The organism is Pontibacter amylolyticus, assembly GCF_014638845.1.
Classification (GTDB): domain Bacteria; phylum Bacteroidota; class Bacteroidia; order Cytophagales; family Hymenobacteraceae; genus Pontibacter; species Pontibacter amylolyticus.
The window spans coordinates 1-55,856 of sequence record NZ_BMFP01000008.1; the positions used below are offsets into that span (position 1 = coordinate 1).

The following is a 55,856-nucleotide window of genomic DNA, read 5'->3' on the forward strand; positions in this document are numbered from 1 at the left end:
GCCTGCCTAAACAAACCGGGACCTTGTTAAATCTGTCAACTTATTTCAGGACGATTCATAAGTTACTTAAAGATTCATAAGTTACTTAAAGCTTAGTGCTTTGCAAGGTAGTTAGATACACCTTCTTTTGTAGCGCTCATCGCTTCTTTGCCTTCAGACCAGTTAGCCGGGCAAACTTCGCCTTTCTGCTCGAAATACTGCAGGGCATCCACCATACGCAGCGCCTCGTCAATAGAACGGCCAAGCGGAAGGTCGTTTACAACCTGGTGACGAACAACACCTTCTTTGTCGATCAGGAACAGACCGCGGTAAGCAACCGGCTCACCTACAAAGATCGCTTCGCCTTCTTCGTTGTAGTCGTAGTGACCAGCCAGCACGTCGAAGTTCTGAGCGATTGTCTTAGAAGCGTCAGCTACAAGCGGGTACTCAACCCCCTCGATACCGCCTTGGTTGCGTGGTGTGTTCAACCATGCGAAGTGAGAAAAATGCGTGTCGGTAGAGCAACCAACTACGGCAACATTCTTACGATCGAACTCTTCCATTCTGTCCTGAAACGCGATGATCTCGGTAGGGCAAACGAAAGTGAAGTCCATTGGGTAAAAATAGAAGATCACGTGCTTCTTGCCGATGTACTGGTCAAGAGAGAAGTTTTCTTCGAATTCGCCATTCACTACTGCTGTAGCTTTGAAAGAAGGAGCTTTTTTACCTACTAATACTGCCATTTTGTTTTGTTTTTATTGGGTTTTGAAATAATCTATTTAGAAACTCTTGTAATGCTTATCTTTTTGTCGGGCTCTACCTTACAGCCAGTCAGCTGAATCGAAAAGCCCTTGATTTCGAAGTTCTCCACCTGGCGCTCACTGAAAAATTTGATCAGCAGCTGCTCCAACTCTATATCCTCAAAATCAACTATCTCCTTGGTCTTGCTGCAGTAGATGTGGCTGTGCGTCATCGTATTAGAATCGTAACGCTTGCTGCCGCCTTCTGAAACAACCCGCCGCAGCATACCTGTATCGGTAAAGGTATCGAGCGTTTTATAAACCGTCCCCAGCGAAATCGTCGGGTTAGCAGGTCTTAAGCGCTGGAAAACATCTTCTGCCGTTGGGTGCGAACCGTGCAACTCTGCCACCGCTTCGAGCACCACAATGCGCTGATGCGTCGCCTTCAGGCCACACTCAGTCAGGCTTTGTCGTATTTCGTCTCGGGTCAGGTGCTGCATACAGTAAATAAGAATGTTTCCTAACTAGGAATAGTTCCGCAAAGGTAAGGCTTCTTCTGAAGAATAAAAAGTGAAGCAATAAAAGTTGTTTGTGAATAGGGGAACTTTGGGTGGGAGAGAGTTGGAGTAGGTACTGAGACCTCACTCACATCTGTCATTTCGAGTGCTAGCGAGAAATCTGGAACTATCTAATGGGACAGGAAGAGCTGCCAGCTGAAAATCCCGAACACTTTCGGGAAGTCCGCCGGGTAGCTCTCATGCGCGCGGGACGCGAGCAAGGGCAAAAAGTAGCGACGTTACATTGTAACGTCGCTACAACACTGTTGTAACTATTATAATTTATCTACCCTTAAACTCCGGCTTGCGCTTTTCCACAAAGGCGTTCATGCCTTCGGTCTGGTCTTCGGAGGCGAAGCAGAGGTAGAAGTTCTTGCGCTCGAAGTGCAGGCCTTCGTCGAGGTTGGTTTCGAAAGAGCGGTTCACGGATTCTTTGGCCAGTTTGGCCGCCACCGGCGACATTTGGGCGACTTCACCAGCCAGTTTAAAAGCCTCTTCCAGGTATAGCTCCACTGGCACCACGCGGTTGATCAGGCCGTGCTTCTCAGCTTCAGCGGCAGACATAAATCGGCCTGTCAACACCATCTCCATGGCCTTGGCTTTACCGATGGCCTTGGTCAGACGCTGTGTGCCGCCCGCACCAGGCATCACCCCGATCTTGATCTCCGGCTGACCGAACTGCGCTGTCTCTGAAGCCACGATCATGTCGCAGGTCATGGCCAGTTCGCAACCACCGCCCAGCGCAAAACCGGAAACGGCCGCGATAATAGGTTTTTTGGTCTTGCGGATCTGGTCCCAGGTAGAGAACTGGTCGATGTTGAGCATATCAATCGCTGTTTTGCCCGCCATCTGCTTGATGTCGGCACCCGCGGCGAATGCCCGCTCATTGCCCGTGATGATGATGGCACGTACCTCGTCGTTGTCGTCGAGCTCTTTCAGGGCATCGCGCATTTCGCCCATCAACTGCAGGTTCAGGGCGTTGAGCTCTTTCGGACGGTTGAGTTGTATCAGGGCCACGTGCGGACGGGCCTGCGGGGTTACCAGTATAAATTCCATAGTTCAGTCGTGTTTGTTCCGGACTAAGTTACAGCTTTTGCAGGAATTGGGAAAAGGGCAGGAGGGAGGTCAGCGGCACACCACCTGAAACGTCGTTCTGGTCCGCTGTTCGAGCAGCAATTCTTTGTCTTTCGTGATTTCCTGGATACTCTCGTTGTCGTAGTTCTTGATCGTGAAAAGCTGCAGACGAGTGTTGTAGTGAATGGTGAACTGGTCTTTCAGCGTTTCGAGTAGTTTCTGAAGGCGCTCCTCATTGTAGTCAGTACAGATCGAAAACGAGATGGCCGAGTTTTGCATCAGGTTGATCTTGAGACGCAGTTCTGACAGGGCGTTGAAAATGGTGCCTAGGTTCTTTTCGCTGATGAAAGTAAAATCCTTGGCGCTGAACGACACAAGGCACTGGTTGTCTTTCACGATATAGGCCGGGCTGAGCTTCTCAAAGCGGCAGTCGCAGATCTTGGTGCCTCCGGCCGTCGGGTCCAGGAAGGATTTCACATAAAGCGGAATCGACTTGTTGGCCAGAGGTTTGATCGTCTTCGGGTGAATGACCGAAGCGCCGTAGTAAGCCATTTCCACCGTCTCCTGGTAGTCGAGCATGTCGTAGCGCACGGTATGGGCGAAGCGCTTCGGGTCGGCGTTTAGCAGGCCGGCCACATCCTTCCAGATGTAAAGGCCCTCGGCATCGAGGCAATAGGCGAAAATGGCCCCGCTGAAGTCAGAGCCCTCGCGGCCCAGGGTGGTGGTAAGGCCATTGTTGGTACCGCCCAGAAAGCCCTGCGTCACGATAAGCTGCTGTGTCAGGATAGCGGGCAGGTCTCGCTTGATCACCCGCTCGGTCCAGGCCCAGTCCACACGGGCTTCGCGCCAGGTAGTGTCCGTCTGAATGTATTTTCGGCTGTCGACCCAGGCGCTTGCTATACCTTGATCCTGCAAAAAATAATGCACGATAACAGAAGATACCAGCTCGCCGAAGCTCACGACCTGGTCGTAACCTCTGTCGTAGTTGGCAACTGGCTGGCTTTTACACCCTTGCAATACTTGCTGCAATTGGGTAAACAGATGTTCGAGTCGTTCGTATACAGGGTGTTCTCTGTTCGGGAAAAGCTCATGAACAATAGCTAAATGGTACTGACGGCTCTGATGCAGGGCGTCAGTGAAATCATGACCCGCAGCGGCCAGGTCGTATACCTGTTCCAGGGCATTGGTCGTTTTGCCCATGGCAGACACCACCAGTAGCAGTTCTTTTTCGCCGCCCTGTGCGGACACGATCTGAGCCAGATTTTGCAATGCACCGGCGTCTTTTACCGAGGCGCCGCCAAACTTAAATACTTTCATCAATTGGGACTAATACTGCGTAAATGTAAGTATCCTTCGGTTATGTTTCAAAATATCATATTTTTGTAGCTATATATTTAAATTTCACCATAATGAATGACAAACTAGCGCTTCCTGTCGGTACCACACTTGACAGGTTTATCATGAGAAAGCAGGAGGACTTCCCTTTTGCGACCGGAGAACTATCGCAGTTGCTGCGCGACATTGCCCTGGCAGCCAAGATCGTGAACCGCGAAATTAACCGTGCCGGCCTGATTGACGTTACCGGAGCCTACGGTCAGCAGAACGTGCAGGGAGAAGAACAACAGAAACTCGACGTGATCGCCAACATCCGCTTCATACGCGCCCTTCGTAACGGAGGCGAGGTGTGTGCCATCATCTCAGAGGAAGAAGACGAAATCATTCAGACAGGCAACCTCAAAGGCAAATATATCGTGGCCATCGACCCGCTGGACGGCTCTTCCAACATCGACGTGAACGTGTCGATCGGCACCATCTTCTCGATCTACCGCCGCGTTTCTGTAGCAGGTACAGAAGGCACCATGGAAGATTGCATGCAAAGAGGTACTGCCCAGATCGCAGCCGGCTACGTCGTGTACGGCTCTTCTACGATGCTGGTATACACTACGGGTCATGGCGTAAACGGCTTTACATATGAGCCATCGCTGGGCGAGTTTTTCCTTTCTCACCCGAACATGCGCACACCCGAAACCGGCACGATCTACTCCTGCAACGAAGGCGGCTATAACAGCTTCCCGGAGGGCATCAAGAATTACCTGAGCTACTGCAAAGAGAACGGCTACTCGGGTCGTTACATCGGCTCGCTGGTGTCTGACTTCCACCGCAACCTGATCAAGGGTGGGGTATACATATATCCGTCCACAGCGAAAGCACCTAACGGTAAGCTGCGCCTGTTGTACGAGTGCAACGCGCTGGCCTTTATCGCGGAGCAGGCAGGCGGCAAGGCCTCTACCGGCAAAAGCCGCATCATGGAAGTCGAGCCAACCGAACTGCACCAGCGCTCTCCGCTCATCATCGGATCTTCGGAGATGGTGAATAAGGTGGAGGAGTTTATAAAAGCAGAAGTGGAAAAAAAAGAAGCAGTTGTAGCAAACTAATTCTGGCTATACCGGAAGCGGATCTGCGCTTTGAGCAGCTCACGCTCCACAATTAAACGGGCTATGTTTTCGGCTACTTCTTCTTCGGAGGCCGCGAGCATGGCCTGTTTTAATTTGCGCTCCTCCACATCGATGCGGTACAGGATGTTGAGCAGCTGGTTCAGGTTATGGCGGAGCAGGTATAGCACCATGTTGGCCACCTCCCTTGTCAGGTCACTTTCCTGGGAAGGCAGCTGGCGCTCTGATTCGAAAACCCGCTGCAGCTGACGCGCGGCGCTCTCAAGTAGGGCAGGGGAGTAGGTCATGGTTGTAAGCGTAAGGTATAGCGATAAAAAAAAAGCCCTCCTGTCCGGAGGGCTTTTCTATAGGGCAGGTTCTTATTTCTTGGCCTTCTTTGCCTTTGATTCAGCCTTTTCTTCTTTGCCTTCCGCTGCTTTCTTTTCTGAGGCGGTTTCCGCCTTTTCTTCTGAGGCAGCTTCTTCGTCAGCTGTAAAGCCTACGTGCTTGTTCACGATGCTGTACCAGGTGGCTAGTTTGCGCATGTCAGACACATACACGCGGTCTTCGTCGTAGTCAGGCAGTACGTCCGACATAAAGCTCTTCAGTTCCTCGTCAGAGGGCTTCTCGCCGAAAGGCAGCTCACCGTTGTATTTCTGGTGGATGCGGTCCATTACATCGGCCAGCGGTACGGTTGCCTCCTCGTCGTTGGTATAGATCGATATCTCGTCCAGCAGCGACATACGGTGGCGTGCCTGGGCCACCATGCGGGTAGGCGTGTCAGAAAGGCTCTCCACAATTACGCCGTTGCGTGTAGGCTTTACGATGCGGTAAAGTCCGCTCATGCCGGCAATGGCTGAAACTTGTCTTAAATCAATAGGCATAATCAGGTATAAAAACTTTGGTTATAGTTTAAACATTATGGGCACGCTGGCCACCATGCCGAAGCCAGGGCCGGGTGCTTTGAATTTTAGCATTTTGGCAATGCGCATCGCCTCCTCACCGGTGCCTGCACCTGCGTTTTTCAGCACTTTGAAGCCCGAAGTAGAGCCGTCTTCATTCAGTGTGAAGCTGATAATGCACTCGCCCTGCACACGGTTTTTGCGGGCCAGGGCCGGGTACTTGATCTGCTTGTCGATAAACTGGTACATGGCCTCCTGGCCACCTTTGTAGTACTCCGCTACCGCAATAGACTTCGACGGTATCCATACCTCTTTCTCCTTGGCCGTATCAGCTGACTGAGCAGTGGCGGCAAAGGTCACAAAGGCAAATAAAAGAAACAAAATTGAGATTTTACTTTTCATAAGGGTAAACAATTTAAGTTTAAGTTGGTGCACACCCGGTATACCTTCTTCCTAAACCGCAAACCCTGTGCCGGTTACGACTGCACTTGTGCGTTTACCTCCTCTATAAATTGAAGGATTTCGTCACGACCAGTCCTGTTTTCTGCAGAGGTCTTGAACATGCGGGGAAGCTCATCCCAGGTTTCCTGCATCTTACGGGCGTAGGCGGCTATGGTTGAGTCAGTCTTGGTGGCCGACTGCTTGTCAGCTTTGGTGAACACGATCACAAAAGGAACGCCGAGCTCGCCCAGATGTTGCATAAAGTCGAGATCGACCTGCATAGGCTCGTGGCGTGAATCTATCAAGACGAACACGCAGGTCAGGTTTTCACGTTTCTGCATATAGTAGTTGATCATCTTGCGCCACTGCTCCCGCGACTCTTTGCTCACTTTGGCATAACCATAGCCCGGCAAGTCGACAAGGTACCACTGGTCGTTGATCAGGAAATGGTTGATAAGTTGGGTTTTACCCGGTGACTGGGATGTTTTTGCCAGTCCTTTTTGCCCGGTCAGCATATTGATCAGCGAGGATTTGCCTACATTGGAGCGGCCGATGAAAGCGTACTCCGGTTTGTTGGGTTCGGGGCATAAATCGACCCGGGTATTACTTATTAAGAATTTTGCTTCTTTTATAACCATGCTGTTGCTAGCTTAAGCCACCGGGCCGGTAGTTGGCCTGTTGATGTGGCAGTTTTAATTGTCGGCACGCACTTGCCGGTGATGGAGGGCGCGTGCCGGATTTGTCAAAATTACTATTATTTTAGTTAACATGTATTGCCAAGGCCGCAAGCCGTACCAGACAGGTATATCGGAGGCAGATCAGTAGAAGCCGAAATAACGTTTTATTAAATAATCCAGAAACGTATATAGTTTATATGTATATTTTAATATATTTGCTCTCTGATCTAGGGTTGGGTTACTGCGGTAGTATATAAAAATAGATATTAGTGAATCTATTATAGCGTTAGTAGCGTAAGGGGGATGTTGTTGGATGTGGGGAAGGAATGAGATAAAAGCAGCAGGATAAAGGTAGTAAGCCGCCAGCATGCCGGATCAAACAGGTAGGCAGGCCTTTGTCGCGTTCTTCAGGAAGAGATTAACACATATTTCCATACAAACAATAAGTATAAAAAACCCTTTACAGCATGAATAATTTAGCCAAATTATTTTCACGGCTTTCCTTAGCACTGGCGGTTACCTGTGTGAGTGCCTACACGGTAGATGCGCAGAGTAACAGAAAGCTGGTACGGACTGGAAACAAATTTTTTGACCGTGAAAACTACCGCGCTGCCTTGCCTTATTACGAGCAAGTGCTGGCCAACGACCCAAACAACGCTGAAGCCCTTTACTTTGCGGGTATCAGCTACATGACTTTCGATAAGGAGAAAGCGGCAGAGTACATCAACAAAGCACAGTCTGTAAAGCCTAACGTAGATCGTGACATTGAATACTGGCTGGGCCGTATCAATCACATCAACTACCGTTTCGACGATGCCATCAAGCACTACCAGGCTTACATGCCCAACATCCGCAAGCGTGATGACTGGCGCCGCGAAGAGGTAGCCATGCTAATTCAGCACAGCCGCAACGCCCAGAAGGAAGTGGCCAACCCGAAGGACATCTTCGTGAAAAACCTGGGTGGCGTAGTGAATACGGAGTACTCCGAGCACAGCCCGGTGATCTCTTCTGACGACAACTACCTGCTGTTCACCTCGCGCAGCGCCGGTAACAACCAGAACAGTGCCAAAGCCTCTGACGGTGAGTATTTCGAAGATATCTACGAAACACGCCGCATCCAGGGCGACGAGTGGGAGCAGCCGCGCTCCATCGCCGGTAACCTGAAAAGCTCAGGCCACGACGCTTCTATCCAGTTGTTTGACAACGACACCAAAATGCTGTTGTACCGCTCTGTAAACAACGGTGACATCATGTACGCTGAGCGTCAGGCTGACGGTTCGTGGGGTGATGCCAAGAGCATCGGTTCCAACATCAACACAGCCGACTTCGAGTCTGATGCCTTTATCACACCGGACAACCAGCGCCTCTACTTCTCAACCAGCCACTACTCTGAAGATGGTGACCTGGATATTTACGTATCACAGCGCCAGAAGAACGGTGAGTGGGGCAAGCCTCGCAACGTAGGTGCCGCCATCAACACCAAGTTTGATGACGACAGCCCGTATATGGCTGCTGACGGCTCGCTGTTCTTCGCTTCGCGCGGACACAACACCATGGGTGGTTATGACATCTTTGTGGCCAAATACGACTCAGTGGCCAAGCGTTTTGCCCGTCCTGAGAACCTGGGTTACCCGGTTAACACGCCAGACGACGATACCTACTACCGCCTGAGCCCGGACGGAAGCTACGCTTACCTGTCTTCTTACCGCATCGGTGGCTACGGCGAAAAGGACATTTACACCATCAACTACATCCGTGCCGCTCGCGTGACTGGCCGTGTGTATGCGACAAACGACAGCCTGGCTATACCTGGTCTGGAGCTTGTGTTCAACGGTCAGCAGGCTGACAAGCGTCCAATCTCTTACCGCGACGTGACAAAGCAGGAAGATGGTCTGTATGACCTGCGTATCCTTTCTGGCCGTACGTACCAGGTGGAGATCACAAAAGACGGCCAGGTGCTGACGACGGAGTCTTTCGAAATGCCAATGGTGCTGAACGACACGGCTACTATTGAGCAGAACTTCTACATCGACTTTGGTGATGATCCGACTCGTGTATCCACTGCACCAGCGTTGGCGGACAGAGGTACATCAGATAAGACTGCGACTATGGAGTTCAAAAACATCTACTACGATACTGACAAGTATGAACTTCGTGCCGAGTCAATTCGTGAGCTGGATGCTGTTGCCGCTTACATGAAAGCCAACCCGAACGTGAACGTAAGCATCGAAGGCCACACCGACTCACGCGCCAGCGAACAGTACAACATGACACTTGGTGAGAACCGTGCTAACGCTGCCTACGACTACCTGGTGCAGCAGGGCATCTCTGCCCGCAGACTTGTAACAGTAAGCTACGGCGAGCGTCGTCCGGTTGCTACTAACAATTCTGCAGCCAACATGCAGCTGAACAGAAGAACAGAGTTCAAGATCATTCAGCGTCAGGACACACAGCAGGAAGTGCCTGTAAACTAAGTTGCCTGATCACATTGTATAAATAAAAACAGGCTGGGCATTCGCTCAGCCTGTTTTTTTATAATAATGGAACACAAACTGTGCATAATAGTTACAGTTAGAGTATTTTTGTTCTTTTATTACATAAGCATAACCCATGGCGGTAGTACCCTACAAAGACCAGAATAACGACAAGAAATCGCAGGTTGCTCAGATGTTCGACAACATTGCGGGCAAATACGATTTTCTGAACCATTTCCTAAGTGCCGGCATCGACATCATCTGGCGCAAAAAGGCAGTGAGCCTGCTCAAGGCCGAAAAACCGAAGCAAATGCTGGACATTGCCACCGGTACAGCCGACTTTGCGATCGAGGCGCTGAGCCTTAACCCAGATAAAATCACAGGCGTTGACATTTCGGAAGGTATGCTGGCCGTGGGGCGTGAAAAGCTGAAGCGAAAAGGACTGGACCACAGGATCGAGCTGAAGTACGGTGACTCCGAGAACCTGCCTTTTGAGGACAACAGCTTCGACGCGATTACGGTGGCCTTTGGGGTGCGCAACTTCGAAAACCTGAGGCAGGGCCTGTCGGAGATGCGACGCGTGCTCAAGCCGGGCGGCACTGCTGTAGTGCTGGAGTTCTCCAAGCCGCAAAGCTTCCCGATGAAGCAGCTGTATCAATTTTATTTTAAGAACATACTACCGGTGGTAGGTAAATTCGTTTCTAAGGACCATGCCGCCTATACCTACCTGCCCGAGTCGGTGCAGGCTTTCCCGGACGGCAAGGAATTCCTGAACATCTTTGAAGAAGTTGGCTTTAAACAAACAAAATGGCATTCACTCACATTTGGAATCAGCTCCATCTACACCGGCAAAAAATAAGCTTTACGGTATTTTTCCTGACTTTCCTGGCTAGCGCTACGCAGCTACATGCCCAGACGCAGAAAGTAAGAGGCGAGAATAAGCCTGGCTACGATGAAAAGCGCATTCACTATGGCTTCTACCTGGGCATGTCTTACTCGAAGTACTACATTGAGCACTCACAGGCTTATGCCGATCAGGCAGCCGGTGGCACGCAGGTAAACACTATGAACAGCCTGGGCTTTTATCCCGGCCTGGTGCTGAATGTGCGCCTGCTCGAATACCTGGATGCCCGCTTTGTGCCCGGTGTGGGCTTCTATGGCCGCAGCATCGATTTTGAAAGTGGAAGTGTGCCGGAAGGGGAAGGCGGAAGCTTTGATAATACGACCTTTGCCTCGCCGGTGATCGAACTGCCGGTGCTGCTCAAGTATAGAGCGAAGCGCCGTGGCAACTTCAGGATGTACATGGTAGGTGGTGTTAAGGCCAGTCGGGTGCTGGGCAATACCAAGCATACGCAGAACCGCGACCTGCTCCGCATAAACCGCAATGATCTGTCAATAGAGTATGGCGTGGGTCTGGACGTTTTCTACCCGTACTTTAAGTTCGCGCCGGAACTGCGCTTCTCCCACGGACTTATGAACCAGAAAAGTAACTCTGGAGGGGAATACAATTATCTGATCGATAAAATGACTACCCGGAACGTTTCTTTAATCTTCCATTTCGAATAATATGGCACGCATTGCACTTGTCACAGGAGCTACATCAGGTATAGGCCGCGCTACGGCTCTGGCATTGGCCAGGCTGGGTTTTCATATTATAGCCACCGGTCGCCGTACCGACCGCTTACAAGAGCTACAGCAGGAGATAACGGAGGTTCCCGTGCTGACCCTGCAATTCGATGTGCGTGACCGTGCGACTGTGAACGAGGCTATCGGCAGCCTGCCCGATGATTGGAAGAACGTAGAAGTACTGGTGAACAACGCAGGCAATGCGCACGGCCTGGCTCCGGTGCAGCACGGTGACCTGGACGACTGGGATGCCATGCTCGATATCAATGTGAAGGGCCTGCTCTACGTGACGCATGCGGTGCTCCCGCTTATGATTGCCCGCAAGCAGGGCCACATCATCAACATCGGTTCCATTGCCGGGAAAGAGGTGTACGCCAATGGCAACGTGTACTGCGCTTCTAAGTTTGCAGTGGATGCCATCTCCAAAGGCATGCGCATCGACCTGGTGCAGGAAGGTATAAAAGTATCGGAAGTGAACCCTGGCCTGGTGGAGACGGAGTTCTCGGAGGTTCGCTTTAAGGGCGATAAGGAACGGGCCGCCGGTGTATACCAGGGCTACGAGCCGCTGCGTGCTGAAGATATAGCCGATCTGATCACCTTTATGGTCACACGCCCTGCCCACGTCAACATTGCTGAAGTGTTGATCTTACCGACCGCGCAGGCCTCGGCCACCGTGCTGAATAAACAGCTGTAGCCAACTCACGCTGACAACCCACCCTTAAGCTGGCCGTACTTAAAGGGGAATGTCCGTAATAATTGCGGACTAGACGTGATCTATAAAATCAAAGATATGGCTACGAACAAGCATAATTCAGACGAGAATAAGAACAGGCAAAAACCCGAAAAAGGCGCAAATTCACAGCCGATGCCTAAGAACCATTCGAACGAAGCAAACCACAAGGGTGCTACCGACTTAGGCACAGATGGCACAAAAGCCACTGCCAGCCAACAGCAGGGACAGGGCGCCTGGAGAGCAAAAGACTCGAACGACCAGGGAAAAAAGAAGTAGTCTGTTAAATAAATAGAGAGAGGGAGCCGGCTTTAATAGCCGGCTCCCTCTTTTTTGTGCTATGTCGTTCCCTAATCCAGGTAATAGCGCAGCAGCCAGCCTTCGGCATCAAACTGGTTGGCCTGTGGATTTTGATTGGTCTTTTGGCGGGTGCCCTGGCTCAGGTCATAGGAGTTGCGGTATTCAGTGTCTTCTATCCAGATGCGCCGGGCCATAGACTTTGGTCCTTTCACGGTATAACTGTCCTCGCCGGCACCACCCCATACCCTCACTTTGATCTTTGGCCGGATTTCCCCCTTCACTATAAACTCATCGTCTCCGTTGAGACCGTAGAGGTGGATCTCTTTTGTGTCCGAGGCCTGAAAAACCCGGTCAAATAGCTGTCGTCGCTCTTCCCCCTTTTTATTGATCTTATATACCTGCACCCGCACCTCGTTGGCAGACAGTACCTCCACCTCAAACCTCTCGTGCTTGTCAGTCCCGACGACGATCGCCTCCCGCATTAAGCTCTTGTAGTACTTTCGGATGGAATCGCCCAGTTTGTCGCGGCGAGACTTCAGCTGTGTCATAATAGGGGAAGCCGTAAGCTGGTAGATATTATCGGGCATTTGCCGGAACGACTGCTCAATCACCTTATCCGTAAGCGCGCTGCTGACGCTGTCTGCCACTTCCATCCAGTCCTGGTAAGTGAGGCTGGCGAGAATGGTTTCGTCCAGGTTACGGCCGCTTCTGTTCAGGTCATCCAGGTTTGATAAGTTATCACTATACGTCCGGAAGTGTTTTTTCAGGCCCGTGCGCATGAAGAGCCAGGGAATGATCGCATCATTTAATTTGTAGAATACATTGTCACGGTCGCGGGGCACGGCCTGGTATACCTTCACGCCCTCGTGCTTATACTGTGCCCAGCGCCAGTTGTCTTCGTGCCGGCTCCAGTCACCAATCAGCATGTCGAAGAGGCGGGCCCGCAGGTAGTAACGGGCATCCACGTGGCTGTCGTTGTCGAAGAAGCGGTCTTTGAGCATCGCCCGGGTGCTTTTGATGTTCTCCGAGTTCCCCATCCCCGGCTCGTCGGACAGATCATCGTTCGGTCTGATCTCCATCAGCGCGACCATGCCGCCGAAGTCTTCCAGATACTCGCCCAGGCGTGGATCATGGGGTATGTATACCAGTTCGGGCTTGGTGTGGTGTATACCGATGGCATCGGCCATGGGAGGCAGTACCAGGGCTGCGTAGGGGTGCGTGGCGGAAGTGGCATCGCGGATGATGTTGGCGGCATAGCTTTGTTGCCACTTCTCAGGAAGTGCCGTGGCAGGGTCCTTATCAATCGAGCGCAGCACGTACTCTTTACCGTCAGCGGTCTCCAGGCGCAGGTTCCTGGTTTGCCGGCTGCCGCCTTGTTGGGTAGGCGTCAGACCGCCTTTCTCGGTACCGAGGTCCAGTACCCTGAATTCGACTGGCGTAGTCCAGGCGGGGCGGTAGTGCTTGCTATAGAAGAACGTGTGCAGCCCGCCGCGACCGTAGTGCGCGCCAACAGCCACCGTGACGGTGCTGTCGGTGTAGGCAGGTATAGCAGTGGCAGGCTGGGCAGGAGGGGGCACCTGCTGCAGGCTGTGCGTGTACTTGTTGCCGATGCAGCCTGCCGAAAACAGGCCCAGCAAACAGAAAAGGGTATTTAATAAGGTGATAGCGTTTAGGGTGCATGGTACGGGGTGTCGGTTGGTGCTTTGTGGTGGGGGTTGCTTAGTGGCCCTCCCTGTCAAAGGCGTGTACTCTTACGTCGCTGGTGGTCTTATCGACGGTTTCGGGCCCAAATTCAATTTCGGTGCCCCGCTTCGTGTCATACACAATGGTTTTGCGTCGCGAGCCTTTCACATTCGATTTGTCTTTGATCTCGTCTTCACCGCGGCCGCCCACAATCACGACGCGTATACCTTTGTTGACATCACCCTTCACTTCGAATTCGTCGTCCTCGGCCAGCCCGTGCAGGGTGATCTGTTTGGTCTCGCTGCGTTTGAACACCCGGTGGTATACCTGCTTGTCGTCAGATAACCGGATCACCTTGACAGCTGTCTCTTCGTCGTTCAGGCGCTCCACCTCAAACCGCTCTTCCTGGTCAGTCCCGATCACCAGTGGGGTCTTGGCCAGGTGCAGGTAAAATTCCTGTGCGGCCTGTGGCAGCAGGTCCCGGCGGCTTTTCAGATTGCGTATAGTTTGCTCACCCAAGCGGTCGTATACCTTGGGCGGAAACTGGCGGACAGCCCGTTCAATGACCCCGTCTGTCAGGGATGCCTGCAGTTCGGTGGCAAGCTGCTGGTAGTCCTCTGCCGTCAGTTCGGTCAGGGCGCGCTGGTCAATAAAGCTGGCATTCATCATCAGGGCATACACATCCCTGTATTCAGGGCCGAAGGTCTCAAACTTCCGGATGGCCCACTTGCGGCTGAAGAGCCAGGGAATGATGCCATCGTCAAACTTAAACATGGCGTTGTCGCGGTCTTTGGGGATGGCGCGGTAGCGTTTGTTGTCGCCATCGTCGTACACCGCCCATTCCCACTGGCCTTCGTGCCGGTCCCAGTCGTTGATGAACAGGTCGAAGAGACGGGCACGGGCAAACTCGCGCTGGTCGATAAAGTGGTCATCTTCGCCAAACCGTTTCTTGAGCATCTTTTTGGAGCTGGCAATATCCACGGCATTGCCGAGCATGGGCGTGAGGGTGCGGTCGTCGTTGTATTTCTCCTCGATCATGAACACACGGTCCTGGAACCTGTCGCTGTGCTCTCTGAAGGTAGTGTCTGATGGAAGCACGTACACCAACTCTGGTTTTGAGTGCGGTATGCCTGCTGCCTCCGCCATGGGGGGCAGCACGAAGGCGGCATAGGGGTTGATGGCCGAGGTTTGGTCGCGGAGCACATTTGCCACAAAGGTTTTGCCCCAGAACTTAGGCAGGATGCCGGCCGGGTCCTTGTCCAAAGAGCGTAGCGCGTAGGTAAAGCCCTTGTCATCAATCAGGGTGAGGCTGGTGGTCTGCATACCTCCCCCTAACTTCTCGATAGACAGGCCGCCTTTGGCCTTTTTCATGTCGAAGACGCTGACTTTGACAGGCGTGGCCCATACCTCGCGGTAGTGCTTGCCCCAGAAGAGATTGTGGAATCCGGTACGCTTGTAATGCTTGCCGGCCATTACGGTCACACTGTCTACATCGGCGGGAGAGGCGGTTTTGAGTTGTTGATAGCGCGCCTGGTCAACGACAGGTGTTTTGGCAAAATAATTCCTCCGGGCGCAGCCTGAGGAAAAAAGGAGGATGCACGCGAGGGAGACAACGTGCAGGTGGTAGCTTTTCATGCAAGGTATGTTATCAAATTTATTTGCCTATCTAACGTAAATCAGCGCTAATGTTTACAGAAGGGCTGTCGAATGGGATTTATTTTCGCTCTAAGGCGCATTGCGCCGCACAAAGCGAAGGCAGATTAAACTATAGCGTGAACTGCAGGCTAACTGGACAGGTATAGCTGGCTGGGGGTATGAAACATTACGCAAAGCCACCACTATAAAACAAGGAGGGGCCGCCGCACAATGCGACAGCCCCTCCTTACGGGCAGGTATACCTGGTGTTTTATTTTTTCACGAACTCCACCCGCCTGTTATTTGATTTTGCTTCGGCTGTAGCGTTCTTGTCGATTGGCCTGGACTCGCCCCAGCCTTTGGCTTCTAACCGTTCAGCGGCTATACCCTGCCCGATCAGGTAGGTCTTGACTGCTTCTGCCCGCTGTTGGCTGAGTTTCATGTTTGCGTTGTCGTCCCCATCGCTGTCGGTGTGGCCTTCCACGCTGAATTTAAGGGCAGGTTGTTCCTCCATGAGTTTGGCGATGCTGCTGAGCGTACCTGCCGACTCCGGACGTATATCCGCTTTGTTCACATCGAACTTGATGCCGTAGGTAACTATTTTGCCGTCGGCCGCCATTTGGTCATACAGTTTTTTTCCGCCTTCGGCAATCAACACATTCTTCACCATTGTGTTCGCATCTACGCGCTTGTCCACTTCTATGCGAAGACCGGTTGGCTTACCCGTTACATTTGGGATGTTGATGAGGCGCTCTTCGTCCAGGTATACCTTCATGCTGCGCTTGTTAAAAGCTATGGACAGGTGGCGCCACTGGCTGTTAACCCCTTTCGCTTTCAGCTCCTCTGACTCAGAGCCATAGGTTTTGAACCGGAGCCCGTTCGCACGCACATCTATCGGTTCCCAGAAGTGCCCGTTGATCTCTTCCTTATAATCCTTAATGTCATCTACCAGGAAAATTTCATAGGCCACGTTGGGGTTGTCACTGTCAAAGTAGAGGTCCATCTCGATGGTGAAGGTTTCGGGGAGCCAGTTTTCCCGCTTCATGAGGGGCTTGATGCTCGTGCCGGTGGCAACCAGGTTGATGACAGGTTCGCCTCCGAAATCGGCTACTTCGGCATTGCCCTTGTTCAGGTCCCAGCGAGATGGGAACTCGCCATTCTCTTCGCCCGAAAGATTATCTGCAAACAGCACCTTGTCGCCCGGCACAAAGTCGTACTTGCTCCAAGCTTTCATTTTCGCTTCCCCTGAACCTGATCCGCCTACTTTGGCAGCACTGCTCTTGCCATCGCTTTTGTCGGACGGGGCTTCTTTTTTGCCTTCCAGCGTTTCGTCAATGGACTTGTCAACCTGTTGGTCTACTTTCTGGTTGATCTTAGAGTTGATTTTATTTTTGAGGTTTTTCCCCACGTTGAATTGGGCTGCGGCTGGTGTAAAACATAAAAAAACCAGTGCAAGAAGTCCGGCAAAAAAAGCATGTTTTCTCATAATACAGAAGGTATGGTACTAGGAGAAAGGTATTGCTTATAATTATAATTTAAATATGTATAATTATAAAATCTGCAAAGAGATATTTTTTATGGGTGAACGTTCAGCAGACAAGGGTGAGTAAGAGCTGGTTCGAGCCCAACTTCGGCTATGGTTTTCTTTAAGGTGCCCTTCAATGCGTGTTGCATCGAAATATCCTCGCCAGCTTCCAAGCCGGTTTTACTTCCGTCTCCGGTACAATTCTAATATGCTAGTTCTGTCTTCGGTCGAGGTACACGTTGCTTATACCTGAGATCACAGTCATTATGCAGGAGTAAGGAGAGGGCTTAGCGAAAGAGTGCCTTTTGAAGTGTAGGGGTGCCAAAAATCAGTTTTTCTTTTGCTTCCTGTATGCGGCGTTATTTCCTTTTTTGCTTCCTATAGGCGCTTAGTCCGATCAGCAACAGGAGTCCAAGAAGTATAAATGGCCAGATGTTGGTGAGCAAAACGAAGAACCAGATCAGGTTGTCCCAGCCATTCCGGAAGCCTTCTTTGAACTCTTTCGAGAACTCGGTATAGACAGGGGTGCTTTCGTAAAATGTCATGGTCAGGGTGGAAAGGGAAACTTGGTTTTCCAGGTATTTCAGCCGCCCTTCAACCGATTCGATGTCGGAGCGCAGGGCAGCGATTTGCTTTTCGATCTCCAGCACCTCTGTTACGGTATTCGCTTTCTTGAGCAGCTCCAGGAACCTGGCTTCGAGCTCCTTCTTGGTCTTGAGGCGGGCTTGTATATCCAGGAACTCTTCCGTGACATCTTTCACGTTTACTTCCCTAGCGTCAAACTTCTTCACACCTGCAGTAGCTTCACGCAGCAGGTTGTCAAAGTTGTCGGCAGGCACTCTGATGACCAAGGTATTGCTGATCCTTCCCGGAGATTTAAACTCATTGTCAGAGGAGATATACCCTTTGTGTTTTTCCACCGCGGCAAATACTGTCTGGCGGGTTACATCGATCTGGTCAGTCTCGTACTCCACCTGTCCCTCTTTGATCAGCTTTCGCTGCAGTTCCATGGCAGGTGCTTCGGGAGGCGGAGGTGCCATCATAACTGATTCAGCGACATCGTACACAGGTTTTTCATTTTGTGACTGGCATCCGGCGATGGAAAAAAGCAGCGTGAGTAGAATCATCCCGGCAATGGCTGGCGGACCGGATTTCGTGCGAGTGGTTGCCGGTTTGTGAAGGTGGCAGCAGGATAAGTGCAGACCGGTTTTAGAGAAGAGTTGTCGTAACATGGCGAATTCTAAGGGTGTGAGCTGTGACAGCTTATAGATGCAATTGCCCCTGAAATTCCACACGAACCTCTGAAAAAATGTTTTGAGTCCCGTGTTCTAAGTCCCGTTCAGGTATAAGAGGTGCATTTACAAATGCTCCAAAACAAAAATCCCCGACCAGGTATACCGGTCGGGGATTTCTTATCTAGAGCAGGCTATACCTACGCTACTTCTTCTTTCTTGCTCATGCGGTTACGCTCGTTCTCGTCGAGGTAGATCTTACGCATGCGCAGGCTCTTTGGCGTCACTTCCAGGTATTCATCCTTCTGGATGTATTCCATGGCTTCTTCCAGCGAGAAGTTCTTGGCCGGAGCGATCTTGGTGTTGTCGTCAGAACCGGAAGCACGCATGTTTGTCAGCTTCTTGCCCTTCTGGATGTTCACCGTGATATCGTTCTGGCGGTTATGCTCGCCAATTACCTGACCCATGTACACGTCTACACCCGGATCAACGAAGAAAGTGCCTCTGTCCTGCAGCTTATCGATAGAATAAGCTGTGCCCGGGCCTGTTTCCATCGAAATGATAGAACCGTTGTTACGGCCAGGGATAGGGCCTTTGTGCGGCTCGTATGACATGAAGCGGTGGTTCATGATGGCCTCACCGGCAGTGGCTGTCAGTACGTTGTTACGCAGACCGATCAGACCACGCGCTGGAATTGTAAACTCCAGGTGCTGCAGGTCGCCTTTTGGCTCCATGATGGTCAGTTCACCTTTACGCATCGACACCAGCTCGATTACCTTGCCGGCAGTCTCTTCCGGAACGTCTACTACCAGGTGCTCGATTGGCTCGTGGCGTACGCCGTCAATTTCCTTATAGATTACCTGTGGCTGACCCACCTGCAGTTCGTAACCTTCACGACGCATCGTTTCGATCAGTACGGACAAGTGGAGGATACCGCGACCGAATACCAGGAAAGAATCCTCGCGGTCGGTTTCCTGTACGCGCAGGGCCAGGTTTTTCTCAGTTTCTTTGAACAGGCGGTCACGCAGGTGGCGCGACGTCACGAACTTGCCCTCTTTGCCGAAGAAAGGAGAGTTGTTGATCGTGAAGAGCATGTTCATGGTTGGCTCATCAATCGAGATGCGTGGCAGTGCCTCCGGATTCTCCGCATCAGCAATAGTATCGCCAATGTCGAAGCCTTCTATACCTGTCACGGCGCAGATTTCGCCGGCAGACACTTCCTGCACTGATTTTCTGCCAAGGCCTTCAAATACCTGCAGTTCTTTGATACGACCTTTCTTGATAGAGCCATCTGCTTTCATCAAACTGATCGGCATACCTTCCTTCAGGGTACCACGGTGCACACGACCGATGGCGATACGACCTACGAAAGAAGAGTAGTCAAGCGAGGTGATCTGCATTTGCGGCGAACCTTCACGGTAAGGCGCGGCAGGAATTACATCGATGATAGCGTCCAGAAGCGGCGTGATGTCAGTTGTTGGCTGTGTCCAGTCAGTGCTCATCCAGCCCTGCTTGGAAGAACCGTACAGCGTGGTGAAGTCCAGCTGGTCTTCAGATGCCTCGAGGTTGAACATCAGGTCGAACACCTGCTCGTGCACTTCATCAGGACGGCAGTTTTCTTTGTCTACTTTGTTTACTACTACGATCGGCTTCAGGCCCAGCTGAATGGCTTTGCCCAATACGAAACGTGTCTGTGGCATGGCGCCTTCAAAGGCATCTACCAGCAGAAGTACACCATCGGCCATTTTCAGAACGCGCTCTACCTCGCCGCCGAAGTCGGCGTGACCAGGTGTGTCGATTACGTTGATCTTAAAGCCTTTGTAACGAACTGATACGTTCTTGGAAACGATCGTGATACCGCGCTCGCGCTCCAGGTCATTGTTGTCTAGGATAAGGTCGTCAAAGTGCTGGTGGTCAGCGAATAGCTTTGAAGCGTGGATGATCTTGTCCACGAGCGTCGTCTTGCCGTGGTCTACGTGTGCGATAATCGCGATATTTCGAATATTTTGCATTGAATAGATTTTTCGAGGTGCAAAGGTATGTAAAACCCTTCGTATTTTTAGTAGTCCGCTCGAAATAAACAGGTTAGGTTATTATTAAATCTTCTCTCTCAGCACGATGGCCTAGGTTAAGGAGCAAACATTCTACAGCCTTCCTTTGTTCAATGAGGTATAAAATAATCAACAGGGCCCGTTATTTGCTCTGGAATTTCGTAAACAACTGTATGAAAATGTTTTATGTCTATACCCTGCTCTTGTTCCTGAGCCTGCCCGCCTGCGGCCAGCAGGACCAGCCGGTCACCGACTCCGAGGGTGTTATCCTGGCTTCAGCAGACGCAGATGTCACCCAGAACGGCGGGACCAAAAAATCAAAACAAACCTACGAGGTTACCAAAACCGACGCCGAGTGGAAAAGACTGCTCACGCCGGAGCAATATTTTGTGCTCCGCGAGAAGGGAACGGAGCCTGCTTTCAGCGGCAAGTATAATGATCACCACGAAAAGGGCACCTATACCTGCGCCGCCTGCGGCAATGAGCTTTTCTCCTCCGACACCAAGTTTGACTCCGGTACCGGTTGGCCCAGCTACTTCAAGCCGATCTCTGCCAAAAACGTGAGAGAACTGACTGACCGCAGCATGGGCATGGTGCGCACCGAAGTCGTGTGCGGCAAATGCGGCGGGCACCTGGGACACGTGTTCGACGACGGACCCAAGCCAACCGGTCTGCGCTACTGCCTCAACTCAGCCGCGCTAGGCTTTAAGAAGGGTAAGTAAATTGTTGAATTGCTGATGGTTAAATTGTTGCTCGTGCACGATTGACCTGCCCCTGCCCCTCCGAGGAGGGGATTTCAGCGCACGATTTAGTTAGGTGTGTTGGTGCGGGACTTGGACAGGTATAGCGATGCATGACTGCCGGTGAACGTTTCGGACAGGTCGCGACCTGCCCCTACGAAACCCATTCAACAATTTAACCATCTAACAATTCAACAATCATTCAAAATTCAACTCTAAACTCCCATACGCCGTACTTTCTATCCAACACTAACGAGAAAACAGACATGACTGAACTACACTCTGAAGCGGAGAACATAGAAAATCTAGCGCAGACCATTATGGCGGCCTTTAAGGCGAGAAACATACAGGCAGGTGAGGTGCTGCAGTACCAGGAGCTTTATCCATACCTGCAGGAGCGCTATCCGAAGTACAAAGACGTGCAGAAGGAAGCAGAGCACCACCTGGCAAAACTGGCCTGGGTGACACCTGCCCCGGAAGGGCTTATGCTTACACAAGTAGGGGAGAGTAGCCTCGCCGATACAAATGAGTAACTAGCGCGCTTTTATACTTTTTCATCCGTATACATAGTATAAGGCATTTTAATTAGTGCCTTTATTTTACTATTTTAAGATAAAACGAGATGAAAAAGTGCCTGAACTGGATAGGGGGAATTGCGCTGCTTGCGATTATGGGTTGCACCTCACTTTCAGAAGGGGGAAGGGGTCCTTTGCCGCCTAATCCGGACCATTCACAGCGTGTCAGGTATAGAGAAGGCCAGCCGGTGCGTCACCAAATGCACGAGCAGGCAAGCGACATTAACCGCAAGCGTAATATCGAAGAGTATGACCGCAATGCTCCCGTTAACCTGCCGCCTGAAGTACGACCTCAGCAACTGCCCAATGCTCCGGTAGATTCCACAAGACACCGCATCCTACGCATTCTACCCACCAAGCCGCCCGTTGGAAACAATTAAGGTATAAACGAGAAGCGCTGCCTGTAGGGGCAGCGCTTCTCGTTTATTTTTTCTTTTTGTTCTTATCCTCGTTTTTGTCACGTAGATCGCTGACATCTTCAATCTCTATCTCTTCGTCACCGATGTGCAGTTCATCCGGTTCAAGGTCTACGTATACCTCGTGGTCAGGTGGCGTGGTGTCCGATTCCCGGTCGGCGCTTTTTGGGGCAGGTTTGCTGCTGATTTTCTTTTGGTCGCTTTCTTTTCCCAGGTGGCCGCTATCGCGCTTCTTCTCGTGGAAATTATCTTGGTTCTTCATATATGTCGGGTGATTAGATTCCTGATAGTTTGGTTTACCGTTTACGAAAAAGTAACGGACGAGTCAGTTTATAATTGTCATTTTTTTGGATTAGGTAGCATGGCGCCTGTCAATCCGGCCGGTATTTGTATATTTGCGTTTTTACAAGAACTATGGCTGAAAACTATAAACGATATACCGTAACGGCGGCTTTGCCTTATGCCAACGGCCCGGTGCACATTGGGCACCTGGCGGGCGTATACCTGCCGGCCGACATCTACGTGCGCTACCTGCGCGCGCAGGGCAGAGACGTGAAATTCATCGGTGGCTCCGACGAGCACGGCGTTCCGATCACGATCCGCGCCAAGAAAGAAGGCATCACGCCGCAGCAGGCCGTGGACAAGTACCACGAGCTGATCAAAAAGTCATTCGAGGACTTCAACGTATCCTTCGACATCTACTCCCGCACTTCTTCCCAAACGCACCACGAGACGGCCTCCGACTTTTTCCTGAAGCTGTACAACGATGGTAAGTTTGTGGAGCAGACCACCCAGCAGTACTATGACGAGAAGGCGCAGCAATTCCTGGCTGACCGTTACATCGTGGGCACCTGCCCGAAGTGCGGAAACGAGAACGCTTACGGAGACCAATGCGAGAGCTGCGGTACCTCCCTCAACGCCACCGACCTGATCAACCCGAAAAGCACGCTGAGCGGTGCTGTGCCCGTGATGCGCGAGACCAAGCACTGGTACCTGCCGCTGAACGAGTACGAGGCCTGGCTGCGCGAGTGGATTGTGGATGGCCACAAAGGCGACTGGAAGCCGAACGTATACGGGCAGTGCAAAAGCTGGATTGACCAGGGCCTGCAGCCGCGCGCCGTTACCCGCGACCTCGACTGGGGCGTGCCCGTGCCGGTAGCAGGTGCCGAAGGCAAAGTGCTCTACGTATGGTTCGATGCGCCGATCGGTTACATTTCTGCCACCAAAGAACTGACGCCGGAATGGGAGAAATACTGGAAAGACCCGGAGACGAAACTGGTGCACTTCATCGGCAAGGACAACATCGTGTTCCACTGCATCATCTTCCCAAGCATGCTCAAGGCGCACGGCGATTACATCCTGCCAGACAATGTGCCGGCCAACGAGTTCCTCAACCTGGAAGGCGATAAGATCTCTACGTCCCGCAACTGGGCCGTGTGGCTGCATGAGTATCTGGAAGAGTTCCCGGGCAAAGGCGACGTGCTCCGATATGCGCTGGCCGCCAACATGCCGGAGACGAAGGACAACGACTTCACCTGGAAGGATTACCAGGCCCGCAACAACAACGAATTATTAGCCATTCTGGGCAACTTTATCAACCGCGCCGTAGTGCTCACCCAAAAGTACTACAACGGCGAGGTACCGGCCCGTGGCGAGCTGCAGGACTATGACAAGGAGGTGCTGGGTGTGCTGGAAGGGATGCCGATGGTGATTGCAACCTACCTGGATCGCTACCGTTTCCGCGACGCCTTGAGCGAACTGATGAACCTGGCTCGTTTGGGGAACAAATACCTGGCCGACACCGAGCCTTGGAAGCTGATCAAAACAGATGAGGAGCGCGTGAAAACCATCATGAACATTGCGCTGCAGATCTCTACCAGCCTCAGCATCCTGATGGAGCCCTTCCTGCCAACCTCAGCCCAGAAGCTGGCCAGCATGCTCAACAAGCCGCTGGGCAAATGGGCGGATGCCGGATCAGCTGATCTGCTGGCAACTGGTCATGTGATCGGAACGCCGGAGCTGATGTTTGAGAAAGTGGAAGACGCCGCTGTGGAGGCACAAGTACAGAAGCTGCTGGATACCAAAAAAGCCAACGAAGCAGCCAACGCCGTCGTGGAACCCGCCAAGGAGAACATCTCGTTTGAGGACTTTAACAAGCTGGACATCCGCATTGGTACCATTATCGAGGCGGAAAAAGTAGCCAAGACCAAAAAGCTGTTGAAGCTGACCATCGATACAGGTATAGACCAGCGCACGGTGGTGAGTGGCATTGCCGAGTTCTTCAGTCCGGAGGCGATCATCGGGCAGCAGGTGAGCATCCTGGTGAACCTGGCACCCCGCGACATCAAAGGCATTACCAGCCAGGGCATGATCCTGATGGCGGAGAATGCTGACGGTTCGCTGGCTTTTGTGCAGCCGAGCAAAGAAGTTAAGAACGGGGGAACGGTGAGTTAATCATTCGTTTCGTTAATTAGAAAACCTCACTTGCCTGATGCTGGTAAGTGAGGTTTTTCTTTTTAAGCTATGCCAAAAAAAGCCAGGCAACGAGGTAACTGAGCAAAACAGCCCCCAGGCCAAGCGCAAATACGGTATAAGCCAACTTCAACAGGCGGTACTTTCTGGAAAGCACTTGTCCCTGCAAGTAGATGTTATCCGCCATGCTATTATAAAGCAGGTTATGATCCCGCATCAGATTCCGGATACCTTCCCGATAGGTATAGGAGTCAAGCTGGATGAAGTTTCCAAAGAATAGAAAGTCTATCTTATTCTCAGGCATTGCCGTGTTTTTGGTATTGGGTCGTGTGGAGCGTATGGCCAGTATAATAGTGACCAAACAAACGACTGTCAGCAGGATGGAGGGCAACAGCAGATGCGGCACATCCTGAAACTTGTTGAAGAAGGACGAGATCATGATGGAGGCAATGATGGCGTTGACAGAGATCAGCATGTTTGCTTTGTTGTCGGCTATCACACTCAGCTGAAGGTGACTGGCCATAGTCGTCCGGAACATGGTTTCAACTCCTTTGCTGGCTTTCTGCTCTTTCTCCTTCCTAAGGTCCTTTTTCAGGGCTTTGTTTTCTTCCCATAGGGCTTCCAGCTCTTCATTTTCCTTCCTAAGTTCCTTTCGCTTTTGCTTCAATAGTTTGATGTTTTGCTCTTTGCCGGCAGAGAAGGCCCTCTTGGCGTATTTTGTGTAATAATAATGCTGCTTGAGCAATGCCAGATGCTTGTCTATCCAATCGTACTGGCCTACTTTGGTATCCGGGGCTGCTGCCTTCCTCTCGGCTCTTGCCACGTAATCGTCTGAAGCCAGGAAGCTGGCGACAGCATCGCATAGCGCTTCCTCTAACAGATCGCGGGGGCGCTGCGGGTAATGGGTGGCGGCAATGCACTGCGATATTCTTAGGATCTCCGCCTGATTCAAATTACAGCTCACCAGAAACTCTGTAACGGGCGCGACCTTTTGCTCGTCAAGCAGCTCTCCCGAATCGCTGTAGTAGAGGTCATGTAGCCAGGCTGCCAGCAGAAGCAAACGTGTCTCTTCATCGCTAAAATCACAGAATTTACTGATCGCCTCAGCTACGGCAACCAGCGTTTTAGTGTGTTGCAGGTCAAAACCAACGGCTTCGTTCGTGCCATGCATGGGAAGGTTAAGCCCTACAAAGGCATTGGCTCTATCCAGAATATCATCTTCCATCATAGTTCTAGTTTTTAGCGTTTCTGTAGCTTCCTGTCGTCACCATATTCCATATTCAGACTGGATATATGAAGTCGATTTTACTGATCAAGTTAGAGTTTAAAGCAATATTATCCTAATAAAATTTACTTTATTGTACTGGTAATTAACTACTTATGGGTATGTGGCTATATATGATTAAAATAATTTTTGAACTGTAGCAGCTGTGTATGATATGAAAAAATTTGAACGCATCCTACCAGAAGATAGTGAGTGTAAATGCCTGATTACATGTTGATTATTTCACAATATGCCTTGCGCTTTACATTGCTGATTAGCTATTAGAGCAAATAGCTTCTGGCACAATCTGCGAAATGACGCTGTTCGTTTTAATAGGATTACCGTAAATATAATGTATGTGTTATAAATGTGGATTATATCAATGATGATGCTTAAATATTTCACTCTATGAGCCAACACCGTCAGCTTGCCGCCATTCTATTCACCGATATTGAAGGATATTCTGCTATGATGCAGCAGAATGAGAAGCAGGCTTTGACTATTAAGAACCGGCACCGCGAAGTGCTGCAGCGGGAGCATAAGCAATACCGTGGTAGGGTGGTGCAGTACTATGGAGATGGTACCCTGAGTGTTTTTCATAGTGCAGTGGAGGCAGTGGAGTGTGCGCTGGCTATGCAATTGGCCTTTTTGCAGGAGCCGCCGGTTCCCGTTCGCATGGGCCTGCACATGGGGGATGTGATTTTCGATGAAGAGCAACTGTTTGGCGATGGGGTGAACCTTGCTTCCCGTGTTGAGTCAATGGGTGTGGCAGGCAGTGTACTGATCTCTGATAAGGTGCACGATGAGATTGCGAACCACCCTGAAATAAAAACTTATTCTGCAGGAGTATATCGATTGAAGAACATAGAGCGGTCAGTCGAAGTATTTGCCCTCGATCACGAAGGTTTGGTAAAGCCAGCGCCCAATTCTCTGAAAGGAAAAACGGAGGAAAAGAAAGCCCCAGCACTGCGAACAGCTAAAAGAGCCCCTGCCAAAAGCATTGCCGTACTACCGCTCGTGAACCTGAGTAACGATCCTGAGCAACAGTATTTTAGTGAGGGAGTTGCAGAAGAGATCATCAATGCGCTGTCCAGCCTGAAGAATCTGAAAGTGGCGGGCCGTACCTCTTCGTTCAAATTCAGCAGGGAGAACGCCGACCTGCGGGAGGTAGGAGAGAAGCTAGGCGTGAGCACGGTGTTGGAAGGCAGTGTGCGCAAACAAGGCAACCAGTTGAGGATTACAGTGCAACTCACTAAAGTAGAGGATGGTTTTCACCTGTGGTCTGAGCGGTACGATGGCAACATGGACGATATCTTTGCGATCCAGGACAAGATTGCGACGGCCATCACGGAGAAAATGAAAGTGACGCTGCTGGAGAGAGGCAAGAGCGCGGTCAGAAAAAAGCCAACCCACAATACCGAAGCTTATGAGCTATACCTGAAAGGAAAGTTTGACCTGAACAGGCGCGGTTCCTACATCATTACCGGCATGAAGTACCTTCAGAGAGCCCTGGAACTGGACCCTGATTTTGCCCTGGCGTATGCAGACTTTGCAGACGCAAATGTGCTGGTAGGGCTTTATGGTATACTGCCACCGAAGCAGGTTATGTTTAAAGGGAAGCAGGCAGCAGAGAAGGCGTTGAAGCTCAACCCTTCTTTATGTGAGGCTTATACCTCGCTGGGCTCATACTACTGCTACATCTGGGATTTGCCAAAAGCTGAGAAACATTTTTTAAAAGCGCTTGAGCTGAATCCAAGCAATGCGCAAACACACCTCCGGTATGGCCTCAACTACCTTGCCTGGATGAAGGGTGATTTTGCAAAGGCAGAGGAACACGGCAGGAAGGCGATAAAGCTCGACCCTCTGAGTGCGCTTTGCTTTGGCATATATGCCCAGATCCTGCATGCGGGTGGAAAGTTTAAAGAAGCACTTGCTGCCTGTAAAACCGGGTTGGATCTGGATTCCTATTCCTTTATATGCAATCTGTATGAGGGCTACTCCTACCTGTTTTTGCACCAGCACGAAGAGGCACTTGCTGTGTTTGAACGCCTGATGGTACTCTCGGGCAGGCATAGCTTTGCCCATGGTGCCTTAATCATGACGCTCTGCAAAATGGGGAACCTCGACAGGGCGAGGGCGGAATTGAAAGAACTGAAAGAGCGGGCAAGCAAGGAGTATATTGTCTGCACTGCAATAGGTATAGCAGCAGGGTGGGTGAACGATGATCTGGATGAGGCCTTCCATTTTTTTGAAAAGGGGCTTAAAGAACACGATCCTTTGCTTGTCTCACTCAAGTATGAACGCTGGACTCCAGAGACAGTCAGGCAGGACCCTCGCTATCAGAGGCTGCTGGACCAGATGAATTCCCCGGACAAATCGTTTAATGATAGTATTTACAAATATGGCTTTGGGATCTGATCACTCAGGATTCAAGTCCTTAGTTGCAAAGACTATTTTGCGGCCATATCAGCCGCAGGAGTGACAACAGGTAGCTTGCTCAGGCGCTCCCGCTCGATGTAATGCACCACAAAGTACAGCCCCACACTTACCACTATCGCAAAAGCGCCGAGTATCCACCACAGGGTATCGAAACCGTGGCGGGCGGCAATGGTAGTACCCATGTAGGGAGCCACCACATGCGCAGCGGCATACGATATCGTGTACAGGCCCATGTAGGAGCCACGGTTGCTGTTGTTGGATCGCTCCACCGAAATAGTCGCCATAAAAGGCATGACCAGAATCTCTGAAAAACTCAGCAAGGTCATCGCGATGTAGAGCAGGAAAATGTGCTGTCCCAGGTTCAGGGTCACAAAGGAGAAGCCCAACACCAGCACCCCGATCGGTATCAGCCACGACTTCTTGACTTTATCCCCGATCAGGTAAACGAAGATCATCTCCACCATAAACACGATGAAACCGTTCAGGGCAAGCAGCCCGCCGATCCACTGTTCTGGCAGCGCGTATACCTGTCGGTAATAGAGCGGTAAGGTAGAAAGGAGCTGAAAGAAAAGCATGGCAAAGCCCGCGTTCAGCACCACGAAAATCAGGTATAGCTTATCTCTGTAAGGAGAGCGGACTTTTTCTGTGATGCCTGAAGCCGCCTCTTTGGCAACAGTTTCTGCCTTAGCTTTCGGACGTGGCCGGTGGCCCTGCTTGTTGCGGAAGTAAATGTAAAAGAACAGGCCGGCCATCATACAACCTGCGGCATCGCCTATAAAGAGGAATTTATAAGAGATAGCCGCCACCATGCCGCCCAGGGCAGGACCGATGGAAAAACCCAGGTTCAGGGCCATCCGGTTAAGCGAGAAGGCCCTGGTCACGTTCTCAGGCCGGGCATAGTGCGCAATGGAAGCTGAGTTAGCGGGTCGCAGCATGTCGTTGACCAGGCTCAGAATAAAAACACCTGCCGCCATGTGCTCAAACTTCTCCAGGAACAGGAACATCAGGTATAAGCTGCCTCCAACCGTCAGGCTGAAGGACTGCACCTTAAAGTGCCCGATCCTGTCGGTTAGCCACCCGCCCAGAAAGCCGCCACACACCGCACCCAGCCCGTAGATGCTCAGGATGATACCGGCCTCCTTCATCGTGAATCCGAGCGACTCTGTGAGGTATACGCCCAGGAATGGAATCACCATGGCGCCGCTCCGGTTGATGAACATCACCAGCGAAAGCATCCACGCCGGGCGTGAGAGGCCACCAAAGGCATTGCGGTATAGGAGGAACAGGCGTTTCATGGTTTTGGTCGCTGAGCGCGTAATGCTATTTCTATAGGGCAGGTATAGGTGGCTTTAGTCAGGAGCCCGTCCCTTATTTGGTATTATACTGGTTCATGGTGCGCTCCAGCCCGATGCTGCCAAAAGCGATCGCAGACTCGGCCGCTTTCTCAATGATGCCCGGCAGGTCGATCTTCTCGTCGTCGCTGAAATTGCTGAGCACGTAGTCCACCTGCTTGCCTTTGTGGAAAGCGTCGCCTACTCCAAAGCGCAGGCGGGGGTAGTTGTTGTGGCCTAGTGTCTGCTCGATGTGCTTCAGGCCGTTGTGCCCGCCCGCACTGCCTTTGGCGCGGATGCGGATCTTTCCGAATGGCAGGGCGATGTCGTCCGTAATCACCATCATTTGGTCCGGTGTCAGTTTCAGGTTGCTCAACCAGTGGCTCACGGCTTTTCCGCTCAGGTTCATGTAAGTGGTGGGCTTTACGAGCACGTAGGTGCGGCCTTTGCTTTTGATCTCGGTCACGAAGGAATGGCGGCCGGTGTCGAACTTCGCATCAAATTTCTGCGCCAGGTGGTCCAGCACCATAAAGCCAATGTTATGACGCGTCTCCGCGTACTCCGGGCCAATGTTGCCTAGGCCCACGATCAGGTATTTCATACTTGTGTCTTCAATGCTAGCGGCCGCCTTGTGTTCCAGGCCCAGCCATTGTTTTATTTTTCCGATGGTTGAATTGCTCAACTGAGGTAAGGTTAAATTGATGAATTGTTAAATTGTTGATTCGTAAAGCGATTTCCCCTGTTGGGCCAGCAATTTAACCATTTAGCCATTTAACCATTAAACAATTTAACCTTCAATTGGAAACAAAAAATCCTGCCCTGCTCGGAGCAGGACAGGATCTTGTTGCTATTGAAGCAGCAATAATTATTTCTTGCCGCCGCGAGCTTCTTCTGTCTGTGCACTCTTAAGAGCACGTGGAATCGTAACGGTTGCTACCGGAGCAAGTGGGTTGGTCAGGATTTCGTAGTCGCCCTTCGCAATCTTGCTTACTTTGATAGACTTGCCAAGCTCCAGATCAGAGATGTTCACCTCGATATAGTCTGGCAGGTTAGCAGGAAGCGCTTTGATTTTCAGCTTACGCAGTTTCGTCACCAGCTTACCACCGGCCATTACACCTGGAGAGTTGCCAACAAACTTAACCGGAACGTCGATCTTCACTTCTTTGCTTTCGTCCAGCTGCAGGAAATCAACGTGCAGCAGCATTTCGTTTACTGGGTGGAACTGTACGTCTTGAAGGATCGCTCTGTAGTGCGTGCCTTCGATATTCAGATCAACTTCGTATACTTCTGGAGAATAAACTAAGTCTCTGAACAGGATAGCCGGGGCGTAGAAGTGAACTTGCTCTCTGCCGCCATACAATACTCCTGGTACATAAGACTCATTGCGCAGCTCTTTCGTCTGTGCTTTACCGAGATTTGCTCTTTTAAACCCTATAATCTCTAAAGTTTTCATAAAATGAATTTTGTTAAAATTTTCAGGCCACAAAGGTATGCCTTTTATTTTAATTGTTGGAGGCTAAATTGTTAAATTGTTGAGATTTATTTCTTCAAGAGAATCAACAATTAACAATCAGCAATTAACAATTAACCTTAAATAAACAGCGAGCTGATAGACTCGTGCGTCACCACGTTGTTGATGGCGCGGGCAAACAGCTCGGAGAACGAAAGCACCTTGATCTTGGAGCACTCCTGGCGCAATGGAATGGTGTCAGAAACCACTAGTTCCTCTAACACGGAGTTTTCGATGCGCTCGTAGGCCGGGCCTGACAACACAGGGTGCGTTGCAATGGCGCGAACGGTTTTGGCACCTTTGTCTTTCAAAAGTTTGGCGGCCTGCGTGATCGTGCCGGCTGTGTCGACCATGTCGTCCACGAGTACCACGTCCATACCTTCCACGTCACCGATCACCTGCATGGAGGCGATCTCGTTAGCCCGTTTGCGGTGTTTGTCGCAGACAACCATTTCAGCACCGAAGTTCTTGGCGAAGGCTCTTGTTCTTACCACACCCCCTACGTCAGGAGAAGCGAAGATCAGGTCGTTGCCCAGGTTGAGGCTGCGCAGGTAAGGCACGAAAATGGCCGAACCATCGAGGTGGTCCACCGGAATGTCGAAGAAGCCCTGGATCTGGCCAGCGTGCAGGTCGCAGGTCATCAGGCGGTCGGCGCCTACTGACTGGATGGCGTTGGCCAGCACTTTGGAGCCGATGGAAACACGTGGCTTGTCTTTGCGGTCCTGGCGGGCGTAGCCGTAGTAGGGCATCACCACGATCACTTTGTGGGCTGAGGCGCGCTTGGCGGCGTCCACCATCAGCATAAGCTCCATCAGGTTGTCGGCTGGCGGAAACGTGGACTGCACCAGAAATACTTCTGCACCGCGAACAGATTCATTGAAGTGTGGTGCCATCTCCCCGTCGCTAAAACGTAGAAGCTCAAGGTCACCGAGTTGCGTACCGTATGCAGTAGCAATTTTTTCGGCCAAGTACTTGGAGGCGGAGCCAGCGAAAATTTTTACCTGTGGCATAATAATGCTAAATGTTAGTAGGGTTTGGTTTAGGTTATTATGCCTGCAAAGCTACGAAATTCCGCAAATATGCTACCTGATATTTCTGATTTTTAATTAGTTAGGAGGGAGGGTGAAAAGCAAAAAAGGCAACCCGCATTGCTGTGGGCTGCCTTTTTAAGTTGTCCGACCAGGTTTCGAACCTGGACTCTTCTGAACCAAAATCAGACGTGTTGCCAGTTACACCATCGGACAAGCTACCTACTAGATTTCAGGATGGAAGCCCCTTCGTCGTTCAGTGATGCAAAGATAGGCAGGCTATTTTAAACTGCAAACATTTGCCTCAAAATTTTTTGAAAATCTTAGCCCAAAATCTGCTTTAGCGCCGTTTTCTCGTGCTTTTTGAGGTATTCAAGCAATCCGAAACGTAGCTGAAAAGGCTGTTACAGAGGGCTGTTGCTATGCCTAATTGAGTGAAATTCACGGCCTTATTTCTGTGGCGATTTCCTGAAACCGGGCTGCTCCTCCGAATCTGCCTACTACACGACAAAGTTTCTGCAACAGAATTAAAAATAAGAGCCTGTACTGAAATTTTTATCAGGCAAGGTATGGAAACACCTGTTTGCCGGCATAGCAGACTCTCACTTATTAATGAAGGCAGCTTTTTGATTACGGCGTATGCTTCCCTGATCAGTGTGGTTAAAATCACCTTTTAAATTATAGTATAAGGTATAGCCGGGGGCTTGAGGAGAGCGTGTGGATAAGTTTAACCGATTTTATAGCCTATGTATGTCACCATCTGGCATGTACTGCGTAAAGAAGCTTGCTAAATCTTCCAACTATGTATTCAACTACCATGACGGTCAATTCTGACATCATTACCACGACCTGCGGTCGTGAGCTCGATCTAAGCCGCACGGAACTGGTTATTGAGCGATCCAACAGCCTGTTTAGTTACAACATCCACAAAATGGATACCGGGGAATATGTGATAGCTGAGAAGTTCTATGCCAACCCTTTTAACAACCGCTACATCCTGCTCAACGATGAGCAAATCGAAATGCTGAAACATTTATAGCCTTCGTCTCGAATACAGGGTTCTATCAAGCACTTTATAATTTAAGATTACGCTTACAATTATGTTTAAATTTTTAGCCTTCCGCTTATTCCGGGCCATCTGGGCTCAGATTCTTTAATTCTAACAACCACCTCTAAAATAACAGGCCATCTCCGCCATGCACCGTTTGTTAGCAAGCTGTGTGTGGCGGAGATGGCTTTTTAAATTAGTCAGCATCAGGTATAGCTTTGCGCACAGGTATAGGCCTATAAACAGAACAGCCGCAGGGAGCATCATCTCACTGCGGCTGTTTTGTGTTCAAACGCTATACCTTGTTACTCCTCTTCAGGAGCGGTTACAGCGCCGGTTCGTCGCTTGTTGCCCACGTTTTCAACCTCGCGGTTTATCTCCTTGATGTCAACCGGCTGGGAGAAGTCGCCGATCAGGTGCTTGGTGAAATAATCGCCCATCATCCAGAAGAAATACTCGGTCATGTCGCCAAAGGCGTGGCGCTGGCCAGGCAGCATCACAAAATCAAAACGCTTGTTGGCTTTGATCAGGGCCTGCGCCATGCGAATGGTGCCCGCCGGGTGCACGTTGTTGTCCACATCGCCTGTTGCCAGCATCAGGTGCCCTTTCAGGTTGCGTGCCAGATCTGGGTTCTTCTCGATGGCATATACAAAAGTCGTATCACCTTTGGGCGTTACCACTTCCTTCACGCCATGGTGCTTTTCGCTCCACCAGCGGTTGTAAATGTTGTTTTCGTGGTTACCAGCTCCTGACACGGCTACCTTGAAGAAATCAGGGTATACGAGCATGGCTGCCGTGGACATAAAGCCACCACCCGAGTGTCCGGTTATACCTACGCGATCGATGTCAATGAAGCGGTGGCGGTCGGCCAGTTGCTCAATGGCTGCTTTCTTGTCGGCCAGACCGTAGTCGCGCAGGTTGCCGTAGCCGTAGGTATGGTACCACTTGGAGCGGGCCGGGTGGCCGCCGCGGTTACCTACTGTCACTACTACAAAACCCAACTGCGCCAGACGGTCAATGCGGTCCATGCTGCGGCCGAAAGCCTTGTTCACCGCCTCGGTCTGCGGACCTGGGTATACATAAGTAATGATCGGGTAGGTCTTGGTCGAGTCGAAGTCGAACGGCTTGTACATCACGCCATAGAGGTCGGTGATGCCATCGTCTGCCTTCACTGTGAACGGCTCCGGGAATTTATAGCCTGTTGTCATCAGACGGCTCAGGTCAGCTTTCTCCAGGTCCATTACCTTGCGGCCTCTGTTGTCATACAGCGCCGATACCGGCACGGTGTTCACGCGCGAGGCCGTGTTCACGAAGTAGGTGTTGTTATCGTTGAGGCTGATGGTGTTGTCGAAGTTGCCTTTGTTGAGGAGCGTGAGGCCGCTGCCGTCGAAGTTCACGCGGTAGAGGTGCATCAGGTAGGGGTCCTCGCCCTCTTCGCGGCCATTGGCGGTGAAGTAGAGCACGCGGTTTTTCTCATCTATACCTACCAGGTCTTCCGCGTGGAAAGAGCCACTGGTGATGCGGTTTTTCAGGTTGCCCTTGCCATCATACAGGTAGAAGTGGCCCCAGCCATCGCGCTCAGACCAATGGATGATTTCGTTGCCGCCTTTCACCAGACCGATGCGGTTGATATCGATGTAGGTATTAAAACGCTCCTCGATAACAGGGGTTACCTTGCCCGACGCAATGTCCAGCTCGCATACGTCGATCTTCTTCAGGTCGCGGCTGGTGCGGGTGAAGTATAGCTTGTCTTTGGTGCCGTGCCACATGGTGGGGCGGTGCTCATCGTCACGCTGCTTCTGCAGGGCAGGGGCCGACCATAAAGATACCTCCTGATCTTTGAAGGCAGCTGTGTTAATTCTGCGCTGCGATTTATTGGCGAAGTCGAAGATCAGCAGCTCTCTTTTAGGAGCTTCCTTCTCACCTGGCATCTGGTACTTGTAGGTCTCCAGTGCAGGGCGGCCCTGCGCCGTGTGGTGGATTACCCACAGGTCTTTCACTTTGCGCTCGTCCGTGCGCACCATGGCAAACTGCTTCGAGTCCGGTGACCACATAATAAAGGCCGGCTTGCGGTTCTTCTTGTTCTTTTCGCGCTCCACGTTCGTTTCGCCGCGTGAGTCGCCATAGGTATAGTATTCTACACCGTCTTTGGTAAGCTGGTGCTCTACAATGGTCGTGTCTTTTTCATTCTTCAAAGCCTTTTCGTAGTTGGCCTTGTCCATCCAGTAGAGGTTGTGCTCCTTGGCGAAGATCACCACCTGCTGGTCCGGAGAGATAGAAGCCCAGCGTGGTTTGGACTTCGGTTTTTCGAAGTCTTTCAGCTCCACCACCTGGCCCGTAGACAGGTTGTAGCGGAAGTAAAAAGTCTTTTTCTCAAGCGAGTCAGCGGATTTTTTGTCCAGGCGGTCTTTTTTCACCTGATCGATCGAGCTCTTGATCTCGAACTGCACGCTCTTTTCGTCTTCCGTGAACTTCAGATTCTGGATAGGCAGGTTCTGCGCGTCAAAAGGGTCCTGCACGACCATGGTCACGGCAGAGGCTACCTTGGCATTGTCGAAGATCAGCTTCTTGGATTTGGTGGCCGGGTCCACGATGTACCAGTTCTTGCCATTGCTGGTCTCGTACTCGTACCAGAAGCGGTCGGAGTTTTTGAGCCAGTGCGGATCGAGGTTGGTGGTGAAAATCAGTTTTTCCAGCTTTTTAGGCGAGAAGCGGGAAGCCAGCTGGTAATTGCCCTTGAGCGGCGTGCCAGGCTGCTGTGCCTGTACACTGATGCCCGCTATCAGCAGCATAGCGAGAAGGTAAATTTTCTTCATGAAAAGGTTGGTTTGGGTGATTAGATCAGGTGAACAGGGCTTAGAGCATGTTTAACTTTCGCTTGCAAAAACGAAAGTTAAACATGCTCTAAGCCGCTCGGTAGGTATAGACTGGCAAAAAGTGGAATAGTTTAAATCGTTTTATTATAAAATATAGCTCCTTTCGAGCATCTTGCCATAGGTATAAGCCGAGTCGGTATTTCGGCAAAGGAATAGGGTCTGGATAGGATGCAACGCGCTGCTGCAATTTAGGGTCAATAAATTAAAACATAGCGTCGTACCATGAAAAATCTACCGTTTGTTGTCTTCGTTTGCCTGTTGCTTTCCTGCTCAAAAGAAGATCTTGGCACTGTTAACGCATACCTGGGTCAGGAAATCAAGCTTAAAGAAGGGCAGGCGGCCCTGTACAAGAATACTGGATTTGATGCTGCTGCCATTGTAAAGTTAAAAGTAGCGGATGTGAGCGATGGCAGGTGCCCGAGCGATGTGTTTTGTATCACCTATGGCAGCGTGGAAGTGACCCTGACCATAGGTATGGCGAATGAAAAAGGAGAAACCATAACCATGTGTCAGGGCGACTGTGATGGCGGCAGCCGGTTTGAGGATGAAGCCAGGGTGGTGGTAGGCGGCATGCCTTATAAAATAAGGCTGCTGGCGGTGATGCCTCTGCCGAGTCTTAAGGACGAATCCAGCAAAACAAAGGAAATACAGCTAGTGTTAGAGCGCGGTTAAGTTGGCTTCTAGTACAGACTTTTTTGTGCTGGCGATTTTAAGTTAAGCGATCGTTGTAGAGGGTACAGTCCTGTGTTTGACGCAGTGCTGCGCCTGTTTTGTATTGAATAGGGTCACTACCAGGGAAGGGTCTTGATTAGGAGAGGCTATGGTTTGATATTGAGTAAGTTAAAACTTTTTGGGGTGTTGTGTGGAATTGTCCTCAATATACCTTAGTTTTGCGCCTTGAAATAACTCCGTTATACAGTTAATCAATATAAAAAGTCAAATGGCGAATATTGGCAGAATTACCCAGGTTATCGGTCCGGTGGTGGACGTTAGCTTTGCGGGTGAAAACGCAAAATTACCAAACATCCTCGATGCGCTTGAGGTAATTAAAGAAAACGGCCAACGCATTGTGCTGGAAGTGCAGCAGCACCTCGGCGAAGATCGTGTACGTACCATTGCGATGGACTCCAGCGAAGGCCTTACCCGTGGTGCACAGGTAACTGACCTGGGCGGTCCGATCACGATGCCTACCGGCAACGCGATCAACGGTCGTCTGTTCAACGTAATTGGCGAAGCGATCGACGGTATTCCACAGCCCGCCACTACTACGCGCCTGCCAATTCACCGCGCTGCGCCGCGTTTCGAAGACCTGGCAACTTCATCTGAAATCCTTTATACTGGTATCAAAGTAATCGACCTGTTGGCCCCTTATGTAAAAGGTGGTAAAATTGGTCTGTTCGGTGGTGCCGGTGTGGGTAAAACGGTATTGATCATGGAGCTGGTAAACAACATTGCCAAGGCCTACTCAGGTCTGTCTGTGTTTGCCGGTGTAGGTGAGCGTACCCGCGAAGGAAATGACTTGCTTCGCGAATTCTTGGAATCTGACATTATCCGTTACGGTGCCGAGTTTAAGCACTCCATGGAAGCTGGCGGATGGGATCTGTCTAAGGTGGACATGGCGGAACTGGAGAAATCTCAGGCGACGCTGGTGTTCGGTCAGATGAACGAGCCTCCTGGGGCGCGTGCACGTGTGGCCTTGTCTGGTCTTACGATCGCTGAGAACTTCCGTGACGGTGACGGCACTGGTGCTGGTCGTGACATCCTGTTCTTTATCGACAACATCTTCCGCTTCACGCAGGCGGGTTCTGAGGTGTCGGCCCTTCTTGGTCGTATGCCATCAGCGGTAGGTTACCAGCCAACGCTGGCAACGGAGATGGGTGCCATGCAGGAGCGTATCACGTCAACGAAGCGTGGTTCCATTACGTCTGTGCAGGCTGTTTACGTACCTGCGGATGACTTGACTGACCCTGCTCCAGCGACAACATTCGCTCACTTGGACGCTACAACAGTACTTTCCCGTAAGATTGCCGAGCTTGGTATTTACCCTGCGGTGGATCCACTGGACTCTACTTCACGCATCCTTTCTGCCGACGTTCTGGGCGAAGACCATTACGGTACAGCACAGCGCGTGAAAGAGATCCTGCAGCGCTACAAAGAACTTCAGGATATCATCGCCATCCTGGGTATGGACGAACTTTCTGAAGAAGATAAGCAGGTAGTACACAGAGCGCGCCGTGTGCAGCGTTTCCTGTCACAGCCTTTCCACGTAGCAGAGCAGTTCACTGGCCTCGCCGGTGTACTGGTAGACATCAAAGACACCATCCGTGGCTTCAACGAGATCATGGACGGTAAGTACGATCACCTGCCTGAGGCAGCCTTCAACCTGGTTGGTACCATTGAAGACGCCGTAGCGAAAGGTGAGAAGTTGATGGCCGAAGCGAAATAGGTTTTATAGTTAAAAGTTAAGAGTTAAGAGTTAAAAGTGGTTTTTCCGCTGAAACTCATAACTCTTAACTCTAAACTCTTAACTAATAAAGATGTATTTAGAGATAATCACACCTGACAAGAAGGTTTTTGCCGGTGAGGTAGAGTCAGCTCAGTTTCCGGGTTCAAACGGTTCGTTTGAAGTCCTGAACATGCACGCTCCCCTTATCAGCACCATGGAAAGTGGCAGAATCCGTATCACTACCAAGCAAGGACAGGAGTTCTTTACCGTGGATGGTGGTGTGGTAGAAGTGCTGAACAACAAGATCATCGTACTGGCTGAGTCCGTTACGGAGTAGTACAGCATTAGCTAAAGCATAAAAAAATCCCCTTCTGCTTGATAAGAGCAGAAGGGGATTTTTATTTAAGCTGCCACTCTCTCAGGATTTGTTCGAACTCTTCCTTTGTGATAAGTGAGACAATTTCAGTGGGCTGCGGTTGGGCCGCAGCAAAATTAAAGTAGGTATTAGATTTGGGCTTGATAATGCTGTAACTCATGGAGTCGGCTCGGTAGTCGTATTGGGACTCCAGCCTGAATGATGCACCTGGATTACTAAAATAGTCAAGTTCCTGCGTTGGCCCGAGTAAGTTGTAGTTGATGATTTTGAGGGTATGCGTGCGCCGGCCTGAGTTGGTTGAGTCCATCCACCATTGCGTATACCTGCTCCCGGCAGACTCGGATAACTTCCACTCGGCTTCAAGTAAAGGTACACCTGCTTCGGCTCTTGTCGCATTGAAGCCTTTACCGTGATCATAATTTAAGGGAAAGAGGTGGTAGATAAATTTCCCGCTGAATGCAAGGATAGCAGTTACCGCTGCCAATTTTATAAGCTCACGGGCAAAGTTTTTCAAAGTACTCAAAAAGTCGCGCTTGTCATGCTTGTAGTCAAAGTAGTAACCGACGCCGATGAAAACCAGGGGCAGAAGCATGAAAACCAGGACGGGAAGAATGATTGCCATTTTGGTTAAGCAGGTATAGTGCCTATGATCGTTTTCTTGTTTTCAACCGTTATTTCAGAACCTTCGGCCAGCATGACTGAAACTGGGCTTGCCGTGTTCAGGAAGCTGAATGGAGGTCCGTATACCTCTCCGAAATCTACCTCGATCTCATAATCTATCACGTCGTACGCATCCCACCGAGGGTGGGTCACTTCATACTCATTGGTCTTGGCAGCGCCGACTTTGGCATAGCCCCAGTAATGCTCCGTTATGAATTCTGTTTCACTGCCGGGCTGTATCTTGCTGGCCTGTTTGCTCGCCCGCACCCGGAAAGTCTGCCACTTGTCTGCCTTCTTCCAGCTATATTCCACCAGCCTTTCGTTTGCAGTCTCGCTCCAACTGTGTTTCATGGGCAGTGTTTCATAATGCTCTTTGTAGACCGTGTTGGCCACAAATGTCAGCGCTGGCCTGGGGACTATCTCCTTTATGAATACCACCCCTCGCTTCCATGCACCATGCTCCAGCCTTTTCACATAGAACCGAAGGTTCACTTCTTCGAAGTTCACATGAAACGGTATTTTCAGATTGTGCAGTTTGGTGTTCAGAAACATAAAGCCAACCAGGCTCACATAACACTTGCTATTCCATAAATCAAGCTCAGTGCCGTAAGGGAGGTAGTCTTCTAGCAAGGCGCTATCTACCTCATAGTTTGCAATGGCGAGTTTACGCCATTCGGCTTTTAAGAAACTCATGGTTTTGATGTTTGAACGGTTAGGCTAAACGGTGGGCAAGGCCATCGGCTGAAGACTGAAGTTTAGGTGTGGTTATAGGGCGTTTTTCTTTTGATTTCTTGACAGGTCTGTTTTTGCTGTGTCCAAGCTAACAAATATTATTTTTCTAAAATTATATCCTTCCATTGCGTCTAACGGATTGAAGTCACCTGGAATCCACATACCGCCAAAATCTATAGTTAATCGGTCGCAAGGTGAGTTCTCAATTTTATAGATTCTCTCATAACCTTCAATTTCCATTTGTAAGTTATTGTTTACTTGCCTTAAAAGCCCTGTAAATCGATAAGTTAAAGAATCCCCTTTTTTCAAAAAGTATTCCTGATAGTCGTGTTTTAGGTTCTTAGGATTTTCAACGTCTGACCTTAAAAGTTGGTCATTACAACTAAAAAAGAGATTGAAGGAAACTGATTTTTGAACTGTATCATCAATCGTAAACTTCATTTCGTTTAAGCTGTCATTTCGCAAAACCAGCTTAAAATCAAATGGCTTGTTTACAAAAATGGTATCTTGGATGTCAACAATCTTTGTTACTGTATAAAAATCGTCTTGTGGACCACAACCCGTTATAAACAAAATTGTAAAAATGAATATTAGTAGTCTCACTTTAATATTATCAATGCCCTATAACTTGTTCAAAAGCGTAAACATACGCTTATGGGTACTATAGCTAAACTTACGACCTCTACTTCTTTCTACCGCCTGCAGGTATAGCTGAGCTTTGCGGCACAGCCTGCACTCTGGTGAAATCCAGGTCATGGAAGTCGTAGCTGAAGTCGGTGAGCGGGGAGACGGCCTTCATGTTGATGCCTGAAAACTTGCCCTGCTGATCCGGTACATATACGACGAAGGCATCAGCCTCAAAACTGCGGTCGGTCCACTTGACCACGAAGGTGTTGTCTTTGTAATAGAGCATTTCGCCCTGCAGCCTGGGTGATCGCAGCGATTTGAAGTAAAGCTTGTTCTTGTGCCGGTAGATCTCAACCAGGCCGAACCACTTGTCTTCGAAAGTGCCTACGTAGTTATCGTAAGCAACTTTCGATTTCTTCTCTTTCAGCACTTTGTTCACATCTCCCCAGATCTTGTCGGTATAGGCGGTGGCCTCCGCCACATATTCGTCCTCTTCCTGCTTCAGCTCCGCTACCCAGTCGTGTGCTTCCATACCTAGATAGGCCTGCTTGATCGTGTTGGTGATGGAGCGGAAGGCCTGCCCGTTTTGCTGGTTGGTAAGCACGATGATGCCCAGGTTCAGCTCTGGCAGCATGGTTACCTGGCTCACCATACCTGGCAGTCCGCCTGTGTGGCTCACTTCCTTGTGACCCTTCACATCGCTCAGGAACCAGCCAAGTCCGTAGGACCTGAAGTGCGTGTTGAAGGGGCTTTTACCGTTGTAAGGTATAATGGTTTGCGGCGTCCACTGCTCCCGGATGACGCGTTGCGTGAGTAGACGCTGCTTTAGCTCATCGCCATACCTGCCGTCGTGCATGAGCATAAGCAGCCACTTGCTCAGGTCGTGCACGCTGGTGTAGATCCCGCCGGCAGCGGCTCCAAAAGGCAGGTTGTAGCGGTCGATCACTTTTAATTTGCCCTCTACCACAGCATGGGCCTCGGTCGTGTTGGTCAAGTCCCGGAGTCTTTCATAGCTGGCGGCGCTGCGTGTCATACCCAGTGGCTGCAGCATGCGCTTTTCAGTAAAATCTGACCAGCTGGTGCCTGTCACACGGGCCACTACCTCACCGGCTACGATGTAGAGCAAGTTGTCATAGTCGTACTTTGACCTGAAATCGGACACCGGTTTCAGGTATTGTATGTTGCGGATCAGGTCGTTTACCGTGAAGTCGTTTCCGTCGGGGAACATCATCAGGTCGCCGGCACCCAAGCCCAGGCCGCTCCGGTGGGTCAGGAGGTCCCGGATCGTGAATTCCTCTGTCACGTAGTCGTTGTAGAGGCGGAACTCCGGTATGTACTTCACAACCTTGTCGTCCCACTTGATCTTTCCTTCTTCCACCAGCAAACCCAGTGATGCCGCCGTGAAGGCCTTGGTGTTGGAAGCCACACCGAACAAGGTATGCTCCGTGGTTTTCTCGCCTGTTTTGATCGAGTTGACACCGTAGCCCTTCATGTGCACCACTTTCCCGTCCTTTACCACGGCCACGGCTATACCTGGCACCTGAAAGGCCGTCATGGCCCGCTCCACCACCTGGTCGATTTCCTGCGGGCTGATGGACTGCGCGTGAAGCGGAAGAACGGAGCTCAGCCAAAGCAGTGTGAGGGTGAGCAAGAGGGGAGTAGACTTTTTCATAAGTATCAGGTATAGGCTAAGGTTTCAGGACCGGCATCGGAAACGCGATCGTGGAATCAGGCTTCAGGGCCAGGATCGAAAACTGGATGGTCGAGTCGGGCTTCAGGATAGGCATGGCGGCCCTTGGGGCCATGACTTCTGCCGGAGCAGCGCTTTTTGCAGATGATTTCGGGAACAGGCTATACCTGTTGCCTGACTTCCCAAGCGAGTTTAACTTGCTCGAGTAGGAGTCTTCCTCCAGAGAACGCAAGTCCAGTTTCTTGTGAAGCGGTTTTAGCCGTAGCTGTGGACGCTCTGCATCCTGTGCTTGTGCTGACAGGGATAAAAGCACTAATCCGGCGATGGCGGCTATTGTTTTCATTGCGTTGTGCGGTTAAGTGGGATTGTTTTAAAAACAGCTTATCACTCCACTTGAGTCTGGCCTGTTGCTGCCTCCGCATTTTTTAGCTACCGAAGCTTCGTGCAACGCATTACCCTAACAAGCTAAGCCTCACTAAATATAGCAAAATCTACATTCAGTTTATAAAACATGCCACACTTTCTAGGAGATATCGAAGGACTCAGGAAAGTGTACCCGCAGATGTGTTATTCGGATAGGTATAGCTACAGAATTTCCATCTCCACATCACCCCCCACCGGGAAGCCAACGCAGGTGAGCGCCATGCCATTTTCGATGTCCCGCTCGGTGAGCACTTCGTTGTACGACATCCATACCTTGCCTTTCAGCACCCGGGCCAGGCAACTGCCGCACTTGCCGGTTTCGCAGCTGTAGGGCATGGCGATCCCTGCCTGGCGGGCACTCTGGAGGATGTTGTTGGGGTAGCGTGAAACGATCTGTTGCGTGTTGCCACCGATATGCAGGGTAACCTTGTGGGCGGCCGTGTCAGGAGGTATGACTTTGGCGGGTTTGCGGATGTCGGTGTTGAAAATCTCCTTCCGGATGTTGGGCTCCGGTATGCCGTACTGCCGCAGCGCAAAAGACATCAGGCGCATGTAGTTATCAGGACCGCAGATGTAGAAAAGCAGCTCATCGTGCGGCACTTTCGCAAGGGAACTGATAAAGCGCTGGAGCAGGTCTTTGTGCAGGCGCGCCCGGCTCAGGTCCGGGGAGTTGCTGTACAGAAATTCGGTGTGCATCCTCTCAGGAAATTGAGTTGAAAGCTGTTGAAGGGGCTCCGAGAACATAGCCTTCTCCGGATAGCTGTTGCTGTAGAAGAGCACAGCAGATAACTCTGGCCGGGCATGCAGCAGCGTTTTGAGCAGTGAAAAGATGGGCGTGATGCCGCTGCCGGCTGCCAGAAAGAAAATCTGTTTATAGACGGTGCCTTCCTCCGGCAAGGTGAACAAACCAGCAGCCCCGGTCGTGATCAGTTTGTCGCCAACGCGGGCATTGTCTATGAGCATGCGGGAGAAAAGGCCGTTCTCGATGCGCTTCACGCCAATCGTGAGTGGCTCCTGCAGCGCCGGAGAGGAGGTGATGGAGTAAGAGCGGCGGACTTCGCCCTGCGTGCTGTGGTGCACCAGCGTCAGGTATTGGCCGGCTTTGTAGGGAAGTGGCTGGCCGTCCTCAGGCTCCAGCGCAAAGGTCTTTACGCCGGGTATTTCCTCCTGTATGTGGCGGATGATCAGGCTGCGGTAGTATCTGTTGTCGTCAGGTATAGGGTGTGTCATGTTTTGCTTACGAAACTTACTGGCTATACGAATCAGGCTGCCTGGGGTGAAACCAGGTGCAATGCCTTGTCTCAAAAATAAGCAGGTTTGCCGGTCTATTTCCAAATACTGCCTATATTTAACGATAAATACGCTATACCTGCCCATGGCACAGATCCATCCGAAAACCACGCCCATATACCAGACCTCGGTATTCACCTTCGAAGACCTGAACGACCTGGAGCTCTACTTCGAGCAACCGGACCAAAAGTACATGTACACCCGCTACGGCAACCCCAATTCGGATGAGTTGGCCGAGGAGGTGAACAAACTGGAAGGCGGTGCCGGGGCTGTGGCCACTTCGTCGGGCATGTCGGCTATTCTGACGGCGGTGCTGACGTATTGCCAGTCCGGCGACCACGTGCTCTGCGCCGAGGAAATCTACGGCGGGTCAGCGGCCTTGCTCTCGCAGGAGCTGACCCGTATGGGTATAGCGGTGAGTTATGTGCCGAGCGACACGCTCTATACCTTAAAAGAGTTTGTGCAGCCCAACACCAAGCTGCTGCTAGCCGAAACGATGAGCAATCCGCTGCTGCAGGTGGTGGACCTGAAGCGACTGGCAGCAGAGACGAAGCGCACAGGTATAAAGCTCGTGGTGGACAATACCTTCGCGTCGCCTGTCATCACCAAACCACTTGCATTGGGTGCTGATATAGTCATCCATAGCGTGACAAAATACCTGTCGGGCCACAGCGATGTGACAGCCGGTGTGGTGGTGGCCGGAACACCGGAAGACAGCAGCCGGAGCAAGCAGATCATGCGCACCTACGGCCTCAACCTAAGCCCTTTTGAGAGCTGGCTGGCAGCCCGCGGACTTAAAACCTTGAAACTGCGCATGCGCCAGCACTGCACCAACGCGCAGGCGCTGGCTGAAATGCTGGAACAGCACCCCCACGTGAAGCAGGTATGGTACCCGGGTTTGGCCCAGCATCCGCAGCACCAGTTGGCCAAGGAGCAGGGGCAAGGTATGTTCGGCGGTATGCTGTCCTTTAAACTGAAAGACGATGCGCCGGAAACGGTAAACGCCTTTATGCAGGCCCTGCAGCAGATCCCGTTTGCCCCATCCTTGGCAGGCGTGAGCACTTCCATTTCGCACCCGCTCCGCACCTCGCACCGCAGCCTGAGCCCAGCGCAACAGCAGAAACTCGGCATCACCCTCGGCCTGATCCGTCTGTCGGTAGGTATAGAGGAAACCGAAGAACTGCTGGCCGATTTGAAGCAGGCGCTGGCGAAAGTTTAGTGATTGAGTGATGGAGTGAATGAGAGATGGAGCGAATTAGAAAAGGATGGGGCTATACCTTCGTCAGTAACGGTATTCGTTTTCTGAAGCCGTATGATGATACGATTAAGTCTTTCGTCCTTTGTCTAATAGTCTTTTGTCAAAAAGAAAAGTCATGCTACTTGATACGTGTGTCGTGATACGAGATTCAATACCCTGCTAAACACCATACCTATGCTGGATTTTCCGAATGCTAAAATAAACCTGGGACTGCTGGTGACGGAGAAGCGTCCGGACGGATTCCATAACCTGGAGTCGTGCTTTTACCCGGTGCTCTGGTGCGATGCGCTGGAAATTGTACCAGCTGATGCGGAAGCGTTCACGATGAGTGGACTGCCCGTGCCCGGCAACCTGGATAACAATCTCTGCCTGAAGGCCTATCGTTTGCTGCAGCAGGACTTCCAGCTGCCGCCCGTGCACATGCACCTGCACAAGGTCATTCCGATGGGAGCGGGGCTGGGAGGCGGTTCTGCCGATGCCGCTTTTGCCCTGAAGCAACTCAACAGTCTGTTCGAGCTTAACCTTAGCGAAGACCAGCTTGAGGGATACGCCCGCCAACTTGGCAGCGACTGCGCTTTCTTTATCCGGAATAAACCCGTTATTGCAGTAGAAAAAGGGGATGTGTTCAAACCCGTGGAGCTGGACCTGAGTGGCTATACCTGTGTGATTGTTTACCCGGGCATCCATATCACCACAGCCGAAGCCTATGGCAACATCGTGCCTAAAAAACCAAGCTGTGGCATAGAGATGTACCTGAAGCAGGATGTGCAGGTATGGAAAGAGGTGCTCCGGAATGACTTTGAAGAAGCGCTTTTCCCGCGCTATCCGGAGCTGGCAGGTATAAAGGAGCAACTTTACAGCGCTGGCGCCGACTATGCCTCCATGACCGGCTCAGGATCTGCCGTGTACGGCCTTTTCAAAACAGAGCCTGAAAACCTAATCTTTCCCGGCCACTACCTTCTCTGGGAAGGCCTCCTTTAGCTTTTTGCGACGCTCGCTGTAGGTGTCCAACACCGGGTGGATGAACACGCTGAACAGGATGATGGCGGCTCCGATGTAGAAATTCGAGGTCATCTGCTCATTCTCGTTGAAGATCAACCAGGCCAGCAGGATGCCATAAATCGGCTCCATGTTCACGGTCAGGTTCATGGTGTAGGCCGATATTTTCTGCATCAGCTTAACGGAAGCAGTGTAGGCATACACCGTACACACCAGCGCCAGAACCAGCAGGTATACCCAGTCCAGGCCGTTCATGGCAAAGCTCAGCGTACCCGTCTCCGTAAACAGTTCGGCATAAATCGGGAAAAAGAGCACTGTACCGATGCAGGCCCCTGCCATTTCGTAAGCTGTGATGGTGGTGGAAGGATGCTTCTTGGCCAGACGGGCATTGATGATCGTAAAAATCGCGCCCAGCAGCGCAGAGCCTACCGCCATACCAATGCCCAGCATGTTGTCAAACTCTGTTTCGGCCTGGAAAATAATGTACAGGCCTAGCAGAATAATAACGCCCAGCAGGATCTCGTGGAATCTTAGTTTTTTGCTGGTGAAGGCTGGTTCGAGCAGGGCTGTCCACAAACTGCAGGTGGCCATACCTACCAGGCACAGCGAAACCGAAGAGATGCGGGCCGAGGCAAAGAACATGATCCAGTGCGCGGAGATCATCAGCCCAACCCCCATGATGATGAACATGTTGGTGCGTCCCAGCCAGAACTGCGTCTTGCGCCGGTAAATGATGACGCCCAGTGCCAAAGCCGCGATGAGCGTGCGGAGGAATACCAATTCTACTGCCGGAATCGTGATCAGTTTGCCCAATATGGCGGTGAAGCCCCATAGCAAGATAATGAAATGGAGCTCGATAAAATCCTTGAGACGCGGCATTAGCGGGGAATATAACGGTAAAGCAGGAAGCCTATACCTGTGAAAATAACACTCGGCACCCAGGCTGCATACATCGGGTCAAGGTCACCTACCTGGGCCAGACTCCGACTCGTGATCACGAAGATAATGAAAACAAAGGCCAGGAAGAAGCCCAGCGCGATCTGCATACCTACGCCGCCCCGTGCCTTGCGGGCACTCACGATCACCCCGATCACCGTCAGGATGATGATGGCAAAGGGATAGCTGTAGCGTTCGTATTTCTCGATCAGGTAGGTTTCGATATCGTCAGCGCCCCGGTCAATTTTCTCGTTGATAAAGCGGTTGAGCTCCGGCAGCGTCATGGTCTGCTCCAGCTTGTAAGTACTCTCGAAGTCTTTGGGCAGCATGTTGAGCGTCGTGTCCAGCGCGCCGCCGTGGTAGATGCTTTCGTTCTCGCCGTCGAAGGTGCGCAGGGTATAGCGGTCAACGCTCCACTTTTGCCTATCGGGGTTCCACTGCACGCTGCTGGCCGTCAATTTCTTGCTCAGATTAGTGCCCTTTATTTCCTCAATAGCAAAGTTATACCCGACGTGCGCCGTGTTGTTGTAGCTCTCCATGTACACATAGGTGTCGGGCGCTATTTTGAGGTGAATGTTGCGGCTGTCGTAGGTAAACGGGCTTTTCACATACTTCACCTGAAAGGCCACACTCTCTTTGTTCGAGTTCGGGATCACCCAACCGATGAGCCCAAAGATCAAAGCACCAATAATTGTCGCACCGATCAGGTATGGCACCAGGAAACGCTTGAAGCTAACGCCACCACTCAAGATAGCCACAATCTCTGTATGCGAGGCCATTTTGGAGGTTACAAACACCGTCGCGATGAACACCGTGATCGGGCTCAGCATGTTCGCGTAGAACGGGATCAGGTGGATGTAGTAATCGAAGATGATCTCTGAAATGGGCACACTGTGCTTGATGAAGTCGTCGTTCTTCTCAGTGAAGTCAATCACCAGAATCACCGAGACCATGATCAGCACCGTGAACACATACGTGGTCAGGAACTTCTTCAGGATGTATTTGTCAATTAGCTTCAAGACGATGTCTTAAGTTAGAGAATTAAAAAGTTAAAAAATTAGAAAGTCAGTTAAGTCAAAGCTCGAAAATTATAAGTTCTTAACAGAAAACAACTTTTCAACTTTCTAACTTCCCAACTTTCTAATTTAAAGCCTTGTCATTAGTTTCTTCACCATCACGTCTTTCCAGTCGCGGAAAGTGCCGGCGATGATGTGCTGGCGGGCCTGCTTGACCAGCCAGAGGTAGAAGGTCAGGTTATGCACGCTGGCGATCTGTCCGGCCAGGTATTCACCGCTGTGTACCAGGTGGCGAAGGTAAGCCTTGCTGTAGAACGTGCTCACATAGCCACCTAGTTCCGCATCGATCGGGCTGTGGTCGGTGGCCCACTTCAGGTTGCGGATGTTGACGATGCCCTGCGTCGTGAACAGCATGCCGTTACGGGCGTTACGGGTCGGCAGTACGCAGTCGAACATATCTACGCCCAGCGCGATGTTCTCCAGAATGTTGGCCGGCGTGCCCACGCCCATCAGGTAGCGCGGCTTGTCGGCCGGCAGGATGTCGCACACCACTTCGGTCATCTCATACATCATTTCGGCCGGCTCGCCCACCGAGAGTCCGCCGATGGCGTTGCCCTCGCGGCCAAAGCTGGCGATGGTCTCGGCCGACTGCACCCGCAGGTCCTTGTAGGTACTGCCCTGCACGATCGGGAAGAGCGTCTGGTCGTAACCGTACTTCGGTTCGGTAGAGTCGAAACGGTCGACGCAGCGCTGCAACCAGCGGTGCGTGCGCTCCATCGAGTTCTTGGCGTAGGTATAGTCGCAAGGGTAGGGGGTGCACTCGTCAAAGGCCATGATGATGTCAGCCCCGATGGTGCGCTGGGTGTCCATCACGTTCTCCGGCGTGAAATCGAGGGCGGATCCGTCGATGTGCGACTTGAACTTCACGCCTTCTTCCTTGATCTTGCGCGTACCGGCCAGCGAGAACACCTGGTAGCCGCCGCTGTCGGTTAGGATCGGGCGATCCCAGCCGTTGAATTTATGCAAGCCACCGGCCTGCTCCAATATTTTCAGGCCCGGACGCAGGTATAGGTGGTACGTGTTGCCCAGTATGATCTCGGCCTTGATGTCGTCTTTGAGCTCGCGCTGGTGCACGGCCTTCACGGTGCCTGCCGTACCCACGGGCATGAAGATCGGGGTTTCGATGGCGCCATGCGCTGTCTCCACCACCCCGGCACGGGCTTTTGACTGTATATCTTTTGCTACTAATGAAAACTGCATGGTATGTGATTGTCAGCGCACTATGCTACAAGAAGCAAGCCAACTGGTTGAGCAGCCTGGGGACTGCCGGTTTTTGCTAAATGGTTATCGAAATAATCTGCAAAGATACATCGCGCGTACCCACAAAACATAAACAATTATTAAATGATGAAGATGTTCGTAAATGGCTTAATTATACCTATTTTTGATTGTTAGATAGGTTGTGAGCGGTATGTGCGGCCTGGTATATTGTGCTTTCAGCAATTTAACCATCAACAACTCAACAATTAAATAATTTGATTTCAGTTATACTCCTGGCGGTGCTGGCTTTTTGCGTGCTGGTGCAGCTATACTATGCTTTGTTTTACTTCCTGCCGCTGAGCAGGTATAAGGACCCGGAGCCGGACACCCTGCGGCCTGTGTCGGTGATCGTGGCGGCGCACAATGAGCAGGACAACCTGTTTGAGCTGCTCCCCATGCTGCTCGACCAGCAGTACCCCGAGTTTGAGATCATCCTGGTGAACGATCGCTCTGACGATGATACCGAATTCTACGTGTATGAGCTCGAGCGCCAGTTCCCGAACTTCCGGGTGGTCACGATCAAAAAGACCCCGGAGTACCTCAATCCGAAGAAATACGCACTGGCCCTGGGTATACGCGCCGCCAAGTACGAACACATGCTGTTCACCGATGCGGACTGCCGCCCCTGCAGCGAGCGCTGGATTGAAAAAATGCAAAGTGGCTATCATGCTGGTGCTGACCTGGTTATCGGTTACTCGCCTTATAAGAAGATGGGGGGATTCTTAAATCATCTGATCAGGTATGAAACCTTACTGACCGCAATTCAGTATCTGTCTCATGCAAACAAAGGACACGCTTACATGGGCGTCGGCCGAAACTTATCGTATACTAAGTCATGTTTCTTTAGAAACAAGGGGTTTGCATCTCATATCAAGACTACTGGCGGCGACGATGACCTATTTGTCAGAGATGCCGTCAACAATAGTAAAGCAAGCATTGTTATCAGCAAGGAAGGGCAAACAGTCAGTATTCCCAAAAAGAAGTTTCGGGAGTGGCTGATACAAAAAAGGAGGCATATGGCCGCCGGCAGGCAGTACAATGCGGCAGACAGAGGAAGGATAGGGACTTTTATTTCATCCAACATTCTTTTTTACACCCTGGTAATTATTCTTCTTGTTCTAAATAGCCATTTGACTATATTGGCCGCTCTGATCGGGATTCGCTACCTGGTGGTGTTTCCGGTCTATTTGAGTGCGGCACGCAGACTAGACGAGGACGTTTCTTTGCCGTTGTTGCCACTGCTCGATATTGCCTATTTTTTTAGTTACCTGCTCCTTGGGGTTTCCGTAGTATTGAACAAACGAATCAGATGGAAGTAAACAAACAATTCTCCGCAAAAGCGAAGCACGATTTCAAACTGATACAGGCGGCTGTTGAAGAAAACGATGAGAAAGCTTATGCTGAGTTGATGAGCATATACAAGAAGCCGGTATACCATGTGGTACTCAAAATGGTGCGCAACGCCGACGATGCTGAGGACCTCACCATAGAGGCTTTTGCCAAGGCTTTTCGCAACCTGCATAAATTCAACCCCGAGTACGCCTTTAGTACCTGGCTGTTCCGTATCGCCACCAACAACTGCATCGACTTCATCCGCAAGAACCGCATCAAGACGATGAGCATCGACTCGGCCATCAAGATAGACAACGGCGATGAGATCACGATCGACTTCAAAGACAAGAACCTGAACCCGCAGGAAGAGGCGATCAAGAACCAGAAGATCGAGATCATGCAGTACGTGGTAGCCAAGCTGCCAGAGAAGTACCAGCGCCTCGTAACACTGCGTTACTTCAACGAACTGTCGTACGAAGAGATCGCCACCGAGCTAAACGCCCCACTCGGCACCGTGAAAGCCCAGCTGCACCGCGCCCGCGAGTTGCTCTATGACATGGTGAAGAATAAGAAGCATTTGATTTAATTGCTAAATTGTTGAAGGTTAAATTGTTGTGCACAAATACGAATTATTCTGCGAACCAATCATTTAACCATTAAACAATTTAACCTTTAAAAAATTTTGATTACGTTTTTAGAGCCCCTGTTGCCTTGTGCGGCGGGGGCTCTATTTTTGAGCCGATTTCCGGACTTATTTCATACTTTTGCAGTGCCTGAAGTTACAGCAGGGCACTAAAAGAAGAACCCTATACCTTGCCATAACAGACGATGCGAAACCTGAGCGAAGCTATTTTGGTACGAATGGGCAAGTTGCATTTATACCTACGCCACAGAGGCACAGAAGAAGCCCAACAGGAGCTGCACCGTAAGTATGAAGGCCAATACCGCAACGCCGGTCTGGTGCTCCTTTTCGACCTCTTTATGGCCCTTGCCGTAGTGGTGGTGGTAGCTGTTCTGGCAGGTATACTATACCTCGTTTTAAGTTAGAGAGGTAAAAAGTTAGAAAGGTAAAGAGTGAAGTATCTATGTTCAATTTTTTCAACCTTCTAACTCCTAAACTCTCAAACTCCTAAATTCCTAAACTTTCTAACTTTCTAACTCAACCATGTCCATCTCCATCCGCATACTTTTGTCAGGTTATTTTCCGGAGCTCACCGAGGATCAGCTCGATAAATATGAGCGCATGGCCGAGCTGTACCGGGAGTGGAATGAGAAAATCAACGTGATTTCGCGCAAGGACATGGAGCACATCGGGGAGCACCACATCCTACACTCGCTAGGTATAGCCAAAGTGATCCAGTTTCCGGCGCAGGCGCACGTGCTGGATGTAGGCACTGGTGGCGGACTACCTGGCTTGCCCCTGGCCGTCATGTTTCCGGAGGTGAGGTTTCACCTGGTGGACTCGATTGGTAAGAAAATACACGTGGTGCAGGAGATTGCCCGCGAGCTGCACCTGCAGAACGTAACGGCCTCCCACACCCGCGCCGAGCAGGTACGCGAAAAGTTCGACTTTGTGGTAAGCCGCGCCGTTACCCGTCTGGCCAACTTCTATCCCTGGGTGATGAACAGTTTCAAGAAAGAGGCTATACCTGACAAGGGCATCTATTACCTCAAAGGCGGCGATCTGGAAGAGGAGATAGCAGAGTCCGGCCTGATTACGAAGGTATACGACCTGAAAGACTATTTTACAGAAGAGTTCTTTGAAACGAAGAAAGTGGTGGTGGTGCCGATGCCCTAAGCTGAAAATTTGAGAGAGATAAAGGACTTTAGCAAGCTGGATTACCTGCAGAATGGGAGTGAGCGGCAGCAGGAGGCTTACCGGGTTTTAACTACGCACAAGGTACTGGAAAAGCTGGCGCCGTATCAGCCTCTTTTAGCGGGCACCATTCCTCTTGACATAGACATAGCACAGAGCGACCTCGACATTGTTTGCTACTGGACCGATAAGGACAACTTCATAAAGTCTGTCTCGCAGCACTTTAGTGCTTATCCCTTCTTCACTCTAAGAGAGAAAGTCAAAGGGGGGCATCCCACTGTTATCGCTGCTTTTCAAGCGGAGAGTTTTACCGTAGAACTCTTCGGCAGCCAGTTCCTTCCCATAGGCAGGCAGCTTACAGGCACATGCTTATAGAACACAAGCTCTTGCTTCAGCATGGGGACAAGTTCAAACAGCAAGTTGTACAGTTGAAGCTGCAGGGGTATAAAACGGAGCCCGCCTTTGCGCAATTGCTCGGGCTGAAAGGGAACTCATACGAGGTGCTTCTGCTCCTGGAACAAGAGCTGTTTAGTTCATAATAGCTGAATCGGTTACTCACCATCCAGCAGAAACTGCACAGCTCTCGCTTCGGAGTAATAGACGTTGTTCCGGAAGTCTTCTGCAAAGCCCACGTGGCCGCCTCCTTCAGGTGTCTCCAGGTATAGGTATGGGTTCTCGTCTGCCTCCTCGAAAGGGAAGCAGGATTTCGTTAAGAACGGGTCGTTCTGGGCATTCACCAGCAGCGTTGGCACTTGGATGTGCTTCAGAAATTGCTTGCTGCTGGAGCGTTTGTAGTAATCGTCCGCATTTTCGAAGCCGTGCAGCGGGGCCGTATACTTGTCGTCGAACTCCGGAAAAGACCAGAACAGGCTGTAGTTGCTGAGATCCAGGGCATCCGGGTACATCTCTTTTTTCTGCTCCAGTTTCTGGCCGAGCGTCTTTAGGAAGCGCTGGGTATAGATTTTGGAAATGCGTTTCGCCGAGCTCTTCAAATCGATGGGCACTGAAAAAACAGACGCCCGTTTCACTTCAGATGGCACCTGTTCCGGGTCTTCTCCAAGATACTTCAAACTGATGTTTCCGCCGGCACTAAAACCGATCAGGTATATGGTTTCGTAGTTTCCGCGGTCCAGGGCGTGGCGTACTACAAAGTCGAGGTCGTCGGAGGCGCCCAGATGGTAGGAGCGGAGGAGCTTGTTGGGCTCGCCGCTGCAACTGCGGTAGTTCCAGGCCAGCGCGTCTATGCCATGTTCGTTCAACGCCTTCACCATCCCCATAATATAGGGCCGGTGCGAGTCGCCCTCCAGCCCATGGGAGAGGACGGCCAGCGATCGGGAATGAACGCGCGACCAGTCGGCGTCTATGAAATCATCGTCCGGGGTGGTGAGCCGCTCGCGGTAGTAGCTTACACCTTCAACCTGCCGGAACAAACTCGGCACAATCGTCTGGATATGCCCGTTGAAGAGGTAAAAAGGAGGCTTGTGCTGGGACGTTAAGATCGGCATCAGGTATAAGGGTATTTTGTAATTAATACGAAAAAGTCAAAATTACAGCCTTTCTATATTTGTCGCTACATCAGTGGCCGGCTTTTGACGTACTCTTTGAATAACCAACACAACATAAGACAATGAAGTTTATTGAACATATCAAATCGTGGACGCTGGTTTGCCTCTTGGTAACTTCTGTTACAGCCTGTACCTCCGAAACTCGACATAGCGCCAATAACGAGGTAGAGGAATTTTCGACCTGGGTAGATGAGAACAGCAGACGCGCCGAAACTGCCACCGAAGAAGAGTGGAACGAGATGGAGGCGGAGTACAACCGCAAAGCCACCGAAGTAGAAAAGCGCAGTGCCGACTGGGACGATCAGACCAAAGCAGAATGGGAGAAGGTGCAGGCCAAGTGGCAGGAGACAGTCGGCCGGTCTGGCGCCCGCTTCAGGGCAACAGAAGGAGAAATGGAGTTCGACACAGCGCAGGATAGCATTGAGTAATTGGCATTTATAGAACTCTATATAGAAAAATGCTATACATTTATATGTTTTGCTTTGAATATTACAATTCCAAGTACCGTCAGCATGCGTATAAGGCAGTATAACTAATGATAATTATAAGATGAATATAAAATCGAATCTCAAAATGCTAGGTATGGCACTAACAGTTAGTGCATTTACCTTTGCCTGTAACTCTGAAACCCGCACTGAAACGAACAGTGAGATAGATGAAGCACAAGTAGAAGCGAACGAAACCAGTGTAGAAGCCGAGCATGAATATGATGAATTCTCGGCATGGGTGAACGATCAGTCTTCACGCGCTGAAACAGCTACAGAGGAAGAGTGGCGTGAGATGAAAGCTGAATACAACCGCCGCGAAGCTGAGCTTGACGCCAAAAGCGATACCTGGGACGATGAAGCCAAGCGTGAGTGGCAGGAAGTAAAAGACAGCTGGAAACGTACAGAAGACAAAGTACAGAAGCGTATCGGTGATGTAGACGTTGATGTGGACGTAGACCGAAAAAACAACTAAGCAAAGTTTTAGTTGAAGATCAAGCCTGGGGCTGCGGCGAACGCTGTGGACTCAGGCTCTTTTCGTTTTAGGGTATGCTGAGCAAGGTGGCAGGTATAGCCGGTTCCGTAGGGCTTGGGTTTTTCAGGCGATAACGTGCTCTGGCCTTCCTCTTTGTCGCTGAAGCAGGCGAAAAGAGGAGGCATACAGGCAGCCTGCAGAAAGAAACGCGGGGCAGCCATGGTTTTCAGGCTAATTAAGTGTAATTTTGGCCCAGCATAGGTGAAGCATTGCGCCGGAATAATCCCGGGACTGCAATAAATCCCTGTCCAGGCTTTTTTATAGCGGGGAGGTTTTGGAATTTAATTTCAAAGAATATATCTTTGCAAACTCATTCAGGATACGCAACGAAATTTTAATTAGTATAAAATAACATGGCTAATCACAAGTCGGCATTAAAGAGAATCAGATCTAACGACGCGAAACGTCTTCGTAACAGATATCAGGCGAAAACTACTCGTACTTTCATCAAAAAGCTGAAAAGCACAACTGACCAAACCGAGGCGCAAGAACTGTACAAGACAGTTTCTTCGATGCTTGACCGTCTGGCAAAGAAAAACATCATCCACAAAAACAAAGCTGCTAACAACAAGTCGAAACTGGCTAAGTTCGTT

55 protein-coding genes, 1 tRNA gene and 1 pseudogene (1 of these 57 running past the window's edge) are annotated in these 55,856 nt (G+C 50.9%); 25 read left to right on the forward strand and 32 right to left on the reverse strand.

What is annotated here, in order from left to right; genetic code table 11:
- Window positions 1–92 precede the first annotated feature (92 nt).
- From IEV97_RS17550 to IEV97_RS17565, 4 genes are all read right to left on the reverse strand, one after another.
- The gene (locus tag IEV97_RS17550; RefSeq protein ID WP_188502803.1) at window positions 93–722 is read right to left on the reverse strand and encodes a peroxiredoxin; all 630 of its coding nucleotides are present in this window, start codon (window positions 720–722) and stop codon (window positions 93–95) included.
- Window positions 723–754: 32 nt separating this feature from the next.
- Window positions 755–1,219, reverse strand: coding sequence for a Fur family transcriptional regulator (locus IEV97_RS17555; RefSeq protein ID WP_188502804.1), 465 nt, complete (start codon window positions 1,217–1,219; stop codon window positions 755–757).
- Window positions 1,220–1,558: 339 nt separating this feature from the next.
- Entirely contained in the window at window positions 1,559–2,332 is a 774-nt protein-coding gene (locus IEV97_RS17560; protein WP_188502805.1) for an enoyl-CoA hydratase-related protein, read from the reverse strand.
- Window positions 2,333–2,401: 69 nt separating this feature from the next.
- Entirely contained in the window at window positions 2,402–3,667 is a 1,266-nt protein-coding gene (locus tag IEV97_RS17565; protein WP_188502806.1) for an aspartate kinase, read from the reverse strand.
- A 92-nt stretch (window positions 3,668–3,759) separates the two neighbouring features.
- Between IEV97_RS17565 and fbp the strand changes: the two genes are divergently transcribed.
- On the forward strand, window positions 3,760–4,785 hold the full coding sequence (fbp, locus tag IEV97_RS17570) for a class 1 fructose-bisphosphatase (protein ID WP_188502807.1): 1,026 nt from the start codon (window positions 3,760–3,762) through the stop codon (window positions 4,783–4,785).
- Here the strand turns inward: fbp and IEV97_RS17575 are convergent.
- The 4 genes from IEV97_RS17575 to yihA all read right to left on the reverse strand — a co-directional run bounded on the left by IEV97_RS17575 (window position 4,782) and on the right by yihA (window position 6,763).
- A complete protein-coding gene (locus IEV97_RS17575) occupies window positions 4,782–5,090 on the reverse strand; it encodes a hypothetical protein (RefSeq protein ID WP_188502808.1) in 309 nt (102 codons plus the stop codon). The two genes, fbp and IEV97_RS17575, sit on opposite strands and share 4 nt — an antisense overlap.
- Before the next feature lie 72 nt (window positions 5,091–5,162).
- Window positions 5,163–5,666 (reverse strand): DUF5606 family protein, encoded by a 504-nt coding sequence (locus tag IEV97_RS17580; RefSeq protein ID WP_188502809.1) that lies wholly within the window; start codon window positions 5,664–5,666, stop codon window positions 5,163–5,165.
- Window positions 5,667–5,687: 21 nt separating this feature from the next.
- The gene (locus tag IEV97_RS17585; RefSeq protein ID WP_188502810.1) at window positions 5,688–6,086 is read right to left on the reverse strand and encodes an energy transducer TonB; all 399 of its coding nucleotides are present in this window, start codon (window positions 6,084–6,086) and stop codon (window positions 5,688–5,690) included.
- 74 nt (window positions 6,087–6,160) lie between these two features.
- A complete protein-coding gene (yihA, locus tag IEV97_RS17590) occupies window positions 6,161–6,763 on the reverse strand; it encodes a ribosome biogenesis GTP-binding protein YihA/YsxC (protein ID WP_188502811.1) in 603 nt (200 codons plus the stop codon).
- A 506-nt stretch (window positions 6,764–7,269) separates the two neighbouring features.
- On the opposite strand from yihA, the gene IEV97_RS17595 reads away from it, so the two are divergent.
- The 5 genes from IEV97_RS17595 to IEV97_RS17615 all read left to right on the forward strand — a co-directional run bounded on the left by IEV97_RS17595 (window position 7,270) and on the right by IEV97_RS17615 (window position 11,911).
- Window positions 7,270–9,276, forward strand: coding sequence for an OmpA family protein (locus tag IEV97_RS17595; protein ID WP_188502812.1), 2,007 nt, complete (start codon window positions 7,270–7,272; stop codon window positions 9,274–9,276).
- A gap of 136 nt (window positions 9,277–9,412) precedes the next feature.
- On the forward strand, window positions 9,413–10,135 hold the full coding sequence (gene ubiE / locus IEV97_RS17600; RefSeq protein ID WP_188502813.1) for a bifunctional demethylmenaquinone methyltransferase/2-methoxy-6-polyprenyl-1,4-benzoquinol methylase UbiE: 723 nt from the start codon (window positions 9,413–9,415) through the stop codon (window positions 10,133–10,135).
- Window positions 10,084–10,842, forward strand: a complete 759-nt coding sequence (porT, locus tag IEV97_RS17605) for a type IX secretion/gliding motility protein PorT/SprT (protein WP_188502814.1) — start codon at window positions 10,084–10,086, stop codon at window positions 10,840–10,842. The genes ubiE and porT overlap by 52 nt, the downstream gene beginning before the upstream one ends.
- A 1-nt stretch (window position 10,843) precedes the next feature.
- The gene (locus tag IEV97_RS17610; protein ID WP_188502815.1) at window positions 10,844–11,596 is read left to right on the forward strand and encodes an SDR family NAD(P)-dependent oxidoreductase; all 753 of its coding nucleotides are present in this window, start codon (window positions 10,844–10,846) and stop codon (window positions 11,594–11,596) included.
- Window positions 11,597–11,692: 96 nt separating this feature from the next.
- Complete coding sequence (locus IEV97_RS17615; protein WP_188502816.1) at window positions 11,693–11,911, forward strand: hypothetical protein; 219 nt, start codon at window positions 11,693–11,695, stop codon at window positions 11,909–11,911.
- A gap of 71 nt (window positions 11,912–11,982) precedes the next feature.
- On the opposite strand, the gene IEV97_RS17620 is transcribed toward IEV97_RS17615, so the two are convergent.
- The 5 genes from IEV97_RS17620 to typA all read right to left on the reverse strand — a co-directional run bounded on the left by IEV97_RS17620 (window position 11,983) and on the right by typA (window position 20,019).
- Entirely contained in the window at window positions 11,983–13,569 is a 1,587-nt protein-coding gene (locus tag IEV97_RS17620; RefSeq protein WP_188502817.1) for a hypothetical protein, read from the reverse strand.
- 82 nt (window positions 13,570–13,651) lie between these two features.
- On the reverse strand, window positions 13,652–15,250 hold the full coding sequence (locus IEV97_RS17625) for a hypothetical protein (protein WP_188502818.1): 1,599 nt from the start codon (window positions 15,248–15,250) through the stop codon (window positions 13,652–13,654).
- A 271-nt stretch (window positions 15,251–15,521) separates the two neighbouring features.
- On the reverse strand, window positions 15,522–16,736 hold the full coding sequence (locus IEV97_RS17630; RefSeq protein WP_188502819.1) for an OmpA family protein: 1,215 nt from the start codon (window positions 16,734–16,736) through the stop codon (window positions 15,522–15,524).
- A gap of 398 nt (window positions 16,737–17,134) precedes the next feature.
- Window positions 17,135–18,007 (reverse strand): DUF4349 domain-containing protein, encoded by an 873-nt coding sequence (locus IEV97_RS17635; protein ID WP_188502820.1) that lies wholly within the window; start codon window positions 18,005–18,007, stop codon window positions 17,135–17,137.
- Between the two features lie 200 nt (window positions 18,008–18,207).
- Window positions 18,208–20,019 carry a translational GTPase TypA gene (typA, locus tag IEV97_RS17640; protein ID WP_188502821.1) on the reverse strand — a complete coding sequence of 604 codons (1,812 nt, stop codon included), beginning with the start codon at window positions 20,017–20,019 and terminating at the stop codon, window positions 18,208–18,210.
- A gap of 212 nt (window positions 20,020–20,231) precedes the next feature.
- Here typA and msrB point away from each other — a divergent pair, with 212 nt between their 5' ends.
- The 3 genes from msrB (at window position 20,232) to IEV97_RS17655 (ending at window position 21,753) form a co-directional block, all read left to right on the forward strand.
- Complete coding sequence (msrB, locus tag IEV97_RS17645) at window positions 20,232–20,780, forward strand: peptide-methionine (R)-S-oxide reductase MsrB (protein ID WP_188502822.1); 549 nt, start codon at window positions 20,232–20,234, stop codon at window positions 20,778–20,780.
- Window positions 20,781–21,064: 284 nt separating this feature from the next.
- Entirely contained in the window at window positions 21,065–21,331 is a 267-nt protein-coding gene (locus tag IEV97_RS17650; RefSeq protein WP_229734021.1) for a hypothetical protein, read from the forward strand.
- Between the two features lie 89 nt (window positions 21,332–21,420).
- Window positions 21,421–21,753 carry a hypothetical protein gene (locus IEV97_RS17655; RefSeq protein ID WP_188502823.1) on the forward strand — a complete coding sequence of 111 codons (333 nt, stop codon included), beginning with the start codon at window positions 21,421–21,423 and terminating at the stop codon, window positions 21,751–21,753.
- A gap of 43 nt (window positions 21,754–21,796) precedes the next feature.
- Here the strand turns inward: IEV97_RS17655 and IEV97_RS17660 are convergent, their stop codons facing one another.
- Window positions 21,797–22,051, reverse strand: a complete 255-nt coding sequence (locus IEV97_RS17660) for a hypothetical protein (RefSeq protein WP_188502824.1) — start codon at window positions 22,049–22,051, stop codon at window positions 21,797–21,799.
- A 152-nt stretch (window positions 22,052–22,203) separates the two neighbouring features.
- Between IEV97_RS17660 and metG the strand changes: the two genes are divergently transcribed.
- Complete coding sequence (metG, locus tag IEV97_RS17665; RefSeq protein ID WP_188502825.1) at window positions 22,204–24,243, forward strand: methionine--tRNA ligase; 2,040 nt, start codon at window positions 22,204–22,206, stop codon at window positions 24,241–24,243.
- Window positions 24,244–24,310: 67 nt separating this feature from the next.
- On the opposite strand, the gene IEV97_RS17670 is transcribed toward metG, so the two are convergent.
- Window positions 24,311–25,489 (reverse strand): Pycsar system effector family protein, encoded by a 1,179-nt coding sequence (locus tag IEV97_RS17670; protein WP_188502826.1) that lies wholly within the window; start codon window positions 25,487–25,489, stop codon window positions 24,311–24,313.
- Window positions 25,490–25,933: 444 nt separating this feature from the next.
- Between IEV97_RS17670 and IEV97_RS17675 the strand changes: the two genes are divergently transcribed.
- Window positions 25,934–27,943, forward strand: a complete 2,010-nt coding sequence (locus tag IEV97_RS17675; protein WP_188502827.1) for an adenylate/guanylate cyclase domain-containing protein — start codon at window positions 25,934–25,936, stop codon at window positions 27,941–27,943.
- Between the two features lie 32 nt (window positions 27,944–27,975).
- On the opposite strand, the gene IEV97_RS17680 is transcribed toward IEV97_RS17675, so the two are convergent.
- From IEV97_RS17680 to IEV97_RS17700, 5 genes are all read right to left on the reverse strand, one after another.
- Window positions 27,976–29,259, reverse strand: a complete 1,284-nt coding sequence (locus IEV97_RS17680) for an MFS transporter (RefSeq protein WP_188502828.1) — start codon at window positions 29,257–29,259, stop codon at window positions 27,976–27,978.
- 73 nt (window positions 29,260–29,332) lie between these two features.
- Window positions 29,333–29,896: an aminoacyl-tRNA hydrolase gene (gene pth / locus IEV97_RS17685; protein ID WP_188502974.1), complete on the reverse strand. Its 564-nt coding sequence runs from the start codon at window positions 29,894–29,896 to the stop codon at window positions 29,333–29,335.
- Between the two features lie 264 nt (window positions 29,897–30,160).
- Entirely contained in the window at window positions 30,161–30,748 is a 588-nt protein-coding gene (locus tag IEV97_RS17690) for a 50S ribosomal protein L25/general stress protein Ctc (RefSeq protein ID WP_188502829.1), read from the reverse strand.
- A gap of 137 nt (window positions 30,749–30,885) precedes the next feature.
- Window positions 30,886–31,815: a ribose-phosphate pyrophosphokinase gene (locus IEV97_RS17695; RefSeq protein WP_188502830.1), complete on the reverse strand. Its 930-nt coding sequence runs from the start codon at window positions 31,813–31,815 to the stop codon at window positions 30,886–30,888.
- Window positions 31,816–31,976: 161 nt separating this feature from the next.
- A tRNA-Gln gene (locus tag IEV97_RS17700) sits at window positions 31,977–32,049 on the reverse strand.
- A gap of 586 nt (window positions 32,050–32,635) precedes the next feature.
- Between IEV97_RS17700 and IEV97_RS17705 the strand changes: the two genes are divergently transcribed.
- Window positions 32,636–32,872: a hypothetical protein gene (locus tag IEV97_RS17705; RefSeq protein WP_188502831.1), complete on the forward strand. Its 237-nt coding sequence runs from the start codon at window positions 32,636–32,638 to the stop codon at window positions 32,870–32,872.
- Window positions 32,873–33,186: 314 nt separating this feature from the next.
- Here IEV97_RS17705 and IEV97_RS17710 read toward each other — a convergent pair whose 3' ends face one another.
- The gene (locus IEV97_RS17710) at window positions 33,187–35,697 is read right to left on the reverse strand and encodes a S9 family peptidase (protein ID WP_188502832.1); all 2,511 of its coding nucleotides are present in this window, start codon (window positions 35,695–35,697) and stop codon (window positions 33,187–33,189) included.
- 282 nt (window positions 35,698–35,979) lie between these two features.
- Between IEV97_RS17710 and IEV97_RS17715 the strand changes: the two genes are divergently transcribed.
- The 3 genes from IEV97_RS17715 (at window position 35,980) to atpC (ending at window position 38,540) form a co-directional block, all read left to right on the forward strand.
- Complete coding sequence (locus IEV97_RS17715; RefSeq protein ID WP_188502833.1) at window positions 35,980–36,429, forward strand: hypothetical protein; 450 nt, start codon at window positions 35,980–35,982, stop codon at window positions 36,427–36,429.
- Window positions 36,430–36,697: 268 nt separating this feature from the next.
- Window positions 36,698–38,203 carry a F0F1 ATP synthase subunit beta gene (gene atpD / locus IEV97_RS17720; protein WP_188502834.1) on the forward strand — a complete coding sequence of 502 codons (1,506 nt, stop codon included), beginning with the start codon at window positions 36,698–36,700 and terminating at the stop codon, window positions 38,201–38,203.
- A gap of 91 nt (window positions 38,204–38,294) precedes the next feature.
- Window positions 38,295–38,540 carry an ATP synthase F1 subunit epsilon gene (atpC, locus tag IEV97_RS17725; RefSeq protein ID WP_116542831.1) on the forward strand — a complete coding sequence of 82 codons (246 nt, stop codon included), beginning with the start codon at window positions 38,295–38,297 and terminating at the stop codon, window positions 38,538–38,540.
- Window positions 38,541–38,601: 61 nt separating this feature from the next.
- Here atpC and IEV97_RS17730 read toward each other — a convergent pair whose 3' ends face one another.
- The 6 genes from IEV97_RS17730 to IEV97_RS17755 form a co-directional block, all read right to left on the reverse strand.
- Window positions 38,602–39,201, reverse strand: a complete 600-nt coding sequence (locus IEV97_RS17730; RefSeq protein ID WP_188502835.1) for a hypothetical protein — start codon at window positions 39,199–39,201, stop codon at window positions 38,602–38,604.
- 5 nt (window positions 39,202–39,206) lie between these two features.
- On the reverse strand, window positions 39,207–39,932 hold the full coding sequence (locus tag IEV97_RS17735; protein ID WP_188502836.1) for a YqjF family protein: 726 nt from the start codon (window positions 39,930–39,932) through the stop codon (window positions 39,207–39,209).
- 72 nt (window positions 39,933–40,004) lie between these two features.
- Window positions 40,005–40,544 carry a hypothetical protein gene (locus IEV97_RS17740; RefSeq protein ID WP_188502837.1) on the reverse strand — a complete coding sequence of 180 codons (540 nt, stop codon included), beginning with the start codon at window positions 40,542–40,544 and terminating at the stop codon, window positions 40,005–40,007.
- Window positions 40,545–40,653: 109 nt separating this feature from the next.
- On the reverse strand, window positions 40,654–42,270 hold the full coding sequence (locus IEV97_RS17745) for a serine hydrolase (protein ID WP_188502838.1): 1,617 nt from the start codon (window positions 42,268–42,270) through the stop codon (window positions 40,654–40,656).
- A gap of 16 nt (window positions 42,271–42,286) precedes the next feature.
- Window positions 42,287–42,631: a hypothetical protein gene (locus IEV97_RS17750; RefSeq protein ID WP_188502839.1), complete on the reverse strand. Its 345-nt coding sequence runs from the start codon at window positions 42,629–42,631 to the stop codon at window positions 42,287–42,289.
- A gap of 242 nt (window positions 42,632–42,873) precedes the next feature.
- Window positions 42,874–43,941, reverse strand: coding sequence for a flavin reductase family protein (locus IEV97_RS17755; RefSeq protein WP_188502840.1), 1,068 nt, complete (start codon window positions 43,939–43,941; stop codon window positions 42,874–42,876).
- A 145-nt stretch (window positions 43,942–44,086) separates the two neighbouring features.
- Here IEV97_RS17755 and IEV97_RS17760 point away from each other — a divergent pair, with 145 nt between their 5' ends.
- On the forward strand, window positions 44,087–45,220 hold the full coding sequence (locus tag IEV97_RS17760; RefSeq protein ID WP_188502841.1) for a trans-sulfuration enzyme family protein: 1,134 nt from the start codon (window positions 44,087–44,089) through the stop codon (window positions 45,218–45,220).
- A gap of 213 nt (window positions 45,221–45,433) precedes the next feature.
- Entirely contained in the window at window positions 45,434–46,240 is an 807-nt protein-coding gene (gene ispE / locus IEV97_RS17765; RefSeq protein ID WP_188502842.1) for a 4-(cytidine 5'-diphospho)-2-C-methyl-D-erythritol kinase, read from the forward strand.
- On the opposite strand, the gene IEV97_RS17770 is transcribed toward ispE, so the two are convergent.
- From IEV97_RS17770 to tgt, 3 genes are all read right to left on the reverse strand, one after another.
- Window positions 46,196–47,137 (reverse strand): DMT family transporter, encoded by a 942-nt coding sequence (locus IEV97_RS17770; RefSeq protein WP_188502843.1) that lies wholly within the window; start codon window positions 47,135–47,137, stop codon window positions 46,196–46,198. The two genes, ispE and IEV97_RS17770, sit on opposite strands and share 45 nt — an antisense overlap.
- Window positions 47,137–48,213 (reverse strand): LptF/LptG family permease, encoded by a 1,077-nt coding sequence (locus tag IEV97_RS17775; RefSeq protein ID WP_188502844.1) that lies wholly within the window; start codon window positions 48,211–48,213, stop codon window positions 47,137–47,139. The genes IEV97_RS17770 and IEV97_RS17775 overlap by 1 nt, the downstream gene beginning before the upstream one ends.
- A gap of 126 nt (window positions 48,214–48,339) precedes the next feature.
- Entirely contained in the window at window positions 48,340–49,470 is a 1,131-nt protein-coding gene (tgt, locus tag IEV97_RS17780; protein WP_188502845.1) for a tRNA guanosine(34) transglycosylase Tgt, read from the reverse strand.
- 275 nt (window positions 49,471–49,745) lie between these two features.
- On the opposite strand from tgt, the gene IEV97_RS17785 reads away from it, so the two are divergent.
- The 5 genes and pseudogenes from IEV97_RS17785 to IEV97_RS17805 all read left to right on the forward strand — a co-directional run bounded on the left by IEV97_RS17785 (window position 49,746) and on the right by IEV97_RS17805 (window position 53,217).
- Window positions 49,746–50,849, forward strand: a complete 1,104-nt coding sequence (locus IEV97_RS17785; protein ID WP_188502846.1) for a glycosyltransferase — start codon at window positions 49,746–49,748, stop codon at window positions 50,847–50,849.
- Entirely contained in the window at window positions 50,840–51,448 is a 609-nt protein-coding gene (locus tag IEV97_RS17790; RefSeq protein ID WP_007659731.1) for an RNA polymerase sigma factor, read from the forward strand. Before IEV97_RS17785 ends, IEV97_RS17790 begins: the two co-directional genes overlap by 10 nt.
- A gap of 242 nt (window positions 51,449–51,690) precedes the next feature.
- Entirely contained in the window at window positions 51,691–51,909 is a 219-nt protein-coding gene (locus IEV97_RS17795) for a hypothetical protein (RefSeq protein ID WP_188502847.1), read from the forward strand.
- Between the two features lie 118 nt (window positions 51,910–52,027).
- Window positions 52,028–52,660, forward strand: coding sequence for a 16S rRNA (guanine(527)-N(7))-methyltransferase RsmG (rsmG, locus tag IEV97_RS17800; protein WP_188502848.1), 633 nt, complete (start codon window positions 52,028–52,030; stop codon window positions 52,658–52,660).
- 9 nt (window positions 52,661–52,669) lie between these two features.
- A pseudogene (locus IEV97_RS17805) lies at window positions 52,670–53,217 on the forward strand (DUF4269 domain-containing protein).
- Window positions 53,218–53,229: 12 nt separating this feature from the next.
- On the opposite strand, the gene IEV97_RS17810 reads toward IEV97_RS17805, so the two are convergent.
- Complete coding sequence (locus IEV97_RS17810; protein ID WP_188502849.1) at window positions 53,230–54,183, reverse strand: YheT family hydrolase; 954 nt, start codon at window positions 54,181–54,183, stop codon at window positions 53,230–53,232.
- A 122-nt stretch (window positions 54,184–54,305) separates the two neighbouring features.
- Between IEV97_RS17810 and IEV97_RS17815 the strand changes: the two genes are divergently transcribed.
- Complete coding sequence (locus IEV97_RS17815; protein ID WP_188502850.1) at window positions 54,306–54,671, forward strand: hypothetical protein; 366 nt, start codon at window positions 54,306–54,308, stop codon at window positions 54,669–54,671.
- A gap of 154 nt (window positions 54,672–54,825) precedes the next feature.
- Window positions 54,826–55,203: a hypothetical protein gene (locus IEV97_RS17820; protein WP_229734022.1), complete on the forward strand. Its 378-nt coding sequence runs from the start codon at window positions 54,826–54,828 to the stop codon at window positions 55,201–55,203.
- Between the two features lie 8 nt (window positions 55,204–55,211).
- Here IEV97_RS17820 and IEV97_RS17825 read toward each other — a convergent pair whose 3' ends face one another.
- Entirely contained in the window at window positions 55,212–55,424 is a 213-nt protein-coding gene (locus IEV97_RS17825) for a hypothetical protein (RefSeq protein WP_188502852.1), read from the reverse strand.
- Window positions 55,425–55,616: 192 nt separating this feature from the next.
- On the opposite strand from IEV97_RS17825, the gene rpsT reads away from it, so the two are divergent.
- Window positions 55,617–55,856, forward strand: partial view of a 30S ribosomal protein S20 gene (rpsT, locus tag IEV97_RS17830; protein WP_188502853.1) — the 5' portion only. It continues 21 nt past the right edge of the window; 240 of the gene's 261 nt are visible here — the first part of the coding sequence; its start codon is at window positions 55,617–55,619; the stop codon falls past the right edge of the window.

What these genes read in the sequence shown, in the direction of transcription:
- IEV97_RS17585 (WP_188502810.1), bottom strand. Translation starts at nt 6,086, where the DNA reads ATGAAAAGTAAAATCTCAATTTTGTTTCTTTTATTTGCCTTTGTGACC.
- IEV97_RS17810 (WP_188502849.1), bottom strand. Translation starts at nt 54,183, where the DNA reads ATGCCGATCTTAACGTCCCAGCACAAGCCTCCTTTTTACCTCTTCAAC.
- porT (WP_188502814.1), top strand. Translation starts at nt 10,084, where the DNA reads ATGGCATTCACTCACATTTGGAATCAGCTCCATCTACACCGGCAAAAA.
- IEV97_RS17565 (WP_188502806.1), bottom strand. Translation starts at nt 3,667, where the DNA reads ATGAAAGTATTTAAGTTTGGCGGCGCCTCGGTAAAAGACGCCGGTGCA.
- IEV97_RS17715 (WP_188502833.1), top strand. Translation starts at nt 35,980, where the DNA reads ATGAAAAATCTACCGTTTGTTGTCTTCGTTTGCCTGTTGCTTTCCTGC.
- IEV97_RS17615 (WP_188502816.1), top strand. Translation starts at nt 11,693, where the DNA reads ATGGCTACGAACAAGCATAATTCAGACGAGAATAAGAACAGGCAAAAA.
- IEV97_RS17610 (WP_188502815.1), top strand. Translation starts at nt 10,844, where the DNA reads ATGGCACGCATTGCACTTGTCACAGGAGCTACATCAGGTATAGGCCGC.
- pth (WP_188502974.1), bottom strand. Translation starts at nt 29,896, where the DNA reads ATGAAATACCTGATCGTGGGCCTAGGCAACATTGGCCCGGAGTACGCG.
- typA (WP_188502821.1), bottom strand. Translation starts at nt 20,019, where the DNA reads ATGCAAAATATTCGAAATATCGCGATTATCGCACACGTAGACCACGGC.
- IEV97_RS17690 (WP_188502829.1), bottom strand. Translation starts at nt 30,748, where the DNA reads ATGAAAACTTTAGAGATTATAGGGTTTAAAAGAGCAAATCTCGGTAAA.
- ubiE (WP_188502813.1), top strand. Translation starts at nt 9,413, where the DNA reads ATGGCGGTAGTACCCTACAAAGACCAGAATAACGACAAGAAATCGCAG.
- IEV97_RS17555 (WP_188502804.1), bottom strand. Translation starts at nt 1,219, where the DNA reads ATGCAGCACCTGACCCGAGACGAAATACGACAAAGCCTGACTGAGTGT.
- metG (WP_188502825.1), top strand. Translation starts at nt 22,204, where the DNA reads ATGGCTGAAAACTATAAACGATATACCGTAACGGCGGCTTTGCCTTAT.
- atpC (WP_116542831.1), top strand. Translation starts at nt 38,295, where the DNA reads ATGTATTTAGAGATAATCACACCTGACAAGAAGGTTTTTGCCGGTGAG.
- msrB (WP_188502822.1), top strand. Translation starts at nt 20,232, where the DNA reads ATGAAAATGTTTTATGTCTATACCCTGCTCTTGTTCCTGAGCCTGCCC.
- rsmG (WP_188502848.1), top strand. Translation starts at nt 52,028, where the DNA reads ATGTCCATCTCCATCCGCATACTTTTGTCAGGTTATTTTCCGGAGCTC.
- IEV97_RS17580 (WP_188502809.1), bottom strand. Translation starts at nt 5,666, where the DNA reads ATGCCTATTGATTTAAGACAAGTTTCAGCCATTGCCGGCATGAGCGGA.
- IEV97_RS17655 (WP_188502823.1), top strand. Translation starts at nt 21,421, where the DNA reads ATGAAAAAGTGCCTGAACTGGATAGGGGGAATTGCGCTGCTTGCGATT.
- IEV97_RS17595 (WP_188502812.1), top strand. Translation starts at nt 7,270, where the DNA reads ATGAATAATTTAGCCAAATTATTTTCACGGCTTTCCTTAGCACTGGCG.
- ispE (WP_188502842.1), top strand. Translation starts at nt 45,434, where the DNA reads ATGCTGGATTTTCCGAATGCTAAAATAAACCTGGGACTGCTGGTGACG.
- IEV97_RS17695 (WP_188502830.1), bottom strand. Translation starts at nt 31,815, where the DNA reads ATGCCACAGGTAAAAATTTTCGCTGGCTCCGCCTCCAAGTACTTGGCC.
- IEV97_RS17650 (WP_229734021.1), top strand. Translation starts at nt 21,065, where the DNA reads ATGACTGAACTACACTCTGAAGCGGAGAACATAGAAAATCTAGCGCAG.
- IEV97_RS17575 (WP_188502808.1), bottom strand. Translation starts at nt 5,090, where the DNA reads ATGACCTACTCCCCTGCCCTACTTGAGAGCGCCGCGCGTCAGCTGCAG.
- IEV97_RS17825 (WP_188502852.1), bottom strand. Translation starts at nt 55,424, where the DNA reads ATGGCTGCCCCGCGTTTCTTTCTGCAGGCTGCCTGTATGCCTCCTCTT.
- IEV97_RS17790 (WP_007659731.1), top strand. Translation starts at nt 50,840, where the DNA reads ATGGAAGTAAACAAACAATTCTCCGCAAAAGCGAAGCACGATTTCAAA.
- IEV97_RS17710 (WP_188502832.1), bottom strand. Translation starts at nt 35,697, where the DNA reads ATGAAGAAAATTTACCTTCTCGCTATGCTGCTGATAGCGGGCATCAGT.
- fbp (WP_188502807.1), top strand. Translation starts at nt 3,760, where the DNA reads ATGAATGACAAACTAGCGCTTCCTGTCGGTACCACACTTGACAGGTTT.
- atpD (WP_188502834.1), top strand. Translation starts at nt 36,698, where the DNA reads ATGGCGAATATTGGCAGAATTACCCAGGTTATCGGTCCGGTGGTGGAC.
- tgt (WP_188502845.1), bottom strand. Translation starts at nt 49,470, where the DNA reads ATGCAGTTTTCATTAGTAGCAAAAGATATACAGTCAAAAGCCCGTGCC.
- yihA (WP_188502811.1), bottom strand. Translation starts at nt 6,763, where the DNA reads ATGGTTATAAAAGAAGCAAAATTCTTAATAAGTAATACCCGGGTCGAT.
- IEV97_RS17660 (WP_188502824.1), bottom strand. Translation starts at nt 22,051, where the DNA reads ATGAAGAACCAAGATAATTTCCACGAGAAGAAGCGCGATAGCGGCCAC.
- IEV97_RS17730 (WP_188502835.1), bottom strand. Translation starts at nt 39,201, where the DNA reads ATGGCAATCATTCTTCCCGTCCTGGTTTTCATGCTTCTGCCCCTGGTT.
- IEV97_RS17675 (WP_188502827.1), top strand. Translation starts at nt 25,934, where the DNA reads ATGAGCCAACACCGTCAGCTTGCCGCCATTCTATTCACCGATATTGAA.
- IEV97_RS17820 (WP_229734022.1), top strand. Translation starts at nt 54,826, where the DNA reads ATGGCACTAACAGTTAGTGCATTTACCTTTGCCTGTAACTCTGAAACC.
- IEV97_RS17670 (WP_188502826.1), bottom strand. Translation starts at nt 25,489, where the DNA reads ATGATGGAAGATGATATTCTGGATAGAGCCAATGCCTTTGTAGGGCTT.
- IEV97_RS17735 (WP_188502836.1), bottom strand. Translation starts at nt 39,932, where the DNA reads ATGAGTTTCTTAAAAGCCGAATGGCGTAAACTCGCCATTGCAAACTAT.
- IEV97_RS17745 (WP_188502838.1), bottom strand. Translation starts at nt 42,270, where the DNA reads ATGAAAAAGTCTACTCCCCTCTTGCTCACCCTCACACTGCTTTGGCTG.
- IEV97_RS17750 (WP_188502839.1), bottom strand. Translation starts at nt 42,631, where the DNA reads ATGAAAACAATAGCCGCCATCGCCGGATTAGTGCTTTTATCCCTGTCA.
- IEV97_RS17815 (WP_188502850.1), top strand. Translation starts at nt 54,306, where the DNA reads ATGAAGTTTATTGAACATATCAAATCGTGGACGCTGGTTTGCCTCTTG.
- IEV97_RS17560 (WP_188502805.1), bottom strand. Translation starts at nt 2,332, where the DNA reads ATGGAATTTATACTGGTAACCCCGCAGGCCCGTCCGCACGTGGCCCTG.
- IEV97_RS17705 (WP_188502831.1), top strand. Translation starts at nt 32,636, where the DNA reads ATGTATTCAACTACCATGACGGTCAATTCTGACATCATTACCACGACC.
- IEV97_RS17630 (WP_188502819.1), bottom strand. Translation starts at nt 16,736, where the DNA reads ATGAGAAAACATGCTTTTTTTGCCGGACTTCTTGCACTGGTTTTTTTA.
- IEV97_RS17550 (WP_188502803.1), bottom strand. Translation starts at nt 722, where the DNA reads ATGGCAGTATTAGTAGGTAAAAAAGCTCCTTCTTTCAAAGCTACAGCA.
- IEV97_RS17770 (WP_188502843.1), bottom strand. Translation starts at nt 47,137, where the DNA reads ATGCCGCGTCTCAAGGATTTTATCGAGCTCCATTTCATTATCTTGCTA.
- IEV97_RS17680 (WP_188502828.1), bottom strand. Translation starts at nt 29,259, where the DNA reads ATGAAACGCCTGTTCCTCCTATACCGCAATGCCTTTGGTGGCCTCTCA.
- IEV97_RS17755 (WP_188502840.1), bottom strand. Translation starts at nt 43,941, where the DNA reads ATGACACACCCTATACCTGACGACAACAGATACTACCGCAGCCTGATC.
- IEV97_RS17625 (WP_188502818.1), bottom strand. Translation starts at nt 15,250, where the DNA reads ATGAAAAGCTACCACCTGCACGTTGTCTCCCTCGCGTGCATCCTCCTT.
- IEV97_RS17760 (WP_188502841.1), top strand. Translation starts at nt 44,087, where the DNA reads ATGGCACAGATCCATCCGAAAACCACGCCCATATACCAGACCTCGGTA.
- IEV97_RS17795 (WP_188502847.1), top strand. Translation starts at nt 51,691, where the DNA reads ATGCGAAACCTGAGCGAAGCTATTTTGGTACGAATGGGCAAGTTGCAT.
- IEV97_RS17635 (WP_188502820.1), bottom strand. Translation starts at nt 18,007, where the DNA reads ATGTTACGACAACTCTTCTCTAAAACCGGTCTGCACTTATCCTGCTGC.